The sequence below is a fragment of the Streptomyces sp. GQ60 genome, assembly GCF_059758875.1.
Genome location: NZ_JCAXEG010000020.1, coordinates 54,453 through 102,708, shown reverse-complemented (window position 1 = coordinate 102,708; position 48,256 = coordinate 54,453). Strand labels below are relative to the sequence as shown.

Sequence of the window (48,256 nt, the reverse complement as noted above, 5' to 3'; positions counted from 1 at the left end):
CGCACGGCGGGTTCGGCGAGAGGTCCGGAGAAACGGACCGGGAGCAATCCCGGCACCGCGCTCCGGGCCTACTCGGCGATCTTGTGGTTCTGCCACCGGATGTCAGCGGTTCCCGGCCGCCCGTAGCAGTCGATTCCTGTGCATGATCAGGATCTTCACCCGAGTTCTCGGTTCCGCAGCCATCGCCGGCATCACCGCCTTCACCGCGGCCACCCCTGCGCTGGCCGACGACCCTGGCAGACGGCAACAACATCGCCGACCAGTCCAGTGTCGCCCTCATCGGCACCGCAAAAGGGTGGCCGAAGACACGCTCGTGACCGCCTGAGCCACTCCACCTGGTTTGAGGGATACAGCCCCGTGGCGCCAGGGCGGGCCGTGACGCTCCCGCCCTCATCCGTGGTCTGCTACCGACACCTCCCGTGGCAGAACGGCTGCGTTCGCGCGGCAGACGACACTCCGCGGATCAGAGGGCATGGAGGACCGGGCTGTGGAGGAGGTCGAAGTTCGTTCGGCCGAACATCTGGCGTTTCAGCAGCTTGATTTTGTTGACGGTTCCTTCCACGGCGCCGAATCTGTGGGGCAGGGTGATCCCGGCGGAGACCGCTGCGTGATCGTGGCGGAGGCCGGGGGCGAAGGAGCACGGGTGGGGTAGCTGCTTGATCGTGGCCGCGGCAATCCACTCGTCGAGGCGGTGTCCTTCGCGGTTGGTCATCATGTGCGCGAATGGCCCTGCTGGCCAGGGCCAGAGCACTATCACCGCTGATAGCGGCCTGGCCCTACCGCAGGGCCGGACCTGGGAGACTAGGGATCATGACCAACCGTCGACCGCTCTCGCTGCCCACCTTCTCCGACCCCGCTTCCGAGGCTCCCGTAACCGCCCAGGCGGGTGGGCGCCGGCTGCTGCCGGTCGAGCAGGGCGCCGACTTCCGCCAGCCGCCCGGCGAGCCCGAGCCCGCACCTACCCCGGCCCGACGTCCGCTCGCCCCCGGCGGCCTCACCTTCTCAGACCCGGACCGCATATCTGAGCGCTACCACCACGGGTTGCACCACGTGCAGGACCAGCTCACCACCTAGCCCCACCGCCCGGTGTGCCAGCGCCTCCACCTGGACAGTCGTCGTAGCCGGCCCGGCTCCCGCCTCGGATATTGTGTTCCTCTACGGGGTGCCATAACGGATGTGACGCCCCCCACCGGAGGTAGTCAGCGTATGAGTTCAAAGCGCAGCAAGAATCTAGCCCTGCCCGTACTTGACGACGCATTCCGACTCGCGTCGGTCAAGGACGCCGAAGAGTCCACCCGTGACTTGGCCGCGCGGCTGGCCACCACGGAGCTGCGCCGCGCTTCCCACCCGGGCCGGGTCACCTGGGACCCCACCGACCAGGCCGAGCCCGTACCGGTCCCGCCGACGGTGGTCGACGGTGACGGGGACCTGTGGCTGAGGGACCGGGGCACTGGCAACTGGACCATGCCCGAGTTCAACCCGAAGGAGTTCCCGGCCCGCTGTGGCGAGGTTCTGACGTGGAACGAGCTTGCCCGCGAGTTCGGCCCGCTGACCGCACTGGCCGACGACCGCCGCATCGGCGGCGGCCGGCGCTGACCGCGCAGCCTTCTGGGGGTAGCTGGGAGCTCCAGCTCACCGCCGAGCTCGACGTTGGCGGCGAGCAGGTGAGCGTGGTGGTGGCGTGCGACGGCCTCGAGCAGCGTGGTGCGGGCCTGGCCCCACCCGATGTCCTCGGTGCGGCTGGCGTCTGTGGACCAGCCGGGTAGCGGTCGCCCTTCAGTTGCCGTGGTGAGCGCGCGGCCCAGGTCGCCGATCGACTGCTGCCAGTCGGCCCACTGCCCGAGCAGGCCGCGCACCAGCTAGTCGACGGCGGCCGCCGGGCCGGCGCCGGTGACCGGTCAGACAGGCAATGTGTTCGCAGTCGATCTTGACGACGTGCAGCCGGAGGGTCCAGAGCGTCTTGGGCGTGAGGTCCAGCGGGCCGTCGGAAGTGACCATCACCGGGGGCTTGGACAGGAGCAGCGTGTTCTCCGCCTGGATCAAGAAGACCCCGGCAGCCACCGACCCAGACGCAGGCGCCTTGACCGACATCACCCTTGTCAGCCTTGACGCTGCACTCATCCTGTCCGTCGCTACACGCTCGCCAGCGCCCGGGCTTCGTCGTGGGCCGGAGCCGACCCGGGTGCCAGTGGTGGGGATGCCTACCCCGAGACGGTGACCAACCAGTAGTGCGGGCCGCCACCCTCGCCGGGGGCCGTCCGCACTACTGCGTGCGTCGGGCCGTGCCGGCCCCGCACGGCGGGTGGCCGGGTGACCGCTCCCGATGCCTGCTGTATCTGCTGCGCCGCCGCCCACTGCATCTATTCGAACATGTGCGCGACTACGGGCAGCGGCTGACCTGCCACGGCAGCAACGGCCCGCCTCTGCCCGCTACCCCGGCATGCGGCCACGCAGGGCTCCGGACGCCCCCGGAGAAGCGGAGGTCGCCTGCCGCACGCACCATCAGGTCGACGGGGGGACGGAAGCGGTGTTGTCCTCACCCATCGAGTGAGCCCCCCAGGGCGACGGTGTGGCGGTTGCTGACAGCACGGGTCTTGGCAGGCAGCACCCGTCCGCCATGCCGAGGACGTAGACCTCGCCGACCCCGACTCCGTGGAGTGGCGAGGGGCGACCTCTGACGGCACCCCGCTGCTCCGAGCACCCTCCGTGTGCTGCGTGCGCCCCCGGCGTACGTCCTTCCGTCGACCGTGATCGGTTTCCGTGTCCATGTCACACGGGAAGCTCTCGACACGTCAGGACCATCCCCCACTGGAAAGCCGGGGCACCTCCATGGATAGCGCGTGAGTAGCCCCATGACACCCGCCCACCCCCGTCGGGTCCGCGGCGCTCTTCGCGACTTGCTCACCGGTGTCGGTTGCGGTGTCCGATCCCTTGCGGGTCACCGCCCGCGGGGCCCGCTCACACCCGGGGGAGTAGCGCGATGTCCATCAACTCCGCCACCGGCCTGCCCATAGCGTCTTGGGAGCGCCACTCTTCGCTGCGTTCGGGAGCCGCGCCGCCCCGGCACGTGGCCGTGATCGTGGACGGCAATCGTCGCTGGGCGCGCGAGCATCGCACCGATGCGGCCGCGGCTTACCGGCGTGGTGGGGACCGTGTGCAGCTGAACCTGTTCGGCGACACGTCCCTGCTCGGCCGCACCGAGCGAGACGCGAGTTCCCCTGTTGCTACCACCCTGCTACCTTTCTTGTATGAGCAGCACGAAGAAGCAGACCCAGCTGAGGCTGGAACCCGACGTCCTTGCTGCCGGGAAGGACGCGGCGGCCGCCCGCGGCCTGGACTTCAACCAGTACGTGCAGCGCCTGATCACCGAGGACACCACCGGCGCCCGAGCGGCTGGCATGGCTGCCGCCCAACGGCTCCTCGACACCCACGGCGACTTCCTGCAGGGCCTGGAAGACGACCTCGATGCCCAGTACGCCCCAGCGGTGCGCAACAGCAGGGGCGCGGCTGCGTGAGCATGTCCCTGCACGTCGACCTCACCTGGATTCTGGAAGTCGCCGAACGCGCCGGCCACCGCGACCCGGCCCCCGACGATCTGGGCGTCCCGATCGCCGCCGTAGCCCGCCACCGCGCGGAGCTCCTTGAACAGCCCGTCTACGGAGGCCCCTACGCCCGCGCGGCAGCCCTGGTCCACACGCTCGGCCGCTGCCGCTGGCTGGAACGCTCCAACCTCACGGTCGCCTGCGCGACCGCAGTGATGTACCTGACCGCGAGCGGCATTCCCGTCGACCCCAGCCGGGACCAGCTCACCGCACTCGCCCAGGAGCTCTACGACCCCCGCACCACCACCGCCCGAATCGCCGAACTCCTGCGTACCTGGCGATAGGCGTACGGACTGTGCAGCCTGCGGCCCCCGGGCAGAGCACGGCCGAAGCGCTGGTACGACGAAAGGGCCCGGATCCTTGAGGATCCGGGCCCTTCAACCTTCAGTAGCGGGGACAGGATTTGAACCTGCGACCTCTGGATTATGAGCCCAGCGAGCTACCGAACTGCTCCACCCCGCGTCGGTAAACCTCACCTTACGCCACCGCAGGACCGCCCGTTTACCAGTTTCGCCTGCTCACGGGACCTGGCTGCCCGGCAAGGGTGATGAGGTGGATGTCCATCTGGTCGGATTGTGCGGCGAGGATGCGTCCCACGGTGCGCATGGTGGCGGGGCCTGACGCGATGGTTTTTCCCCGTAGCGGGTCCAGGCGAGGCCTTCGTGTCGGCCACCGGATGTCAGGATGTCGCCGCGCGCCTTCTGGACGACGGCAGCGCCGCCGAACGAGTAGCGGGAGAACTGTTTCTCGATGCGGGTGAAGACCGCGCGGCTGCCCTGTCCGACGTTCGCGCAGAGGAGGCCACTCGATCCGTCGAGGATCCGACGGCCGTCGGCACGGTGCAGCCAAGACCCGTTCGATCCCACGGCTTCGACGTCCGGCAGGGGGCCTGGACGACGTCAGCAGACGGTCGCGCTGCGGCAAGTACTGATCCACGAAGAAGTCCCTTCTTGGGAGTGCTCACTGGGTGGGGGAGTGCGCGGTGTTCGCGTACTCCAACCTCGCCCTACGGCTCCCACGCCTGATCTGCGCCGGGCACCAGTCCACCGGCGACGACTTCCCCGTGCTGGCGCAGGCCTACCTCCTGGCGACGCGGATCCTCATCAAGCTCGACGAGCCGCAACTCGGCTGGATGGCAGCCGACCGCGCCCGGCAGTTCGCCTCGGCCGCCGGGGCACCCGTCGCGGCAGGGGAGGCGGCCCGCCAGCAGGCCGTCCTCGCCCGCAAGGCCGGCCGGCACGACCAGGCCCTCACCCTGCCCCTGAACGCAGCCGGCGACCCAGCCCTGCGCGAACTCGGAAACGACGGGATCGCCCAGCGCGGCCTGCTCGTCCAGTGCGCCGCCTACACCGTCGCCCACCAACGCGACCAGGCCGGAATGCGCGAGCTGACCAGCGAGGCAACCGCCATCGCCAAGACCCTGGGCTCCGTCACCCACCTCCGGGACACCGACGGCGGCTTCAGCTTGGCCACTGTCCAGCTCCACCTGATCTCGGCAGAGAACACCGCCGGAGACCCCTCGGCCGCGACCGCCGCAGCAGACACCCTCGCCCCCCCAAACACTCCCCACCACGGAACGGCGCGCCCTCTACTTCACCGACCGCGCGAAGGCCTTCGCGCAATGGGGCCGACGAGACGAATGCATCCGAGCCCTCCTCCAGGCCGAATGCTGGGCCCCTCAGGAAACCCGCGCCTGCCCAGCCGTGAAATCCCTTGTCTCCGGCCTGCTCCTTTCCGGACGCACCACACCTGAACTCCGAGGCATCGCCGCCCGCACCGAGTCCTGCACAGCTAGTGCTGTGACTGCATCGGTTCACCGGGTCGCGGCCGGCGCTCGACCGGTTGCTGCTCGGTGTCGCTCATCACGGGCGGGGCCCTCCCAGTGCGGTCTGCTGATTCTGCCGGCCGCGCTGCTTCCGGGCTGGCCTCGGGCTCGGTGGTGGCGGGGTTCCGCCCACTGCGGCATGCGCACGGGACACTTCCGCAACCGCCGTACTCGATTGGACCGTCTTCGACAGCGTCATCGACTGGCGCTGGTCGTCGTCGGTTGTTTCCGAGGCAGGGGGTGGGGGCACTGAGCAGGTTCATACGCGCCTTACGGGTTCCGAGCGTGCGCAGAAGACTGCTGATCGCGCTGTGCGCCGTCGTGGTGTTCCGGCTGGGTCAGAACCTGGCCCTGCCGGGTGTCGACATCACCTCGCACCCCCCTCAGGTCAGTGGCCTGGTCGACCTGCTCACCGGTTCGGACCTGCGCCGGCCCGCGGTCTTCTCGCTCGGTGTGCTCCCTCTCTACGCCGCGAGGTTCACCACCTCACTCCTCGTCGGGGTGGTGCCCCGCATGAAGGCGCTCAGGGGGCACGAACCCCTCGGCGTGGACCGGCTCATGCGGTTCACCCGGGCCCTCGCCCTCTGTCTCGGGGCTGTTCTGGGCACGGCCCATCTCTTCTGGGCGGACGCCTTCCACGACCGCGGCCCGCTCGCGATCGTCACCCTGGTGGCCGGTACGACGGCCGGCACCGCCGTCACCATCCGGCTGGTCGAACTGATCACCACCCACGGCACCGGGAACGGGCTCAACCTCCTCCTCTTCACCCAGGTCGCCGCCGTGTTCCCCGGCCAGCTGCTGGGCGCCGGCACCCCCGCGCTCGTCGTCGTCCCGGCGATCGGGGTGGTCATCGTGGTCGCGGTCATCACGGCCCGGCAGGCCGAGCGGCGCATCGGTGCAGCGCGACAAGAGGCTGATGGGACGCTGGCCGCACGGCACCGCCCATGTCTACATCCCGATCAAGGTCGACCAGGCCGGTTACAACCCCATGGTCTGGGCCTCCCTGCTCCTCTACGCACCCGCCTGGCTGTGGCACCTGACCAGCCCCTGGTACCTCGCGGCGTCCTTCGCGCTCGTAGTCCTCGGCATGTACATCCGCGCGCGGGGGGTTCTCGACCCGGAAGAGGTAGCCGATCGCATCAAGCGGCAGGGGGGCTTCATCCCGGGCGTCCCCCGGGGCAAAGTGACCGCCGACTATCTCGGCCACGTCCGCTCCAGGCTGGCCTGGTGCAATGCCCTCTACGCCGGGCTCGTCGTGCTGGCTCCAATGGTGACCCTGGCCCTCCTGGACATCGGCCCCCGGTCCGCCCTCACGGCCCCGGGCATCCTCGTCGCCATCGGCATCAGCATGATCGTCGCCCGGCACGTCGTCAAAGAGGCCGAAACCACCCTCGCCATGCGGGAGTACGCGCCCTACCTCCGCTAGCGCTGTGACCGCATTGGTTCGCCGGGTTGGTCAGGCTGCGGAGGCAGGGCCTTGGTCTGGACGGTGTGGTTCGGGTGATTCGAATTGGCAATGGTGAACTCCCTCAGCGGTCCGAAGTGAGCTTCGATCGGGTTGGCCCAGGAGGCGTAGGTCGCCGCGGGGCCCGGGCGGGCCGGATCTGGGCGGCAGCTCCGCGGTGATCTCCATGGCCCACCTCAGCCAGCCATCGAGGACCTCGTCGTCCAAGGTCTCCTCCAACAGCACCACCCAGCCCGTCTGCTCCTGCCCACTGAACACCAACTGCCTCGTGCCGGGGCGGGCCAGAGCCTCGTCCATCCCGTCCGGGCCGACGCGGACCATCAGGCCCCCCTCGTACAGGTTGGCCAGCATTGCCCCTGCAGGAGGAAGGTGATCCCGCCGAACATCTTCTTTCATCTTCTTCGCGGTCACCCCGTCCGCCGCCAGCCGCTCCCTGGTCCGCTCCGCCAGCACCTCGTCAAAAGCCACACAGTTGGTCCGCCTCACTGGCGTGCCAGGGCGGTCGCCACAGAGGCGTTGAACCGGACTACGGGGCGACACGAGGCGCCCGAGCCAACGGCTGGCTCGGCGAGGTCGACGGACTCCAGGTCAGCTTCGACGCAGCGATGGCCGAGCTCAGCCAGCGGCCCGCCCATAAGCATGGGGCCGTTTCCGCCGCTTGCGTGGTCGCCGTCGGCCTCACCGTCCCCGTTCGCTGTGGTGGGACTGGGCAGCGATGCGAGCGTCCAGTCGGAGCAGACGCCACTGCAGGAAGAAGGCGGTGGGGAAGCTGAGGAACAGCGCCACGAAGGGCAGCCCAATCACGACGAAGTTCACGAGGTTGGAAGGTCCCGTCAGGTCTTCAATGGCACCTTCCACCCAGTGGGCAAAGAACACGAAGGCGAAGGTGGCCACGAAGATGCAGCAGCACCGGTTCCGCCACCGCTCGAGGGCGTGTCTGCGCCGTAGGGTCGCGGTGTCGCCGCCGGTCGCCGTCATCGTGAGCGTAAGGTGCGGTCGCCAGACCGCTTCCAGGCGGCGGTCTAGGAAGAAGTGGCAAGACCCCAGTACGGCGGCGAGCCCTACCGAGACGAGGAAGAAGATCAGGAGCGGCGGACTCACCTCCCAGTCTTCTCCTACGCGGAACTCCTGGTAGCCCTTCACGAAATTGATCAAGGCGATGGCCCCGTAGACCGGTACTTCGAGCTGGCTCAGCCGGTGCTTCGCGTGCCACAGTCCGGACGCACGGGCAGCCAGGGCGGGATCGTCAGGCAGGGGAGCGGCGTCGTCCTCGCCGGGTGGCGGCCCGAGACCGGGTACTACCACCGGACCCCCCGTCCCGCCGGCGCCCCACCCGGTCCGGACTAGGGAGAGCGTGATGCGACGCACCATGCGTTGGGGTACCCGGGTTCGGCGGATCACGAACAGCGTGAGCGCCCAGACGAGCCCGCCTGCCAGCGTCAGCAGGTAGGCGCCGTTCCCCTGTGAATCCCACGCCCAACGGCTGACCAGATACTCCGGCCCGAACCAGGCCAGGAGCAGCCCCCAGAAGCAAACCACGGGGAGCAGGACCGCGCACACGAGAGTGATCGCAGTACGGCGCACAGCAGTACTCGACGGTCGCCCGACGGGCGTTGCCACGGGTCCGCCACCACTAGACGGGGACACCGGAACAGCCATTGGATCGGTCACCTCTGAGCCGCCCCGCTGGTTGAGCCTCCCCTCCAGGATTCCGCAATTCGTCTCACAGCGCCTGCTCGAACGACTCCGGCGGTGCCGATCCCGATGAGTAGGTGGGACTTGCCGATGCGGCTTGACTCTCCTGTCCTGCTCACTGATCTGGTCGGCGAAGGGGAAGGCCGTCCTCAGGGGTGACTGAACACAACAACCAAGATCATCTCGCTAGTCCGGAAAAGGCCAGTGCAGTGGCGGAGGCAGTCGCCCGCCGCGTCTACGACGCCTGGGGCGACGAGCGGGGCGTAGAGGTCGAGCATCACCACATCGACCATCCGGTCCTACCCGCGTTCCGGACGGAGCGCTGAGGCCGCGAGGTGATCCAGCCTCTGTGGGTTGTGGCCCATCTTTCCCGTCTTGGGACGGGGGCGGCGCCGGTCGGCACGGCGCTGGGCAGCATGGGGCCGGAAGTGCCCGCTGCCGGTGACCTCGATCGTGCGGTTGCGTCGGATCTCGCGGCTGATGGTCGAGGGGCTGCGTGCCAGCTCGCCGGCGATGGTCCGGACGCCGGCGTTCTCCCGGAGGCGGTCGGCGACGTGGATGCGCTCGGTCTCGCTCAGATATCGCGATGAGGTCGGCGGTTCAGACGCAGGAAGCGGTGCCGCCGAGATGATCGGTGGCGCCGCCCTGCTGTTGCCATAGGCGCTGCGGCCGTTGCGACACCGCTTGTCTGTGCGCTTGTTGATGCCCACGAGGCGGGCCGCTTCGATATGGCCGATTCCTTGATCCACAAGCCGGAAGTATTGCTCCCGCTTTCGATCAACCTCCTAGGCCCCTGCGGCTTCCTGCTGTCCCGGATCTCGAAGTCCATCGCATCCCCTGAGCTGGGGTGTTGCGACGACCACTAGAACTGAAGATCCCCCGGGGGCCTCCCTCGTGCCCGGACAGCCAACCTTCCGCCCCTGCCCCGGCCGCTCCCGAGCCCACCCCGGCGCCGCCGATCAATCCCAAGCCGGAGCCCGAGCCCGATCCGGACGACGACAGCAGCAGTGCCACCGGCGGGGGCGGTGTCGGTGTCGGCTTCGGCCAGTTCTGCTCACCCGTCGGCGCCCGCGCCACCACCAAGGACGGTCGGGTCGCGAAGTGCTTCGTGGGCAAGGATGGCAAGGCCCGATGGGGCGGCGCCTGACCTAGCGCGGAAAGACCAGCAGGGCCCGTACTCAAAGAGGCGTGGCCCTGCTCCATGAACGGCTCGACCGAAGGATTTCCGTGGACCATCTTGATGTCGCCGTCTCCGCCATGGTCGACCGGCACACCGGACCTGGTGAGGACGAACTCGCCGCATACGTACTCCAGGCGACCGACACCCCGTACGTCATCGCCAAGCCCACCACCAGCTCCAGCCCCGAGGGCTTCCGCCTTTACTCCGCGGCGGCCCCCAACGCCCGCTCCGCCGTGCACGTGATCGTCCCCCGGCGCCTCGCCGACATCCACGTGCCCTGGTCCACCGCCCGCCACTACCTGCCTGACGGACACCGGCTGTCCCAGGACGAGCAGAACAAGAAATTCGTGCGGATCGACCTGACCGAGCCGGGCATCGTCCCCCTCGCCGTCCACCTCACACGGATCGCGCTGGCTCACGCCGAACTCCGGTATGCCAGCCCTCGCTCCTGAGTTTGGAGCCGTGGTGCCGTCGGTGTGAGTCCGGTTCCGGTGAGGCATCCGTCGATGATGTCGCTGCGGTATCGGATCTGGCGGAGGCCGTGTCGGAGTCGGCGCACGGGGTGGCTCGGGTCGGTGAAGGCCGTGTCGGCCAGGCTGGTCCGGCGGAGGAGAGGCCGATGGTGCGCGCGGCGAGCCGCAGCGAGCCCGGCCCGGTACCCGGACAGCCCCACCACACCGCCTCCAGCCGCAGACCATCGCCGACGACCTCACGCCAAGGGCACGAGGAGTTCCTCGGCCATATCCGGGCGCCCGGCCGACAGCGCGCGCGCCGGCTCCGACGACGGCCCCAACACCACCAACGCCGCTGCGTGGTTCGGGCCCGGTTCCGGCGGCGGATGTGGGTGAGGCCTGCGCCCTCCAGGACCGACTCGAAACGGGTTTGCCATGACGCCTCCTGGCGCAGCCGCGTGCGATCCGCCTCGCCAACCGCCTCGCCAACCGCATCGGCTTCCTCCAGCGGCTGCGCGGAGCGGTCCAGCCGCTCCAGCTGTCCTTTCACGGCCTCCGTAGTTGATCAAGCGGTTGTTGATCTTCGGAGCGCTGCCGTCAGGGGGCAGGCCCTTCCTGCATGCCCGGCTCAGCCCGTTCCCAGTGCGATGCACCACCTGGAGCGGTGGGTGATTACCCTGGCCGGACAGCAGCGACGCCGGGCCACTGCGGACGGCAGGGTGCGGAACCTCGTCTACGGAGCAGAGAAGAAGGGGGCGGGAGATGGATTCGGCAGAACGCCACGCCTCCGACGACCCAACGACCGGGACGCAAGGCTGGGACCCGGTGGTGGCGCTGCCGGAGGGTGAGCCCGAGCGGAGTTTCTACGGGCAGTGGGAGTACCGTTCGCGGCTGAACGTGCCCGGGCCGTTCTACACGGCCGGCGCGGACAACGGCTTGGCCGGGCGCGGGTACGCTCCACGGAACCTGCTCTACGGCGACCGGCTGGACGGCTACGGCGAATTCGTGTACCGGCAGCCGAAGTCCGCCGATGAGGTACGTGCTCTCGCGCGGGCCGCGGCGGAGGATCTGCCGTCAGCGTATGCGTGTGACGGAGACCTGCACTGGACACCCGCTGCGGTGCGGGAGTGGTGGCAGGGCAGGGGAGAGGTCGAGAGTTACATTGCGGCGATGCTCGCGGAGTGGAAGGTGAGCGGGGAGGAGGAGTACCGCGAGGCGGTCGATGGCCTGCGGGACCACGAGGCCTACCTTTCCGGCGGGTTGGCGGACGACCTGCGGGCGTACATCTTCCGCTTGGAGCACGGCCGTTACCCGGGGGCCGGGGACGTGCTGCCGCAGCTGTGAGAACGCGGAAACGGGGGTGGCCGGATGCCTGACGGCATCCGGCCACGTTTATTTCTTGTTGCTGTCGGGTCATACTCCGGCCAGGCGTAGGGGACCTTCCTCAGAAGCTTGACCCGCACCGTGGCCGTCTTGTTGTTGGGATGTGCGCTGTTCCCGCCGTACGGCGGGAACAGCGCCCCTACCTGTGTGCTCAGACCGTCTGGTAGTAACCGGTCAGGTCGACGATCAGGTCGATGCCCGACCAGCCCTGGTTCCAGAAGTCGACGATGCCGCCCTTGCCCCCGGGCGTCTGCACCAGGTTCGGGACGGTGCCGCCGGCCGTCCAGTTCAGGGCCGAGGACACGGGCCGCTTCGGCGCGACGGCCGTGCCGTTCTCGTAGTCGGACCAGAAGTTCGGGTCCGGGGCCACCGACAGGAAGCCGTCGCCGGTCGTGTTCGTGACCGTGGTGTTCACGGCCCAGGCATCGACCTCGGGGGTGTGCGTGTCGCCTTCGAACCGCATCACCTCGGGTGTGCGGGCCGGCACCTGCCCGGCCGGGCGCAGGCCCCAGCTGTAGTTCACGCGCGTGTCCAGGGTCCGCAAGGGAACCCAGGCGGACACGAAGGCGGAGCGGCTCGCCGGGGTGTAGTACCCGACGACGTCCAGGACCACGTCGGCCGGGTTCCAGCCGCCGTTGCGGATGTTGATCTTCCCGTCTGCGCCGATCGGCACGATGACCGCGTTGGCGACGGTCTGGCCGGCGGTGAAGTTCAGGTTGGAGGTGGCCGGGGCCGCCTTCCCGGCGGGGTAGGCGGTCAGGTGTCCGGCCGAGCGCGGGTTGGTGACGGTCAGGTTGAGCGCGACCGCGGTGGCGCCCTGGGGCACGCCCGCGCGCCCGGCGATCTGCACGCCGAAGGAGCCGTACCCGGCGACCTGGCCCTTCGCGGCGCCCAGGCCCTCGCGGGTGTCCACGACACGGGTCGGAGTCACCGGGCCGTAGCCGGCCGCCTTCGACGGAGTGAAGTAGCCGGTGACGTCGGCCAGCAGGTCGACCGATGCCCAGCCCGCGTTGAACAGGTGCACGTACCCGTCATCGCCCACCGGTGCGATCACCAGGTTCGGAACGGACTGGCCCGCCACGTAGTTCAGGCTGGAGGTCTCGGCCCCCTCCGCCAGTTCCTTGTCCCGGGCGACCGAGATGTGGCCGGCCGCCGCGGTGTTGGTGACGGTGACGTTCAGGACCACCGAGGTGACCCCTGCGGGCACCTTCGCGGTGCCCGCCACCTTGAGAGCCACCGACGTGCGCGCGCCGACCTTGGCCCGCCCGGCGCCGATGCCCTCACGGGTGTCCAGCAGCCGGGTGGGCTCGTGCGCGGTGAACTCGGTCCCGGAGGTGACGAAGGTGAGCCCGTTGACCCCCTCGGCGCCGGTCGTGGGGTCCATCACCGTGACCTTGACGTCGTACGAACCGATGGCCGCGTACTTGTGCTTGGTGTAGCGCAGATCGGTGCCGAAGGGCATGACGCTGGTGCTGAAGGTGTCCGTGGTTCCGTCGCCCCATGCGATCGTGACGTCGACCAGGGCGTACTCCCGAGCGGACACGATGGTCCGCAGGTCGATCGTGTGCGCGCCCTCACCCGTCGCGTACAGGTCGGCCGAGAGGCGTTGGTCCCCTGCGGTGGGCGACCCCTGCGCCCGCGCGGTCCCCCCGGCCTTGGCACCGGACGGCGCCGTGGACACCGTACGGTCGGCCGGGCTGCTGAACGTCCTGCCCTTGAGCTCCTGCTCCGCGTCCGGGGCGGCCCCGGCCGAGGGCGCTCCCTGCGCCGCAGGAACGGCAGGGCCGGCCGCCTGCGCGATGCCCGGCATGAGTCCGATACCAGCCGCCACAAAGGCAGCGGAAACTACGAGTCGGTGATGACGCACCGGCCCCCCATTTTCTCTCACGGATTCGAATACGTGGGCGCTGAGCACACGGAAGCGCGAAGGCTCCGCCCGGTCTGACGATCGGGCGGGACCTTTGGTTGTACGGATACGGCTGCCGCTACTTGGGCTCGTAGGTACCCGAAGTAGTCGACGATGAGGTCGACATCGCCGAAGCGCTGGTTCCAGAAGTCCACGACGCCGTGCGTGCGATGTGTGCCGGGTTGGTGTCAGCGGGGTGCCGGCAGTGACGGGCTGTTCGGGGTGGCTGCCACTGTCATGGAGCGCCACACGTGGAGCGGCACACGTGCAGGTCGCCCACTGACAGGAACGCGGGAGATCGCAGTCGGGGCTGCTTGTCCACTCGTTCGAGTTGCAGTGCTGCACATCTTGTCCGGCTCCTCCTGTTCGGCGCTTACGACCTTCGGAGCGATTGACGTACGAGCATGCTCGCCTGGCGGTTCGGCTGGTGGGTGATCAGCAGGCGGTCGGGCGGGCGAGCATGAGCTCGGTGCTCGGCTTTCGACAGGTGGCCCGTCGTGCGGAGCGGTCGGAGACCAGGCCGGCGATGGCTAGGTGGGTCTCGGCGTAGATCTCCCGGCGCCCGGTGAACCGCTGCAGCGGTCGCCACTGCTTGAACTCGGCGTTCGTGTGTTCCACACAGATCCGCCTGGAGGACCGGCGGCGCCGCTGCTCGCGCCAGGCGTGGTGTTCGCTCAGCGGCGCGTCGTCCTTGGGCTTCTTCGGAGGGGCGCTGACCTGGGCAGGGAACTCGTTGGCCAGGCCCCGGTACCCTCGTCGACCTCGGTCCGGACCCTCGGGTGTCGGTGGAACTGTTCGGCGATGCCTTCGGTGCGGACGGTCGTCTGGTCGTGCATGCGTCCGGGGCGGATCACACTGCTGAACAGGGTGCGGCCCTGGGCGTCGCTGAAGGTGGTGGTCTTGATGGTGTTCTGCCGCTTCTTGCCCGACACGAACGCTTTGTGGCCGGGGCGGCCCGAGCGTGGGCGGCGGACCTGGACTTCGGTGCCGTCGATCCGCAGCCGGACGCTCTCGGCGTCGGCGAACAGGTCCTCCAGGGTGCGCACTCGCAGGCCGGGGCGGTCGGGTACGGCGAAGCCGCGGGCGGCCAAGAGCGTGCGGGCCTCGCGGATCGCCCCGGACACCGTCGAGCGGTCCACGCTGTAGAGCTCGGCCAGGGCGGCATGCGGTAGTCCCAGTCGAAGGTGGACGAGTGTGACCAGCAGCCGGTCAGTGAACGCGAGCCGCTGCTTGGGGCCGGCTCCGGGCGCCCTCTTGCGGTCCCCGCCGCGCCGCTCGCGTAGGGACGACTCCCGGGCGGCTTGCCACTTGGGTGCGAGTTCTTCGAGCAACTCGCCGAAGTGTGCACGAGAGACCCCTGACAGGGCAGGGTGGGAACAGGCCGCACGGGCCCAGGCAAGCCTCACAACTCGCCCAACCCGTGCGGCCCTTGCTGCGTTACGGTTCAATCCCCGTCAACGTCAGCTAAGGCCAGGAACCGATGAGTGACCCGAAGCCAGTCGGCATGACCTTGCTGGTGCTGTACTCGCCGCAGCTTGAGCAATGCTGGCGCTTTTACCAGGGCCTTGGCCTGGACTTCACTGCGGAGCGGCACGGCCAGGGCCCCGAGCACTACGCCGCGGTCCTTCCAAACGGCATGGTGTTCGAGCTCTACCCAGCCCGCCCTGGACGTCAGACGGACGCACTGCGTCTCGGCCTGTCCGTCGACGGCAGCACGGCTACTCCGCCACTCACGCCAGGACGCCACATCCTCACCGACCCCGACGGCCGCACGGTCGAAGTCCACTCAACCTGAGCTCTGTCAATCGCTCCCCAGGTCGTAAGGGCCGCACGAGTACAGCAGGCCCGAGCACAAGGGCGTCTTCGAGGTACCGTCCGAACGTCTCCACCAGGCGCTCCAACGGACCCGGGCCGGCTGGGAGGCCGCACTCCGAGGCCCTGCGCTCGGGTAGCTACAGCGAAGTGATAAGTAGCTCTCTGTAGCCGATGTGACGGCGTGTTATTCCGGGCTCGGGTGACCGCAGGCCGAGTCTGTGTAGCGACCGCGCTGAACTCTCTGGCGGGATGCCCGTCTCACAGTCGGCGGGGGCCGACACCGTCGCCGGCGAGCGTGTCTCCGGGGTTCAGCAGAGCGCATGCCTTCATTGAGAGACATCCGCAGCCGATGCATCCGGTGAGTTCGGCCTCAAGCCGCTCGATGGTCTGTCGGCGCTCTTCCAACCGACGCTTCCAGCTCCGCGAGGCGCGCTGCCACTCCTGGTGACTTGGTGGCCGGTCGAGCGGTACGTCGGCGAACGCCTCTCGAAGGTCCTGCAGCGGGATGCCGATCCGTTTGGCAACCGAGATCAATGCGACACGACGCAGCATGTGGCGAGGGTAGCGACGCTGGTTGCGATCGTCGCGTTCGGATGCGATCAGGCCCAGCTCTTCGTAGAACCGCAGTGCGGAGACGGCCGCTCCGGTTCGTGCGCTCGCCTCGCCGATGCTCAGCCAGTCGTCCGGGGTGGCCCGGACGTCGCCGGAACGGTTGCTCGTCATGAAAAGCCTCCTGTTGACCTCAAGGCTACTTGAGGCCATACGGTCGGCTGCGTCGGAACGGCGGGCAGGAACCACTTGGAGAGGACGGCAGCTCGATGACGTTTGTGATCGCTTTGCCCTGTGTGGATGTCAAGGACAGGGCATGCATGGACGAGTGCCCTCTCGACTGCATCTACGAGGGTGAGCGCATGCTCTACATCCAGCCGGACGAGTGCATCGACTGCGGAGCCTGCGAGCCGGTGTGCCCGGTCGAGGCGATCTTCTTCGAGGACGACACCCCGCAGGATTGGCAGCACTTCAACACCGTGAACGCCGAGTTCTTCTCCGACCTCGGCGCCCCCGGCAGCAGTGCGAAGCTCGGTCCGATCGGACGGGACCATCCGATCGTGGCAGCGCTCCCGTCAAAGGGCGCCGTCCCTTCGCTCCCGATGCTGTAGCGCCGCCGGCCTGGGACGTGCGCGCCGCGCATGGGCAGCTCGGGCGACCCGCGGGGCGCGCCTTCGGTGGGGCCGTGTACCCGCACCCGCTCCCATCCCGACTCCGTGTGAGCGTTCACGTTTTTCGGCTCTGAAGTCCTATAGATCGTCACCTTGACCACCGCCCGGCCTTCGCGTCAGTGGAGTGACGGCCAGGGGCTGGCGTCGATCCGCTGTGTTGTTGCGCCACCTTCGATCTTTCGGCCTCGTGTCAGTGGGGCGGGTGACAGTGGCGGACCTGCCCGTCAAGGGACTCAGGTGCCCGGTCTCGATTTCCAGGATGTGCCGTTCCCAGGCCAGGGCCTTCTCCCTGACCGGCGGGTCGAGCCCGTCCAGTAGGCCGTGCACGGGGACCTGGCGGCGTGTGGAGCGGGGGCGGTCCAGGACGTCGAAGTCCGGGGCTCTGAGGACTTGGGTGAGCAGGAGCACCCGCCCGCCGGCGTCTTCCTCAGCGAGCAGTCGGCAGCGCGGCCCGTCGAGGCCGGCCAGGACGTGGATCCGGTCCTCGAACCGGATCCGGTCGCCGACCTTGACGACGTCCACCGCCCGCTTCACCGTTCCCCTCCCAGGCATCGTCCGGCAGGGGCTGGCGGTCACGAGGGTTTCCTTGTTCAGGGGACGGTTCCAGTCCATGGTCAGCAGGCCGTGCCTCAGCTGGTGGTAGACCGCCGGGAGCGTCGCGATCGGGTTCCCGAGCCGGAGCGCGCCCTTGCCCAGCGCGGTGGGCTCGGGGAATGCCTGCCGCAGCCGGGCGGCGGAGATCCCGACCGAGCACCGGAGATGCCGGTAGCCCGACAGCCACCGTGCGTTGGCCGTGACCAGGTCTGCGGCCTATCGATTTCAAGGAGGGGGTCGACGCTGAGGAACTGACCGGTGCTGGTGTCGATGTCTCCGCCGACGAATCCCTTCTGCTTGGGCCAGAAGGCCGGGGTTGCGCCGCGCTGGGCGCCGTAGGGGAGGGATTTGCGCCGGTTGAAGGCGAGGGTGTGGCTGTTGATGGCGGACGGCCGGAACTCCTCCGGACCCGGCGTCTGGAGCGGTGACTTCCGCCGGTCGTTCCGGGAGTTGCGGGCCGATCAGTCCTTCGGCCTGCTCGTCGCCGCCGACGAGGGCCCACCGCGATCCACGGCATCGACAAGGAGACCCCCTCCACGACCTCACCGCCTCCCGGCCAACTGCCCTGCGACGGATCCGGGAACCGGCTGCTGTCGGCCTGAGGACGCAGGACTTGGAGGGCTCTGCCATGGCCGCCGCGTGAAGCAGCGTGCGCGAGATCGCAGAAATGCCCTTGGCGGGACACCATCCTGCCGACGGCCCGGTCCTCGGTGGCGAACTCCGGGCCTAGTACGGGAACGGTCCGATGTCCGCGGGGTCGTCCGCGCCGATCCGAGCGGCGCTCAGCAGGGGCGCTGCGACCGAGGCCGGCGGTCCGGGGGATGGATCCGGACCGCCGGCACCTCGTCGGGGCGCTCTCGCCGGTGTCGCTCGTCGAGGGCGTCGCGAAGACCCCTGTTGGTGACCCGACCGTCAGGAGCCGGATCAGCCCTGGTCGGCCACGAAGGAGGCCATCCAGGTCAGAGCCGAGTTCCAGTTGATGGTCAGTTCGTTGGTCGACCAGGACTGTATGTCGTCGATGTAGCAGAACTGACCGACGCAATCCTGGAGTTTGCTCTGTGCCAGCGGGTCCTGGATGCTGGAGTTCGGTCCGCCGGACAGCGAGCCGGCCGGTGGACGGGGCAGTTTCGCGTCGAGCTGGTGGGCGTACCAGCGGCTGTGCTGGTTCTCCGCACTGACCTCGCCGTAGCCGGTGACGTAGGAGATGTTCAAGGCGTTGCGGCCCAGGACGGAGTCCATGCCCTGAACGGCTCCGTCGCGGTATTTCGCGCTGCCGGTGAGGTCGTAGGCGGTGGCCATTACGACGGCGTTGTTGAGGATCTGGTGCGTGGAGCCCCAGTCGTACCTGTGGCCCTCCGGGGCGTACGGAATCCCGTAGGGGTGGGCGTTGAGCGTGGCCAGGTAGCGGTCGGCGCCCTGGAGTACGGTCTTGCGGACCTTGTCGCGGCCGGGCAGCCGGTTCGGGACGGTGGCCAGGTCGAGCCGGGCGGGGACGGCCGTGCGCGCCCAGTCGAAGCTGATCGGCCCGAAGACGTCGGCGGTGTGGACGGGGGAGCGCAGGATGTGGTTCTGGAACTCCTCCCCGCCGGTGGTCAGGAACAGCTCCGTGGCCGCCCAGTAGAACTCGTCGCTGACGTCACGGTCGGCGTAGGAGCCGCCGCCGATGCCGTCGCTCTCGGAGGCGAGGACGTCGGGGTGGGCGAGGGCCGCGGCCCAGGCCGTGCGGGCCGCCGCGAGCGCGGTGGCGGCGAACCGGGGGTCGTACGGCTTGTACAGGCGCGCCGCCTGGGCGGCGGTCGCCGCGAGGTTCAGCGTAGCCGCGGTGCTCGGCGGGTGCAGTTCGCGCTTCTGCGGATCGTCGGAGGGCATCAGCGGCAGGCCGGTCCACTTCTCGTCGTGGATCTTGTGGTGGACCATGCCGGCGAGCGGCTTGCCGTCCGGCACCTGCATCTTGAGCAGGAACTCCAGCTCCCAGCGGGCCTCGTCGAGGATGTCGGGAACCTTGTTGCCGCTCTCCGGAATGTTCAGGGTGCCGTCGCCGAGCTTCTCGGCCTGCCCGGTGCGGGCGAGCCGGGCGCGCTCGTAGGTGCTGAGCAGCTGCCAGACGGAGATGCCGCCGTTGACGACGTACTTGCCGTGGTCGCCGGCGTCGTACCAGCCGCCGGTGACGTCGAGCGTGTAGTCGCACACGCCCGGCTGGCAGGGCACGTTCCCGTCGCCCTGATTAGGGGCGACGTCGACGTGACCGGCCGAGCGGCCGTAGCCGGGCCGCAGGTCGTCGCGGATCCCGACCCCGCTGCGTTGGGTGTAGTAGAACTTCGCGGCGTCCAGGCGGAGCTTCTCGTAGGCGGTGGTGCCGATGTCGAAGGGCCGGCTGGTCTCGCCGTCGGCGACCAGGGTGAGGCCCGTCCCGGCTCGGCGGTGGTCATCGAAGCGGATCGAGTGGACGTTCTGCCCGGAGGAGGGGTCCACGCCGCGCGGCACGGTCCAGCCGTGCGCCACGGTAGTGCCGGAGGCGTTCTTCAGCTTCCAGGGCAGCCGTTCGGTCGCCTCGGTGACGAGGGTGGCGTTCTTCGGCCCGCGGGGCAGGTACGCGACCTGGTTGACCCGGACCCGGGGGCCGGTGTCGGGCTTGTACTCCTCCGGCGGCACCCCGCCCAGCAGGGACACGTCGTCGAGGCAGAACCGCCAGGGATCGGCGGCGCCGCCGAGTTGGAAGCCGACCTGCCCCTGCGTGGTGTCGACGGGTGAGGCGAAGGTGTACGTGTAGGTGTTGCCGGACACGCTCAGCTGCGGGTTGACCTCGTAGTACGTGTCGTACGGCGACACCTGCAGGCCCACGATCGCGCGGACGGAGTTGCCCTCGGGCGCGCCCGTCGCGTGGAAGCTGAACCGGTAAGACTCTCCCTTGACGAGCGTGATGTCGTTCTGGCCGACGGCGGCGTCCCAGCGGTTCGACGTGCCCCCCGGCACATCGGCGCAGAGTCTGCCGTCGGTCAGCCCGGCGGTCACGTTGTCGGTCCACCACCCGTCGGTGGTGGTGTCGAAGGTGCCGTTCTTCACCTGCTCGACCCCCTCGGCCCCCGCCTCCGCCCCCGCCGGGCCCGCGGGCACGGCGGTGAGAGCGGTCGCCAGCAGGGCCGTCAGGGACAGCAGTGCGGTTCTGCGTCGGTTCACGTCTGGGCTCCTCGTCGGCAGTGCGGTACGACTCCTCTTTGGGAGCGCTCCCATGCATGCAGGCGTGGACATACTTGTGGCTGGAGCGCTGAGACGTCAATGGCCTGAACGCCGATCGATTCGTTGGGTTCCGAGGGTTGTCAGGAGACCGCCATGTCCCTACAGTCCCCGGCAACCGCATGTGGGAGCGCTCCCAACAATGCAGGGAGCGCTCCCCACCGTGATCAGCACACCCGGTCACCCTTTCCGGAGAGGCTCCCCCCATGCGAGCGTTACCGCACCGCACCCTTACCGCGCGAGGCATGCTCGGCGCCCTGCTCATCGCTTTCGCCACGGTCCTCGCTCTGGCCACCGCGCCGGTGGCCCAGGCGGACACCCTGATCTGTGAACAGTACGGTTCGACCACCATCCAGGGCCGCTACGTGGTCCAGAACAACCGCTGGGGAACCAGTGCCCCCCAGTGCGTCACCGCCACCGACACCGGGTTCCGGGTGACCCGGGCCGACGGCTCGGTTCCCACCAACGGCGCCCCCAAGTCGTACCCCTCGGTCTTCAACGGCTGTCACTACACGAACTGTTCGCCGGGAACCAACCTCCCCGTGCAGCTCAGCGGCATCGCCAGTGCCCCCACCGGCATCTCGTACGGCTATGTCGGCGACGCCGTGTACAACGCCTCCTACGACATCTGGCTGGACCCCACACCCAAAACCGACGGGGTGAACCGGACCGAAATCATGATCTGGTTCAACAAGGCCGGTCCGATCCAGCCGATCGGCTCCCACGTCGGCACCGCCGGCGTGGGCGGCCGCGCCTGGCAGGTATGGACCGGCAGCAACGGTTCCAACGACGTCATCTCCTTCGTCGCCCCGTCGGCCATCACCAGCTGGAACTTCGACGTCATGGACTTCGTCCGGGAGACCGTCGCCCGCGGCATGGCTCAGAACAACTGGTATCTGACCAGCGTCCAGGCCGGCTTCGAGCCGTGGCAGAACGGCGCCGGGCTCACGGTGAACTCCTTCTCCTCGGCCGTGAACCTCGGTACGCCCGGTCCCGGCGAACCCGTCCCGGCGGCGTCCTGCAAGGTGACGTACGCGACGAACGTATGGACCGGCGGCTTCACCGCCGACGTCACCGTCACCAACACCGGTTCGACCCCCGTCGACTCCTGGAAGCTGTCCTTCACCCTGCCCTCCGGGCAGCGGGTCACCCAAGCGTGGAACGCCGCCGTCACGCCGGCCTCCGGGGCCGTCACGGCGACCGGCCTCGCGCACAACGCGCGGATCGCGGCCGGGGCCGCCCAGACGTTCGGCTTCCAGGGAACCCACAGCGGCCCGTTCGTCCAGCCGTCGGGGTTCCTGCTCAACGGCACCGCCTGTGTCGCGTGATCCGACCGACCGGACGACACCCCTACGAGAACAGAGGAGACATGATGGCTGGACGCAAGAAGCGACTCGCCTCCCTGGCGGCGGTGCTCGCGACCCTGCTCGGTGGGATCGGCCTGATCCTGTTCGGCCAGGGCAGTGCCCAGGCCCACGGCGTCGCGATGACGCCCGGATCGCGCACCTACCTCTGCTGGCTGGACGCCAAGACCAGCACCGGCGCCCTCGACCCGACCAACCCGGCGTGCAGGGCGGCGCTCGACGAAAGCGGCGCGACCGCGCTGTACAACTGGTTCGCCGTGCTCGACTCCAACGCCGGTGGACGCGGCCCCGGTTACGTCCCGGACGGAAGGCTGTGCAGCGCCGGTGACCGCTCGCCGTACAACTTCACCGGATACAACGCCGCACGCACCGACTGGCCCCGGACCCACCTGACGTCCGGGAAGACGATAGAGATCAAGCACAGCAACTGGGCCGCGCACCCCGGCTCCTTCCGGGTGTACGTGTCCAAGGCCGGTTACTCGCCCGCCACCGAACTGGGCTGGGACGACCTGGAGCTGATCCAGACGGTCACCGACCCGCCGCAGACCGGCTCGCCGGGCACGGACGGCGGCCACTACCACTGGAACCTGAACCTGCCCGCGGGCCGCTCGGGTGACGCCGTGATGTTCATCCAGTGGGTGCGCTCGGACAGCCAGGAGAACTTCTTCTCCTGCTCCGACATCGTCTTCGACGGCGGCAACGGCGAGGTGACCGGCATCCGAGGCTCGGGTAGCACCCCGACGCCCACGCCCACGCCCACCCCGACCCCGACGCCGACCCCGACTCCGACCCCCACACCCACTCCGACCGACCCCCACACCGGATGCATGGCCGTCTACAGCGTGACCAACTCCTGGAACGGCGGCTTCCAGGGTTCCGTCGAGGTCATGAACCACGGCACGACCGCGCGTGACGGCTGGGCCGTGAGGTGGACGCCCGGCGCGGGCGCCAAGGTCAACAGTTTGTGGAACGGTGCGCTGACCACCGGATCCGACGGCACGCTCACGGTCAGGAACCTCGACTACAACCGGACCGTCCCGCCGGACGGCAGCGTCACCTTCGGGTTCACGGCCACATCGACCGGCAACAACCTGCCGGCCGGCTCGATCGGCTGCGTCAGCCCGTAGCCGCGGAGGGAGGCGCCGGTTCCGTACATCACACGCGAACCGGCGCCGCTCCGTCGTCCGTCGCCGACGGTGATGACCAGAACCATCTGGCTGTCGCGCCGGCGAACCCGGCCATGACCCAATCAAAAGTGATCCGTCGGTGCTCAATGTCCGCCACGGTCGATGAGGGGGCCGCCGACGCGCTGTTGCGCCGCGTGCCAGCCCACCGTTCTCCTGGGCGAGTCGATCTCGACGGACACGTACGGTCCTTACGTGAACCGCCGCGAAGCGCGTCCCCACAACGCCGGTACCCGAACGTCCAAGCATGTGCCGTTGACGCATACAAACCTGCGCCCGGGTGACTCCATCCGTGCTTGTCTCGTGCAGCCCACGTCCGATGAACCGTAGGCCGGTCAGCGAGGGCAGGAGCTTGGGCTGCATTTCGAGGCGGTTCAAAGCGCCGCTACGCGTCCGCTCGCACCGTCGATACGACGCCAAACCTGGGCTCGTCCATGATCGCTCCTCTTTGCTAGACCCGGGCCACTCCGGATCCTCGGCAGTAACACCGTGCGAGGCCACCTATCCCAGTAGCGGCAACGCAAGGTATCACCTCCAGCACGCTTGGTGATCAGGGCAGATCTGCCGTCGGGTGCTACCTACTGATCTGTCGTGAGGACACCCGAACGGCCTGCCCGGCAAGGCCACGTCCCGGAGCCCACCGAACGCGCCGCCCTCGACCCAAAAGGGACCGCACAAGGCCAGTGCCATGATGGCCTGCGCGCTACCGCCGAGGGCTTCTGAATCAGTCTTGCGCTGATCGGCCGGCCGGTCAGCGACGGCGGTGTCTCGAGTGACGAGGTGGGTGAAGTGAAGTGGCGCATTGAAAATCTCAAGCGAGTCTTACATGTCTTCAGATACTGCAAGTCGCTGACCAGGTCCAGTACTTGACAGGTGCAGATAAACCCGTACGCGGACCAGCCCTTGTTTTCGGGGTACTAGGAACGGCAGCAGCACACCGAACGGTATCCCCATCACGATGTTGCCGCCGAGCTGCTTGACCGTGTCAATGCCACACGGCCATGTACTGGCACCAGACCGGCGCCCCGCAACTGGTCCTCAAGCTGACCGCCGGCGGCTCGCTCGGCGTTTCGCTGTTCTTCATGCTCAGCGGCTTCGTGCTGACCCACTCGGCCAGGCAGGGCGACAGAGCAGCCGCGTTCTGGCGCCGCCGTGCAGCGAAAATCCTCCCCAACCATGTGGTCGGCTGGGCCCTGATGATGGCGATCCTGCTGGTCGGAGTACCCCGCCTACACCCTGTCCCGGGCGTCACCGCAGTCGATGACCTGGCTGGCGCCCTGCTGTTCCCCTACCTCCTGCCCACACCAAAGAACTTGGCGGCCGGTAACCCCGTCGCCTGGTCCCTCGCCTGCGAAGCCCTGTTCTACCTGCTCTTCCCTCTGCTCCTTCCCCTGGTGAACAGGATTCCGTCCGGCAGACTCCGGCTGGCCGGCCTCCTCGTCGCAGCCCTGGCCTGGATTCCCGCGGTCCTCTCATGGAAGTACGGTGCCCCTCCGACCCTCGACACCGTCCAAGCGACCGACGTTCTGCAGCCGGGACTCGCCTACGTGTACTTCTTCCCCCTCAGCCGGCTACCGGAGTTCGTCCTGGGCATGCTCCTCGCCCGTCACCACCGCCACCCTTCACCCACTCAAGTGGGCACCCCGACGGCGGCCCTGCTCGTGCTGGCCGCCACCGGGGCCAGCGCCCTGCTCTTGCCGCTGCCGTTCCTGTTCGCGGCAGCTCCCCTTGCGCCGCTCGCCCTTCTCATCCAGGCAGCCGCCGCCGACAGCCAGCAGCGACCTTCGCTTCTGCGGGCTGCTGTCATGACCACTCTGGGCACGTGGTCGTACGCCTTCTGCCTGCTTCATTGCACCGTTCTCGCAGCCGCCTTCCACTACGCGGGCACCGTCTCCACGGCACTGCCCCTCGCCTGCCTGTCGCTGGCTTTGGCTCTTTGCGGAGCCGCGGTGCTCTACCGCTGGGCCGAACTTCCCTGCACCCAGCGCCTGGCCTCGCCCCCCATGCAGTCCGCGCAGACCCCTGCCGACTTACCCACGGACACGGGGGAACGTGGTCGACCAGTGAGTTGAGCGAGCAGACCGTCACACAACCGGTGCGGCGTCCGTTGCCATCAGGGATTGGGGCGCTGTCCACCTCGGCGGATTCGACAGTGGCCAGCGTCGAGCACTTTGAAGCCCTATTCCGGGCTGAGCTCGAAGCAGCTCGATGCCGGGCGGCTCCGGTCCTGCGGGTCAGGCCAGGGTGATGCGTTCGGCGAGGCGGGACCCGGCGGCGGGGTCATGCGCCGGCAGCAGGACGGTCGCCTCGGATTCGGCGAACGTGGTGATCCGGTCCATGGTGTCGAGCGAGGTCTTGAGGTTGCTTGCGGGGCCGTCCACGATGCGTCGGCGCAGCAGATCCTGGTCGTAGGTTGCATCCCCGGCAAGGAAGTACGTGACGCCGGGATTGCGGACGACCACGCTGAGGTGTCCGGGCATGTGGCAGGGCGTCGGCACGGCAAGGATGGTGCCGTCGCTTGTCAGCGGCATGGAGGTGTAGAACCCGACAACGGAGGGTCCGTCGAACTTCCGTCGTACTGGTTCGAACCATGTGGGCCACTGTGACGGGACCGCACCCATGATGGCTCCGTGAAGGCCTTGGGACGCCTGGTAGTTCTCCTCCGAGACGACGATCTCGGTTCCGTCGAAGTGCTCCAGACCGTCGGCGTGGTCGTGGTGCAGGTGGGACAGGACCAGAGTTCTCAGGTCCTTGCCCGGGGCGATGCCGCGGGCGCGCAGCTGGGATCCGATCTCGTCGCCGGGCTCGACGTTGAGGTCGACGGCGAAGCGGAAGAACGGGTGCCACCAGGGGAAGAATCCGGCTCGGGAGGTTCCCCGCAGTCGAGCAGGATGAGGCCGTCGTCGTGCTCGACGAGGTACGTGTAGATGGGGAGGGCTCGGTCCAGTCCTTGTCGGTGAGCATGGCCAGCCGACGGCGCCAGACCGGGTGGTTCATGTTTCCGGCTCGGTGGGAGGGTCGGATGCGGATGGTGCCGGTCTTGATGGGAATGATGTTGGCCATGGCGCGTTCCTGACTGGGAATGGGATGGTCTGCGACTGCGACCTCAGGGGGCGCCGAGGAGGTCGGCGAGGCTTTGCTCCAGCGGTCGTGGCCGTCAGCCCAGTTCGGTGCGGGCCGGAGTGGAGTCGGGCACGACGTGAGAGAGCATGAAGTGCAGCTGGCCGCCGGGCAGCAGCGGTGGACGCCCGGTAGCCCGGGCGCGGGCCTGGCCGGTGATGGCCAGTGGGCGGGCGAGTCGCCTGGGCAGGGCGGGCGAGCGCTGTAGCCGGGGACGAGCGTCTGGATGAGCGTGACGAGGTCCGCGAAGGGTACGTAGCGGTCGCTGAGGATGAAGCGGCTGCCGATCGTGGTGCCCTCGGTAGCGAGGTGGCCTGACGCGACATCTTTCGTGTGCACCAGCGGGACGCCGCCGGGCGGCAGAAGCGGAAGGCGATTGCCGGCCGCGAACCCCGAACTCCTGACCGGCAGCGATGCCTCAACGTCACACCATCGAGCGATGACAAGACCGATGGAATGCCATATCCCGCACTCTCAAAGGAGTTGCCGGCCCGAGCCGGTATCGAGGTGGCGTCGCTGCTGCTGATCTCCAAGCCGTACATGGAGCGCCGCTCCGACGCTACCTGCCGCAAGCTGTGGCCCGAGGCGGAGGTCGTGTGCGCCTCCGAGCCACTGGAGTTGGACGACTACATCAGTCCATCGGCGACGAGAAGCTCGTCGTCGACATGCTCGTCGGCGATTTGGGCGGGCGAGGGAATGTCGGTCGCCGTCATGTCAGTTGTGCTTCTCCAGCTCCGCCAGGACGGTGGGGTAGACGTCGCGCGCGGACCGGGCGCCGAGCCAGAGGTCCAGGTGCGCGTAACCGGGGACGGCGTCGTAGCGGTAGAGGTCCGCGCCGTGCAGTCGGCACAGCCGGTCATAGGTGCGGCGCAGGCCGACAGGCAGGAACATGCGGTTCTCGGCGCCGGTCACGAAGTGCATGGGCAGCCGGTAGGCGTCCTTGTTGTGCCAGTAGGTGTCCCGGCCGCGCGCGTCGCGCACCTCTTGATGGCGGCACATGCGCGCGATGTGCGCCATGGCCGTCATGTCGGAGCCGCCGAAAGCCCCGGGGAGCGCCCCGAGGGCCGCCTCGTCAAGGTTGGCCCATGCGAACGGGTCCCCGTACACGAAGGAGATGCGGCGGGCCCAGGGGCTGGGGTACTTGTGCCGGAACGGCAGGATCCGCATCACGGCGTCGATGGCCCGGTCGACGCGGGAGGCGGGGTCGTAGCCGACGGGCAGGTGGGCGATGCCGAGCGCGCGCAGCAGGTTCGGGACGCGTACGGCGCAGCGGAGGCGGTTGCCGGTATTGGGCACCGGGTGCCCGGCGAGTGCCGAGAAGGTCGCGGAACGTACGCCTTCCAACCCGGCGCCGAGCGACATGAACAGGGACAGCCCGCCGACGCAGTGCCCCTGCACCTGCACGGTGTCGGCCCCGGTGACCGCGCGGACGTGTGCGACGGCGGCGGGCCAGTCGCGCCGGGCGACATCGTCGATGGTGAACGGCCGCGGGCGCGCCGGGAGGTCGGGGCTGGCCCGGTAGTCGAGCAGCCAGACGTCGTAGCCGTGTTCGACGAGGTGGGCGACCCAGTTGTGGGGGGTGTCGAGGGCGTAGACGTGGGCGGTGTTGCCGTAGCCGGGGGCGGCGATCAACGGGCCTTTGCTGCCGCCCCGGTAACGGGTGAGTTTGAGGGCGGTGCCGTCGGAGGCGGTGATCTCGTGGCTCTCGGGAGTGAGGGTGTCACTCGGGGGCCGGGGTGATTCGGGGCCGCGGGGCAAGGCCATGGCCGGAGTCCTCTCAGGGAAGCGGCAGCGGGGAGGGCGGGGACGCGGGGGCGGGCACGGTAGCACCGGATCCGTACTGCTGATGGAACTGCTTGGTGAACAGACCGTCCGGGTCCCACTTGCTCTTGAGGTCGAAGAAATCCGTCAACCCCGGGTATGCGAGTTGGAGTTGCTCAGTGGAGGCGAAGCGTTGGTAGCCGAGGTAGTGGGCGCCGCCGACGTCGAGCGCGCAATCGAGGAGGCGGCGCAGGACGTACTCGGTGCGGCGGATCTGCCGTGGTTCCAATGCCTGTTCGAAGCACAGCACCGCGGAGAAGCTGTCCTGGCGGGCGTAGGAGAGGAGCGCGTCCTCGTTGCGCGGGACGAACCGGAGTGTGGTGTTGAGCAGCCGGAACCGTTCCTCCCGCAAGACCTGGCGGGCTGCGCCGAGGAAGTCGAGCAGGGCGGGCGCGGGGACGAAGGACTCCTCCAGCCAGTCGGCGCGGTGGCGGGCGGAAGACTGGATGGCCCGGAAGGACTCCTTGGCCACGTTGTTGCGGCGCACCCGCTCGGAGTGCGAGCGGTACTGCAACTCCCAGCCGAACCGCTGCCGCCGCACCCAGGAACTACGCCGCACGCCCCACAGCAGCATCCGCTGTTTGGCCATGGCGGCGCGGTCGAGGGGCTCGGCACGGACGGCGTCGGCAATCTCCCCGCCGGGACGCAGCCGGTAGTCGACGCAGAACAACCGTTGCCACAGCTCGTCGTCCGCCACGGACAGCCGGGCGTAGTGGAAGTGGACGTCGGGATCGCTGCGCACCTGCTCGGCGACGTACCGGGGATACTCGGTCGGCGGCATGACGACGACTCGGCTCTTCTCGTACTCGTCGTTGCGGGCCAGCCGCAGGGTGACGTCGACGAGTACACCGATCAGCCCCAGACCGCCGACGACCAGACCGAAGAGTTCGCGGTTCTCCTCACGGCCGGCCTGCACGATCTCGCCGGTGGCGAGGATGACCCGCACTGCCACAATCGTTTCGGCGAGCACTCCGGTGTCGACGTTCCGGCCGTGCGCGTTGACGCTCACGGAGCCGCCGACGGTGAAGACGCCGTAACTCTGGTTGCAGCGGGTCGACAGTCCCAGCGGGTCCAGGACGCCGCGGAGCCGGTCCCAGGTGACGCCGGACTGAACGCGCACGGTCATCGCACGCGAGTCGATGTCCTCGATCCGGGTGAGCCGGGAGGTGTCGATTTGGATCGCGTGGTCCGCGAGGGTCAGCCCGCCCTGGCTGTGTCCGGAGCCGCGGATGACGACACGGCGACCGTCTCGACGGGCCCCGAGGGCGAGGGTGCGCAGTTCCTCGATGTCGGAGGGGAGGTGGACGGAGGCGAGGCGGGCGCGGTAATTGCGCCCACCAATCTTTCATAAAGATAGACATAATAATTCCGATGAATGTAAACACGCCACCACCAGTAGAGCCGAAAATAGAAATAGCCCATCCGGCCCGGGACTGCGCCAGAGTATAGACATCACAATCAACTACATAAGCGGCGGCAATTTGATGGAAATAGGATTCATGATTCACCGCGCTGTCGGATATTGTTGACTCGAAACGGCAGATGCTGTGGGGGCGTTGATTCCTGTCGTACGACGCCCGAGGACAGTCACCAGAACGGAATCGCGACCCGGCCGGAATCCATCACGGCGGGGGCATCCTCGGCTGCTCAAGCGGGAAGACCGTCGACAACGCATGGCGCGCCGCGGCCCTGATGCACGCGGTCATCCGCCTGCGTCCCCTTCCGGCCCGCAACGCCCTGTTCGGCGCGGTACTGGCAGCGGCCTACATGCGTGCCACGGGCGAGACCGTCGACACCCCGAACGGGGAGCCGGTGGAGCTTGCCCGCGACATTGACTCCGGTCACGCGGACGTCTACGAAACAGCCGACCGCATCCGGTCCTGGCGCACCTGAACCAACGGACCTCCTGGCCGCGCACGATGGCGGGAGACACTGCCAGCCTTGTCGCAGCAACCCTCCGCGATCACCCGAGCGCCGCCAGGCACTTTTCCGGCTTGGAGCAGAACACCTCGGTCGACGTCCGCATCCGGCAGGCAGTCCAAGCAGTGAACTCCGCGCGACGCTTCTGAGCCGGAACACTTCCCCGGGGCCGCGAATCGGCTGATCGTCGCGTACGCGACGTGAGGGCAGGCAGCGGCAGCGCTCCTGTACGAGTCACTGCCTACGCAGCCCAGTCGATGCCCAGCTTTGCGAAGGCTGCGAGCTGTTCGGCATCCAACCGGCCCCTCTCGATTTCGGGTTGGAAATCGGGGGGAGGGGGGCCGCTGGGGGAGGGGGGGCCGGTCTCGCAGTCTCCTCGCGTCCGGGGTTCCGCGTCAGCCGGTGCGGACCGCCGTGACCGTGAAGCGCTCGACATCGGAGATGTGCCCGCCGGTGGACGCGACGATCGTCAGGACCGGGTCAGTGGCGCCGGTGAACGACACGGTCGTGTTCCAGGGCTGCGCGTTTCCGCCGGCCGGAATGCAGCACGAGGCGCCGATCGGGGCCGTGGTCGAGGGTTGGCGCACGTCCACGCGGATGCTCTCGTCCACACCGCTGATCCGGCCGCCGGTCCCTATCGGGGAGCGGACGGCTGATCCGTATGCGGGAGCGGTCAGTGAGAACGTCGTGTCGTCGGTGCCGACCACTTCCCAGGGGGCGTCCGGGCCGGCGCCGTACCGCACGAGGTGGAGGACCGCGACGGTGCTTTTGTAGCCCTCGGCGCCAGGAGGCAGGTTCAAGCCGACGCCGATACGGGCATCGCGGCCAGTGACGGTGCGCTGGGTCACTCGGCCGACGTCCTTGAAGCCGAGGTATCCCTGGGTGAAGGCGAGCGCGGTCTGTTCCGGGTCGAGATGCCAGGGCTGGTGGCCCCCGGATCGGTACTCCTGCTGCCATGCTTCGGCCCGGGCGAGCGTGGTGAACGGCCACAGGGGCTGGAGGTGCGCGGAGCCGAGGGGTGGCGTGCCTGCGTCGGACCCGGGCGCAGTGGGTGCGGGCGTACCGGGGGTGGTATCGGGCGCGCTGGGTGCGGTCGGAGCTGCGGAGGGCGCCGAGGACGTGCCAGGCACGACGGAAGGGGATGGCCGCGGGGGCGCTTGCCCTCCGGAGCTGCTGCAAGCGGTCAGCGCACCCAACGTGGCTGCCGCCACGAAGAGCTGAGTGAGTCGGCAGAGTGGGAGCCGGATGTTCATGTTGACCCCAGAACCTCGGTACCGAACGTCGGCACCGCCTGAGCTCATGGTGCCATCAGTGGAGGTCGGCGGCGAGAGGCCCGGGGAGTGAAATTTGCCTGGCGGGGTAAGGGGCCGCGATCCACGCGCGGCACGGCGGACAGGGCTGGTTCGTTCAGTGGCCGGCGCCGTCACGGTGCACAGCATCGGGCATGGGAAAGTGCTCCGCCTTCTTCCCGGCCCGAGGGCGGGCGGCCGTGGCGAATCGGCTGCGGGCCCAAAGTCCATTGGCAGCTCGGCGCGGGTTCATCGAGGGTCCTGACTTCTCGCACCGCTTGGTGGGCAGCGCGCTGGTAGGGCATTCCTTCGCGGGTGTGCGCCTCTTACCGTGTCGGCGAGGCCGTCGTGTATCTCCTCGATCATCCGGGCCCTGATCCGGGCCGGCCCGTCCAAGGCGGCTGTCGGGGCCGCGATGTAGTCCTCTCGACGGGGTCGGCTTGCCGACTGGTGGCGCTCATGTGGCAAGCCCAGGCGGTGCGGCGAGGTTCAGGACCGAGCCGATCGCTGTGGTGCATTCGCCACACGCCGTGCGCTCGCTGGCCAGGGTGTGCCGTCCGGCGTCGGTGAGTTCGTAACATCGCCGTCGCCGTTCACCGGAAGACTGCTCGCTGCTGCTCAGCAGTCCGAGCCTCCCCAGCCGGTTCAAAGCCGGGTAGATCGTGCCCGTGCGCAGCTCAAGTGCGCCCCTCACTCGGCCACTGCCGGGCCAGCGTGAGCCTGCGCCCCGCAGATCGCGGTGTTGGCGGAGGCGAGCGGGCAGCGCCGGAACGACATCGAGGGTCGGCGTCGTCGATGCACGGCAGGCCCGTCCGCTCTGACACCGCCTACGCTGGTGGAGCCCTCACGCGTGAACAAAGGACGGATATGGCTCGCCCCTACAACCCCGGACCGAAACAGTTCGTCTTCGCTGTCGGTGATGGCAACGACCAACAGGTCTCCGTGGGCGACCCGCAGGAAGCCTACGTAGCGTTCTCCGCGTTCTTCCGTGATCGGGATTCTGACACCTACACCATCAACGATGAACCGTCGGGGCAGAGTTTGGTACTCATGCCCAGGCAAGGTGTGATCTCCCGAACCAAGGATGCGGACCGCCTGCGGTCGGAATACCTCCAGGTCGACAGGGGAAATCGCTACCTTCCGAGCGCGATGCTGTTCTTCGAGAACGGATATGCCGGCCTCGACCGTTTCGGACAGTGGTTCTCCGACCTCGCCGACCTCGACGCGTCACCGGAGACTCGCGGCGCCGCCCGCGCCGCCACGATCACGACGGAAGCGGCGGCGATCGAAGAGATCGCTCGGATCTGGGCTGCCTCGGGCTACGTGGACCCGAGCGACCAGTACTACGTCTTCTTCGACTCGCATGATGTCGATGAAGACCGAGCCGAACGAGCCGAACTGCTCAAGTTGATCGAGTTCATCGGCCTCGAACGGGTCGACGCCCCGGCCGAGGCCGCCGGCGGCGAAGTCCGGGTTCGGACTGACCCACGCCTCGACGCCGAATTCGCACGGTGGTCGTGAACGGATGGCGCCGGGTGGGACCCGCAACATCACCGCGATGCCGGCCGACAGAGCAAGTCCCGACGCCTGGGCATCTGACCACGCGTCCAAGATCCCCGAGTCAAGGTCGGACACCACAGAATTCGGCGTCGACGAGCCGCTGTTCATGGATGTTCCAGTCGCCGTTGAAGTTCAGTGACAGCACGTGATCTCCGTCTGGCGTCGCCATGGTCTGCGAGATGGAGCCCTGAATGCCGCCGTTGTGCCCCAATACCTCGGTACCGCACGACAACGTCATCCGCATCAGTCCCAGGCCGTAGGAGAAGGTTGGCATGTTCTTGATCGAGACGGTTGTCATCATCTCCTTCAGCTGAGGCTCCTTCAGGAGCCGACCGGAGAACAGGGCCCGGTAGAACCGGTTGAGGTCTTGGTTGTTGGAGATCATCTCTCCGGCGGCGCCCGCGAAGGAGGGGTTGAGTTCGGTGACGTCGTAGATCGCACTGTTCGGCTCTCCCGGCCCGGCGAGCTCCCCGGTCAGTTTCGAGTAGGCGCGTCCGCTGGGTCCGGGGACGCGGGTGCGGCTGCCGGGCAAACTGGTGGACTCCAGGTGCAGGGGGCGCAGGATGCGCTGCTCGATCTCGTGGGCGTAGGAGTGGCCGGTGGCCTTCTGGATCACCATGGAGGCGATGACGTAGTTGGTGTCGGAGTAGCTCCAGTCGTCGCCGGGGGCAAAGGCCGGCCGGTGTGTCATGGCGAGCCGGACAATCTGGCGGGGCGTCCAGGTGTCGTAGCGGTGCTTGAGGAAGTCGGTGCCGAACTCCTTGCGCTTGAAGTCCTCGTCGTCGGTGTAGCTGTAGATGCCGCTGGTGTGGTTGAGGATCTGGCGTAGCCGGATCGTGCTGCCGTCGTTCCCGTTTCCCTGCACCAGACCTGGCAGCCAGTGGTCCACCGTGTCGTCCAGGCTCAGCTTCTTCTCCTCCTCCAACTGGAGCATCACCGTGGCCACGAACGTCTTGGTGATCGAGCCGACCCTGAAGCGGTTATCGGCCTGCGGCTTGCGGCCGGTTGCCAGATCCGCAGTGCCCGCATGTCCCGCCCAGGTGTCGTGTCCCTGCTCGGCGAGCACGATGCCCCCTGGCGCCCCGTCCTGGACGACCGAGTCCAGGGCCGCCTGGGTGGCCGCGTGCCCGCCGCGTGCCGCCGAAGCGTCCGGGGTGCCGGCAGCCGACGCCGGCAGGGCGAGACCGGCGCTCATCATGACCGTGGCGACCGCCCCGACGACAGCGACCCGCAGCCTGCGTTCCCTGCGGCTGTGGCCACCCCTCGTGGACGTGCGTGACCCTGTGGCTGCGTGTCCGTGCTCGTACACGAGTACTCCTGTCGCTGGTAGGTGAAGACCTGATCTGGACCCAGTATTTTCGATCAAGGTCCGGACCGGGATACCGCCAACAACCCGTTTGAAGGTGGGGTTACCCCCCCCCGTCAGCTGGGTGGACGACCGGGGTTATGACAGGACCTGAACCATCCCACCCCTTACGGAACGCCGACTTTGGTCGACCTGGTGCTCGTGGAGTCGGATCATCCGTGGGTCTCCGTGCTTCCCAGTGCTTGTGAGACTGGACCGCAGCCGGGCGCGTCGGTGTCCGGCTCGGCGATGGCCGCCTTGCGGCGCCGGCGGTGTTCGCGTTGGGCTTGGGCGCGGGCGCATTCGCGGATGGTGGCGTTCTCGGCGAGGTGGTTGTACAGCTGGAGGAACGCCACGGCCAAGAGGGTGGGGGAGCGGTCTTCGAGGCCGCCGGGGGCTGATCTCCTCGCGTTCGGCGGCCGGTGTCTGCTTTGTGGTGCGAGAAGAACGCCGTAGAGGCACGCTCCCGGCCCTCGGCAGGGCAGGCGGGCAGGGGCGCGGGACCTACTGCTCGGCCCGAGAGCGGCAGATGCGCAGGAGCGTGGCCCGGGCCGTGCCCGGGTTCAGCCTCGTGGTGCTTGTGCGTGGAGGCGACGGTGTCCGGCGCATGGTGGATGTGGGCCGGCGACCTTGCCGCGGTCCAGAGGAAGACGGCAAGCAGCGCGACAACCAGAGGGGGCGAACCCTCTGTAGTCACGTCTCCACACAAGGTGGACGCTACCGGAAGTGGGTAGTCCGGAGGTCCGGAGGGTCGGTCGGGTGTGTCACGTTGAAGGCCGCCCGAGCGGGCGGCGAGGCGAGCCCGAGCGCTGCCCACAGGCTCTGCGGGACATCAGTCCTCGAGGTCGTGACGGACGCGCCGGGACGGGTTGAAGGTGTAGAGGTCGAGAACCCTGGGCGCCTCGGCGAGACGGGCCCGCCTGCTTTGATCCATGCGGCGATGTCGACCGCAGCTCCGGGGTCGTTGACGTGCCCGAGCCATAGAGGACGCCCTCCGGCTCGGCGTCCTTCGGTGGAGGGCTGGATGACGAGGACGTTGGCGCGTTCACAGGCGTCCAGGCAGTCGACCCGCCGGACCAGTGCGATGCCGGCCAGCGATGAGCGCAGGTTGTCCAGTTGGGCGGCGTGGTCCAGGTGAGGGACCTTGGGGGTGCCGCAGCAGCACCCTCGGCAGACGGTGCCCGTGGGACGTGCCGGGCCGGTCGGCAGGGGCTCGGGCTTTCGGCTGGATCGGCTCATCGGGGGCCGCCGTAGGAGGTGGAGGCGCGCTTCCAGGCGGACTCGCTGAGGAGGCGCAGGCCGTTGAGGCCGACGATGACGGTGGAACCTTCGTGGCCGAGGACGCCCAGCGGCAGCGGCAGGTGCCCGACCAGGTCCCAGATGACGAGGACGGAGATGAAGGCGCCGGCGATGACGAGGTTCTGGACCACCAGACGGCGGGCCGCCCGGGAAAGGGCGATCACAGCGGGGACGGTGGACAGTTCGTCGCGGACGACGACGGCGTCGGCGGTCTCCAGGGCGAGATCGGAACCGGCCCGGCCCATCGCGATGCCGGTGTGGGCGGCGGCCAGTGCGGGCGCGTCGTTGACGCCGTCGCCGACGACCAGGACCTTGCGGCCGGCCGCCTCTTGCTCTCGAATCGCGGTGACCTTGTCCTGGGGCAGCAGTCCCGCGCGGACGTCGGTGATGCCGACCTCGCCCGCGAGGCGGGCGGCGGCGCGCGGATTGTCGCCGGTCACCAGTACGGGAGCCCGGCCGGTCAGGCGCTCGAGCGAGGCCACGGTGGCAGCGGCCTCGGGCCGCAGCCGGTCGGCGACGCCCACAACGCCGACCGGAACGCCGTCGCGCAGGACAAGGACGGCGGTGGAGCCCTCGTCCTCCAGCTCGCCGACGACAACCGCAGCGTGGCCCGCTGCTGGATGGCCGCTGTCGAGCAGGCGGGCAGGCGCGCCGACCGACACCTCGGATCCCTCGACCATGGCGGTGACGCCGATGCCGGGTACGGAGGTGAAGTTCTGCGCGGCGGGGATGTCGAGGCCGCGGCTGTGGGCGGCATCCACGACGGCCCGTGCGAGGGGGTGTTCGCTGGGGTGCTCGGCGGCCGCCGCGAGGGTCAGCAGGCCGTTCTCGGCCAGGCCGCTGCCGGGCAGGGGGCGCAGCGCGATGACGCGGGGCGTGCCTTCGGTGAGGGTGCCCGTCTTGTCCAGGAAGGCCGCATCCACCTGGCCGAGGCGCTCCATCACGACGGCTGACTTCACGAGCACGCCGTGGCGTCCCGCGTTGGCGATCGCCGACAGCAGCGGCGGCATCGTCGCGAGGACCACCGCACAGGGTGAGGCGACGATCATGAAGGTCATGGCCCGGAGCAGTGAACCGGCGAGGTCGGCGCCGAACGCCAGCGGAACGAGGAAGACCGCCAGGGTCGCCACGACCATGCCCACCGAGTACCGCTGCTCGACCTTCTCGATGAACAGCTGGGTGGGCGCCTTGGTCTCCGAGGCTTCCTCGACCATGGCCACGATCCGTGCGATCACCGAGTCCGAGGCGTTCCGTTCCACCTCCACGCGCAGCGCACCCGTGCCGTTCAGGGTTCCGGCGAACACCTCGTCACCGGCCTGCTTGGCCACCGGCAGCGGCTCCCCGGTGATCGTGGCCTGATCGACCTCGCTCAAACCATCCAGCACCCGACCGTCGGCGCCCACCCGCTCGCCCGGGCGGACCAGGACGACCTCCCCGACACGAAGCTCCTCGGTGGGGACCGTTTCCTCGCGGCCATGGGAGGTGAGCCTGGTCGCCGTGGCCGGGGCGAAGTCCAACAAGCCGCGTACGGAGTCGGCGGTACGGGCGGTAGCCAGCGCCTCCAGCGCGCCCGAGGTGGCGAAGATGACGACCAGCAGCGCGCCGTCCATCACCTGCCCGATCGAAGCCGCCCCGATCGCGGCCACGATCATCAGCAGGTCCACGTCCAGGGTCTTCTCGCGCAGCGCCTGGATCCCGGCCCAGGCCGGCTCCCATCCACCGGTGACGTATGCGATCGCGTACAGCGGACCGAAGGCCCAGGCGGGGGAGCCGGTCAGCTGCAAGGACAGCGCGAGCACGAAGGCGACCGTGGCAGCGGCCGCCCAACGGGCCTCGGCCAGCGCGAAAACCCGCGTACGGCGTACCGGCACCGCGGAGCGGCGAGGCGACGCCTGCTCGGCACGCTCGATCAGGTCAGAGGGCATGACGAAGAAACCCTTCACGGGCATGGGGAACGGCTACACCTCCACCGTACAGGAATGAATGAACAGGTCTTCATGTGTCATCGGTAGGATGGTCGCCATGGGCCATGGACTCGCTGACAAAAACACCGCCACCACCCGCGAGCGCCTGGACGCCGTGGGCACCGCGGACGTAGCCGCCACCCTCCAGGCCCTGGCCACACCTTCCAGGCTACGGATCCTCGCCCGCCTGCAGGAAGGCCCCTGCGCGGTCGGAGACCTCGCCGAGGCCGTGGGCATGGAGCAGTCCGCCTGCTCCCACCAGCTCCGCCTGCTGCGCAACCTAGGTTTGGTCACCGGCGAACGACGGGGCCGCTCCATCGTCTACGCCCTGTATGACCACCACGTCGCCGAACTCCTCGACCAGGCGCTCTTCCACGTCGAGCACCTGCGCATGGGCCTGCGCGACACTCCCTCCGCATTGGCGCACTCAGCCGACGCGTAGCCGCTCGTATCCGCCCTGTCCGCGACCCGGGCTCAGATGCCGGGGAGCCCGGTGAAGGCTGCGACAAGGCCGAGGGCGGCGCAGATGCCGAGGGTGCGCAGGACGCTCCAGCGGAGCTTGAAGATCAGCAGCGCCGCGATCACGGTGATGGCCAGGGCTGTTGGGCGCAGCGTGGTGAGGTCAGGCAGGGGGATGTGCAGCGGGCCGAAATTCTTCTCGTCCACGTCGGTGAAGAGGGCGTGTTCGGCGAAGTAGAGGGCGAGATTGGCGATGACGCCGACGACCGCGGCGGTGATACCGGCCAGGGCAGCGGAGATCCTGCGGTGGCCGCGCAGGCGCTCGATGTACGGAGCGCCAAGGAATATGAACAAGAAGCACGGCACGAAGGTCACCCAGGTCGTCAGCAGGGCGCCGAGCAGGGCCGACGCCCACGGGTCGAGGCCGCCGGGATCGCGGTAGGCGCCGAGGAACGCGACGAACTGGACCACCATGATCAGCGGTCCCGGCGTCGTCTCGGCCAAGGCCAGGCCGCTGACCATCTCCTTGGCGCCGAGCCAGCCGTACGTCTGCACCGCCTGCTGCGCAACGAAGGCGAGAACCGCGTAGGCGCCCCCGAAGGTGACCAGCGCGGTGCCGGAGAAGAACAGTCCCTGGGTGGTGAACACGCTTCCGGTGCCCGTCAGTAGGGCGACGGCGGCCACCGGGACGGCCCACAGCAGCAGACCGGCTCCCAGGATGCGCCAGGTGCGCCGCCGGCAGGGCTGCTCGTGGTGCAGGGCGTCGTCCGGGATCAGCGGCGGCGGCCCGTCACCGGCTCCATGACCGGCCGGGGGGTTGAGCGCGGCAGGCTTGAAGCGGCCGATGAGCCAGCCGGCAAAGGCGGCGGCCGCGATGACCGCCGGGAACGGCACGGCGAACAGCGCCAGGGCAGCGAAGGAAACGGCGGCAAGGGCAATCAGCATCGGGTGGGTCAGGGAGCGTTTGGCGACCCGGGAGACGGCCTGGACAACGATTGCGACGACCGCCGGCGCGAGGCCGGCGAAGACGCCGACGAGAGCCGTGGTCGAGCCGAAGGCGACGTAGAGCGCGGACAGGGCGAGCAGGGCCAGGACGCCGGGCAGTACGAACAGGGTGCCGGCGATCAGACCGCCGCGCGTGCCGTTGAGGAGCCACCCGGTGTCGATGGCGAGCTGCTGCGCCTCTGGCCCGGGCAGGAGCATGCAGTAGCTCAGGGCGTGGTTGAACCGCTGCTGGCCGATCCAGCGTTTGTCCTCCACCAGGGCACGCTGCATCACCGCGATCTGCCCGGCCGGGCCGCGGAAGGTCTGCCAGGAGATCGCGAACCATGCCCGGCCCGCCCGCCTCAGCGCAATGACATCGCCGCCGACAGGGTCTTGATCCGCAGGGCCCGGCCCGCTGGGGGCCTGGTCGATGGCGGTCGCCGGTACTCCCTTTCGTCCTGATCAGGCCGTACGAGGCGGCCGGGGTTCGGACGGCTGGGAGGGGCGCGACCGCGCTCCCGGAACCCCTCCGTTGCTGTGCAACCACGGTGACGTCGCGTGTTGGGTCGCTGGAAGGGCAGGTCTCACGATGGACGTGAACAGTTCGTTGCAGCCTCGAACCGCGGCCGCGGCCGCGGCCGCCGCAGACCGGCCGGGCAGCCGTGCGGCGTCCTGCGGGGCCTTTCCATGACCGGCGACGACACCCACACCATGACCATCGCCAACCCCGTCCTCGACGGCCTCTACGCGTACTACCAGCGTGCGGTTGCGCTGGGCCGTGAGCCGGCCCGAAACCCGTGCGTGCCACCGCTCCGGCCGGTGGCTGCTCTCCCTGTATGCGAGACCAGCCAGTCCCGGATGTTGACGCGTTCGAGACGTCGGCCGGCCGCTGATCGCCCATGATGGAGCCGCCATCCCGCGGAGGGCTGGGGCCCGCGACAATGACCCAGGCCCTGCGCTACGCGCTCGCTACCGCACCCTGGGGGAACCGCATGTCCCGCGCCCACGCCCGCACCGCCGTTCTCGCCACCGCGCTGATAGCGGCCGTAGCGACAAGCGCCGTCCCGGCATTCGCGCACGTGGAAGTCGAAGCGGACGACGCCCGCGCCCTGGCCCAGAACGTCACCCTGACCTTCGTCGCGGAGTCCGAGTCCACGGCGGCCAGAATCACGAAACTGGAGGTGATCCTCCCCGACGGCCTGACCCCGCAGGACATCGCCTACAAGGAAGGCCCCAGCAATTGGAAGTTCGTGGCCGGTGACCGCGGCTACACGGTCTCGGGGCCGGCTGTCGCAGCGGGCAAAGACGCCTCCTACGCCGTGACCGTCCGCCAGCTCCCCGATGCCAAGACGCTGCCCTTCAAGACACTGCAGACCTACGACGACGGCCGCGTCGACCGGTGGATCGAACTGGAGAAGGCCACCGGCGGCGGCCACGGCGCCTCGGCTCCAATCCTAGCCCTGCAGCCGGCCGCGCCCGGAGCCGCTCCGGTCACCCCCAGCTCCAGCCCCGCCCCCGAGCCCACCATTGCGGCCCCCAGCCAGCCCACACCGGCACCGTCGACGGCGACCTCCGTCGGCGAGGACGACAACGGAACCTCCCTCGCGCTGCCCGTCACACTCGGTGCCGCCGTGCTCATCGTGGGCGGTGGCCTGCTGTGGTGGTTCAGGCGCCGCTCCGCTGGCGCCTGAGCCCCACAGCGCGAAGCTCGGACGAGCGGCGCCAAGGAACCGGCGCCTTGTGCCCGGTATGCACCGGGCCCGCCGCCTCAGTTGACGGCGGAACGCCAGGTCCGCCCCGTATCACGACATGGCTGGGGCGCCCTCGGTCGCTCATAGGGGTGGGGGTCTGCCCTATCGGGTCCTTGGGGCCTCGCGTGCGGTTCACAGTGGCTGCCAGGAGGGCGGGGTGATGCTTGCGGGGATTCCGCGAAGGCGGTTCCCGCCCCGGAGCATCCCGGTATTGGAGAGACGCCATGTCCGATAGACGTCGACGACGCCGCTGGCTGGCCGGTACCGGCATGGCCACGGTCGTGGCGGGCCTGCTCGTCACGTGGGCGGTCTTGGCCTCATCGCCGGAGAACGAGACCGAGACAGATGCCGGGGCCGGCGTTGCTGTGGGGGCCTATCTGCACTACGGGCCGCCAGGCGTGGAGCGGATGGAGGAGCTCTCTCGCTGGCTGGGTGGCACCGAACTGCGCGTCGGGCACACCTACCTTCCCGGCGACGTGTGGTCGAACATCGAGTCTTCACCTGATTTCCTGGGCAGCTGGGCGCGGTGGCGCCAAGCCAAGGCGGACCGGCTGTTCGTCCTGAACGTGCCCATGCAGGAGCGCAACGAGGCCGGTATTGCGGACGATGAGGTCGCCGAGCTGATCGCGGCGGGCGCCCAGGGAGAGTTCGACCACCATTTCAGGCGGCTGGCCGAGCAGTTGGTCAAGGCCGGGGTCCCCGACACGGTGGTCGTGCTCGGCTGGGAGATGAACGGCACCACCTACACCCACCGCTGCGGCCCCGACCCGGAGAACTGGAAGGTGTACTGGCGGAGGATCGTGTCCACCATGCGTTCGGCGGACGGTCAGCGTTTCGCCTTCGACTTCGCGCCGAACCGGGGTACCGACGCGGTCGCCTGGACGGAGTGCTACCCGGGTGACGACGTGGTCGACATCATCGGGATGGACTCCTATGACCAAGCACCGGGACGCACCTTCGACGATCACGTCAGCCAGCCGTACGGGCTCCAGGCGCACGTCGATTTTGCGAAGGGGCACGGCAAGCCGATCTCGTACCCGGAGTGGGGACTGTTCCGGCACGGCGACAATCCCGACTACATGCGCCGCATGCTCGCGTGGATCGCCGAGCACAAGCCGCTCTACCACAGCATCACCGATTACTGCCCGCACGGCGTGTGGCAGTGCGGTCAGAACCCGCAGTCGGCACAAGTCTTTCGCCATGCGCTCTCGGAGCGTTGAGCAACACGCGCTGCTGCGGGAGGGGGCCCAGGCTCGGAGCCGAGTTCATCGCCGCAACGGGCGGCGACGCGGACGCCTTCGGGAGTGCCGACCGCCTGGCCGGCTTCGCAGGCCTGGCCCTCACCCCCGAGATCCGGACGCGTCAGCGGCAACCTGCGCAGACCCTGCCGCTACCATCGCGGCCTGCTTAGAGGTCCTAACAAAGGCGTTGGACGTGGCGGTGGGTGATGAGGCAGGTGGCGAGTCCGAGGAAGGCCTCGTGGATGTCGTCGCGTCGTTCCCACCGGATCCGTAGCCGTCGGAAGCCGTGGAGCCAGGCGATGGTCCGTTCCACGACCCACCGGTAGACACCGAGGCCGGAGCCGTGAGGGACACCTAGGCGGGCGATCACCGGTTTGACGCCCAGCGCCCAGACCAGACGGCGGTATTTGTCGTGGTCGTAGCCGCGGTCACCGAGCAGGGTGTCGGGTCGGTTGCGTGGCCGTCCGACAATGCCGGCGACCGATGGGATCTTCTTCAGCAGGGGGATCAGCTGGGTGACGTCGTTGCGGTTCCCGCCGGTCAGCGAGACGGCGAGCGGGATCCCTTGGCCGTCGACGATGAGGTGGTGCTTGCTGCCCGGACGTGCGCGGTCGACCGGGCTGGGCCCGCTTTTGGGCCCCGTCGAGCGGCCCGGACGTGGGAGGAGTCGATCACCGCCCTCGACCAGTCCAGCTTCTTCGCGACCCGCAGCTTCTTCAGCAGCACCAGGTGCAGCTGGTCCCAGACGCCGGCGTCGTTCCATGCCGCCAGGCGCCGCCAGCAGGTCATGCCGGATCCGAAGCCCAGCTCCTGTGGCAGGTACTCCCACTGGATCCCGGTATGCAGTACGAACAAGATCCCGCAGAGGGCCTGCCGGTCCGGCACCCGAGGGCGTCCCTCCACCTGCTTCGGCCCGGGCGCAGGCAGCAACGGCTCGATGAGCGACCACAGTTCATCCGACATGATCCACGGCCGCGACTGGCGTTTCCCCACGGCCAGACCAACGACCAACCGAACCGAAAGTCACATGATCAACAACTTCTGTTAGGACCTCTTAGGACCATGTACGTGTCGGCGATGGCCATCCTCAAGTCCTGCCCGGCATCGAAGGCGTATTACCGGTGGAAAAGGAACGAAGGCCGAGCGGCAGCCGATGCGTCGTTCGCTCGGCGGCGTCGGTAGTACGCGACGGTGAGGATCGCCAGGAGCGGGCCCCAGGCGAGGAGCGGGGCGTACGTCGTCCACAGCGCCCAGGCGGCCGGACCGCTGGTAGGGAAACCGTCGCCGTTCTCGTTCAGTGGCTCCACGAAACCGAAGATCTGGTTCAGCACGGCGTACGCGCAGAGCATCATGATCAGCGCTGCCCCGAGTGCGGCCGGAATGACCACCGCCGGGATCGGGATTCGTCGACCTCGCAGCCCAGGCACCCAACGCGGGACGACTTCGCCCCACGGCCGCACCAGCCCGAGGGCGAGCAGCGCGAGTCCTTCGGAGACCACGGACAGCCCGAGCACGTACGGGCGTTCCCACACCGACCAGTGGTAGTCCGCGTCGTAGCCGGCCAGGCCCAGCACCAGCGCGACACGCCACAACCCAGACGGCAGGACACACAGTGGGATGGCATGGGCCACCCGGACCGCCCAGCGGGGAACGGGCTCGACGGCCCTGCGGCCGGCCGGCGCGCTGACTGGCATCTCGGCTGCCGTTGCTGCTGCTGTGTCCCTGGTATGCGTGGTCATGTGCGCCCCCCCGACGAGATCCGACGTTGTCGATCTTCGCGTGCGGGGTGGGTGCTCAGCGTCCGCCGCCGGGTTGACCAGCGCTCGTCCGTGCGACGGACGCCGGGCGCGACCACAGGATGACACCGCAGCGCCAGCGCGAGCGCGGCGGCGGCCTCCCGCCGGACTGGTCGCGCCGTGTGGGGCGACTCTGGAGGCGAGAGACTGCGAGGAGGCCCCGGGATGGTGCTCAGGTCGCCGGTAGAGCCGATGCTGGCGCAGGCTGCGGAGTCGGTGCCCGGCCCGGCAGCGCTGCGCGCGGGGGTGGCCTACGAACAAAAGCTGGACGGCCACCGGGCTCTCGTCTTCACCGCAGCAGGCCCGTCCGGGGAGGTGCTGGTGCAGACCCGCCGAGGGTCGCTGGTCCAGGACCGTTTCCCCGATCTGGTGGCCGCCGCTGAGCAGCTACCCGGCAGCCTGGTCCTCGATGGTGAGCTGGTCGTCTGGGACCCGGACGCTGGGCGCTTGTCGTTCGAGGCGTTGCAGCGCCGGGCCGCCGCCCGTGGCCGCAGCGCCCCGCCCCTGGCCGCCCGGTGGCCGGCCTACTTCGTCGCCTTCGACATCCTGCGACTGAACGGCCAAGAGCTGCTGCAGCGCCCCTACAAGGAACGACGCGCCCTCCTGGAGGCACTGTTCACTGACCATGCCCTGACGGCCCCATGGACCCTGTGTCCGATGACGACAGACCTAGTCAAGGCACGTGAATGGCTGGAGTCCTGGACGGACGTGAGTGGCGTCGAAGGCTTGGTGATCAAGCCACTGACCAGCCGCTATCTCACCGGATACAGAGGGTGGACCAAGGTCCGCCGCAGGGCGCCACCGAAGCGATCATCGGCGCGATCACCGGCACCCTGACCCGCCCCGGGCTCCTCGTCCTGGGACGCACAACGACGCGGCCGGCCGGCTGCGCGCGGTCGGCCGCACGGTCCCGCTGCGCCCGGCCATGTCCCGGCGGGTTGGCGAGCACCTCGTGGCGGCCGGCCCCGGGCATCCCTTCGACGGGGTGCGGTTCACGGCGGCGTGGGGAAGCCGCGACGTCCTGGACGTGGTGCTGGTCCGCCCGGATCTGGTGGCCGAGGTCAGCGCCGATCGAGCCGTCGACCGGGCGGCGTTTTCCGCTACCCGCTGCGCTTCCAGCGGCTGCGCATGGATGTGAGGGCGGACGATGTCCCGTCCTTCGGCGAAGGGCCGACTGCGGCGGCCGGCTGACCGCCGATCCAACGTTCGCTGCGCGCGGGCGGGGGGCCTGGTCCCGGTGTCCTGGTGCGAGGAGAACGGGGACGCAGCCGGCCCGGTGCTGGAGTGGCACCCCGGCGGCGGAATCCGGTGCGTCACGGCCGTCATCGCAGCGCTGCGTACAGCCGCGGGGCGGAGGCGCGCCACGGAGCTCCCGGCGGCCTAGGACAGGCCCTCGAGCGGCCGGAGAAAGCGGCGCTCGTACCGCTTGATGCAGCGGGTGTCACGAGCCAGTTCGAACGCTTCCTGACACTCCGCGTCGGACATGCTGTCGGTGCGGTACTGCTCGTACGCGGCCAGGCTGGGAAAAGAGAAGAGGGCGTAGGCGATGTCGCTGTCGCCCTCACTCGGCAGGAAGTAGCCGTGGTGAGTCCCGCCGAAACGGTTGACGAGCCGGACCCAGCGGCGACCGTATTCCTCGAAATCCTCAAGCTTGTCAGCGTCGACCTCGTACTTCAGATGAATAGTGATCATGCCTGAATGATGCCTGAATGATGCCTGGTGATGGTTCGGACTTCGTGATCAGAACCAGGGGAGGTACCTGCTGCTCTGGTAGTGCCCGGCGGGGAACCACGTGCCCGGACACAGAAGCCCCGGCAACGTCGGGGCTTTCACGCGTCACGGATCAGCCACAGACCGCCCACACCGGTCCCGGCGCCGACACCATGACGCTATGCGCACACACCACACCATCACCCTCCTCGCCGCCATCACCCTCCTCGCCCTCACCGGCTGCTCCGAGGCCGTCACCAGCGAGCCCAAGCCCGACGACAAGGTTGCCGCCTCGCCGTCCGCATCGCAGTCGAGCATCGCCCCCGAGGCGCTCAGCTCCGCAGCCGCAGCAGCCGGCATCCCGCCCAGCCCCGCCCCCGAGCAGCGCGCCATCTACCTCGCCGCGCTCAACAAGATCGACCCCGAGATCGTCAACGGCAAGGACGACAAAGCCATCAGCCGCGGACTGAGTCAGTGCCAGTCCATGAAGGACGAGAAGGAGGGGCCTCCCCCTGAGTGGTGGACACGCTGATACTGGATCTGCTTGATCCGGAGGAAGCGAGAAGACCGCCGATGGCGATGAAGGACTATGCGGACGAGTTCAAGGCCGATGCTGTGGCCCTGTACGAGTCCACACCCGGGGCGACGTACAAGAGCATCGCCGCTGACCTGGGCGTCAACCGGGCGACGCTGCGTGAGTGGGTGCTGCGGGATCGCGAACGCCGCGGCGTCACCGCCGAGACTGCGCGGCCGGCCGCCCGGCCGGCGGCGGTGGCGTCCGCCGATCCGGACGAGCGGGTCCGGCAGCTGGAGGCCCGGGTGGCGGAACTCGAGGCCAGCGAGCGCAAGCTCGCCACCGAGCGGGACATCCTCCGCAAGGCGGCCAAGTATTTCGCCGGAGAGACGAACTGGTGATCAGCCGCTTCCAGTTCGTTGACGACCACCGGTCCACCTACGAGGTGAAGCGGCTCTGCCAGATCCTGGACGTCAACCGCTCCAGCTACTACAAATGGCGCGCCGGCGCCAAGACCCGGGCCACCCGGCAGCACCAGGACCTGGTTTTGGCCGCGGAGATCCGCAAGGTCCACGGCGAGTCCGGCGGCGCCTACGGCTCCCCGCGCGTGACAGCCGAGCTCCGCGAGAAGGGACGGGTGGTCAACGAGAAGCGGGTCGCCCGAATCATGCGGACATACTCCATCGCCGGGATCCGCCTGCGCAGACGCGTGCGCACCACCGTCCCCGACCCGGCAGCCGGGCGGGTCGAGGACCTGTTCGGCCGGGACTTCACCGCCACCGAGCCGGGTCGCAAACTCATGGGTGACATCACCTATCTCCCCCTGCAGGGAGGCAAGTTCCTCTACCTCGCGACGGTACTGGACTGCTTCAGCCGCAAGGTGGTGGGCTGGTCCATCGCCGACCACATGCGGACCGACCTCGTCGCCGACGCCCTGCGGATGGCAGCCGCGACCCGCGGCTCCCTGGACGGGGCAGTGTTCCACTCCGATCACGGGGCCCAGTACGGATCCCGGGCCTTCGCCGCCCTCTGCGACGAGCTCGCGGTGACTCGGTCGATGGGCGCGGTCGGTACCAGCGCCGACAACGCCGCCTGCGAAAGCTTCCACGCCTCCCTGAAACGCGAGACCCTCCGAGGCGCCCACGACTACGGCGATGCCGACACCTGCCGCCGCACCGTCTTCGCCTGGCTGACCCGCTACAACACCCGCCGCCGGCACACCGCCAACGGCCACCTCAGCCCCGACGCATACGAACGACGACACACCGCTAAACTCACGCTCGCCGCGTGATCAATAGCCGCGTGCCCACCTTCATGGGGGAAGGCCCGGACCCGACCAAGCGTGTCGAGTCCACGAACCGGCGCTTCATCAGCCCCAACCATCCGGACGGATTCGGCCCCACCAAGGCCGCCTTCATCCTCGCCGCCGTACAGACCAATCTCTGCCCCACGTACTGACGGGGCCACAGACCACCAGACCGGCTGTACCGGATCGGCCTGTTGAGCCGTGGTGCTTCAGACAGGTGCGGATCGTCTTGCGGTCACGTCCCAGATGTCGCGCGATCGCCGAGATCGTCCAACCCTGACGACGCAGTGCGTGAACATCCACGTTCACCTCCCGCGTGAGCATCCAGGCCCCCGACCAGGCCGGACTTGCGCACGCAGGCTCTCCACGACACACCGACGCCCGACTCGTATATTGCGACCCGTGATCCGTGTGCATGATCACACCACCGAGACTGCCGCGGGTTCGCTCAGCGGTCACCAGGGCGTCGATGACGAGCTCGCTTCGCATGTGATTGGCGATCGCCCACCCGGCCAGCCGGCGAAAGCATAGGTCGATGACGGCATGCTCGGGCAGCTGCCCACGTCGAAGTTGACCGGGCCCGGGTCGATGCCGTCGGCCAGCAGCCCCCACCGATCCCTCGTACGCGGCTGCAACGCCACAAGATCCTCAACAAGGCCTGAATTTGCTCCAGGTGCCCGTCTGGTTGGAGCTGTCGACTCGTCTCGTCAGGGGTCGACGCGAGCGCCCGCTGTGTTCCCCGTGGACGGCACCGCACCGGAGTGGAGGTGCCACCGGGAACGGTTAGGGTGCGTCGGAAACGTGATCGCGCACTCGTGGGGGATGGAATGACAGTTCACCGGCCCGGACTGCCGCAGGACCTGCCCGCGCCGGAGGTCCTGTGGGCCCGGTGGAGCGTGGTTGCCGTGCTGGAGGCGACGACCGTAGCGGAGCAGAAGCCGCCGGTCCACCGCACGGGCTGCTGGATCGACGACCGTGGGCTGCACTTCGATGACTGCGGCTGCACCTGGTGGACGCTGACGCCGCTGGGCGGGGACCGGTTCGTGCTCTTCGGCGAGGACGAGTCCAGCGGGGTCAAGTGGCACGAGCCGCCGGTCGACATACTGGCCGGGGCTCCGGACTGGCTCCCCCACGACGAGCTCCGTGAGCTGATTGCTGGGAACGAGCTGGGGTGCGTGTACTGGTCCGAGAACGGGTCCTGGGCGCGGGCTCCGTACCCGGCGGACCTCGATGACGACGGTCTCGACTGCGGGTTGAG

General features: G+C 68.8%; 44 protein-coding genes, 1 tRNA gene and 9 pseudogenes (1 of these 54 running past the window's edge). 28 read left to right on the top strand and 26 right to left on the bottom strand.

The genetic code is table 11. The features are described from left to right. Window positions 1–463: 463 nt before the first annotated feature. On the bottom strand, window positions 464–715 hold the full coding sequence (locus AC6CKD_RS32995) for a hypothetical protein (protein WP_498332468.1): 252 nt from the start codon (window positions 713–715) through the stop codon (window positions 464–466). A 95-nt stretch (window positions 716–810) separates the two neighbouring features. Between AC6CKD_RS32995 and AC6CKD_RS32990 the strand changes: the two genes are divergently transcribed. The 4 genes from AC6CKD_RS32990 to AC6CKD_RS32975 all read left to right on the top strand — a co-directional run bounded on the left by AC6CKD_RS32990 (window position 811) and on the right by AC6CKD_RS32975 (window position 3,886). Continuing rightward, complete coding sequence (locus AC6CKD_RS32990) at window positions 811–1,074, top strand: hypothetical protein (RefSeq protein WP_498332467.1); 264 nt, start codon at window positions 811–813, stop codon at window positions 1,072–1,074. Window positions 1,075–1,206: 132 nt separating this feature from the next. Next, window positions 1,207–1,596 carry a hypothetical protein gene (locus AC6CKD_RS32985; RefSeq protein WP_498332466.1) on the top strand — a complete coding sequence of 130 codons (390 nt, stop codon included), beginning with the start codon at window positions 1,207–1,209 and terminating at the stop codon, window positions 1,594–1,596. Window positions 1,597–3,248: 1,652 nt separating this feature from the next. Then, window positions 3,249–3,515, top strand: a complete 267-nt coding sequence (locus tag AC6CKD_RS32980; RefSeq protein ID WP_498332465.1) for a hypothetical protein — start codon at window positions 3,249–3,251, stop codon at window positions 3,513–3,515. Window positions 3,516–3,517: 2 nt separating this feature from the next. Beyond that, complete coding sequence (locus AC6CKD_RS32975) at window positions 3,518–3,886, top strand: fic family toxin-antitoxin system, toxin component (protein WP_498332481.1); 369 nt, start codon at window positions 3,518–3,520, stop codon at window positions 3,884–3,886. A gap of 104 nt (window positions 3,887–3,990) precedes the next feature. Here the strand turns inward: AC6CKD_RS32975 and AC6CKD_RS32970 are convergent. After that, window positions 3,991–4,064: transfer RNA gene (locus AC6CKD_RS32970), tRNA-Met, on the bottom strand. A 520-nt stretch (window positions 4,065–4,584) separates the two neighbouring features. Between AC6CKD_RS32970 and AC6CKD_RS32965 the strand changes: the two genes are divergently transcribed. Both AC6CKD_RS32965 and AC6CKD_RS32960 read left to right on the top strand, forming a co-directional pair. Beyond that, a complete protein-coding gene (locus AC6CKD_RS32965; RefSeq protein ID WP_498332464.1) occupies window positions 4,585–5,355 on the top strand; it encodes a hypothetical protein in 771 nt (256 codons plus the stop codon). 99 nt (window positions 5,356–5,454) lie between these two features. Continuing rightward, window positions 5,455–6,853, top strand: a pseudogene (locus AC6CKD_RS32960) (preprotein translocase subunit SecY). Window positions 6,854–6,883: 30 nt separating this feature from the next. Here the strand turns inward: AC6CKD_RS32960 and AC6CKD_RS32955 are convergent. The 3 genes and pseudogenes from AC6CKD_RS32955 to AC6CKD_RS32945 form a co-directional block, all read right to left on the bottom strand. Beyond that, complete coding sequence (locus AC6CKD_RS32955; protein WP_498332463.1) at window positions 6,884–7,360, bottom strand: hypothetical protein; 477 nt, start codon at window positions 7,358–7,360, stop codon at window positions 6,884–6,886. A 210-nt stretch (window positions 7,361–7,570) separates the two neighbouring features. After that, window positions 7,571–8,452 carry a hypothetical protein gene (locus AC6CKD_RS32950; RefSeq protein WP_498332462.1) on the bottom strand — a complete coding sequence of 294 codons (882 nt, stop codon included), beginning with the start codon at window positions 8,450–8,452 and terminating at the stop codon, window positions 7,571–7,573. Window positions 8,453–8,919: 467 nt separating this feature from the next. Further along, a pseudogene (locus AC6CKD_RS32945) lies at window positions 8,920–9,416 on the bottom strand (helix-turn-helix domain-containing protein); the annotation flags it as partial. Window positions 9,417–9,437: 21 nt separating this feature from the next. Between AC6CKD_RS32945 and AC6CKD_RS32940 the strand changes: the two are divergent. After that, window positions 9,438–9,734, top strand: coding sequence for a hypothetical protein (locus tag AC6CKD_RS32940; protein ID WP_498332461.1), 297 nt, complete (start codon window positions 9,438–9,440; stop codon window positions 9,732–9,734). Window positions 9,735–9,814: 80 nt separating this feature from the next. Then, complete coding sequence (locus AC6CKD_RS32935; protein WP_498332460.1) at window positions 9,815–10,219, top strand: hypothetical protein; 405 nt, start codon at window positions 9,815–9,817, stop codon at window positions 10,217–10,219. Between the two features lie 160 nt (window positions 10,220–10,379). Here AC6CKD_RS32935 and AC6CKD_RS32930 read toward each other — a convergent pair. Continuing rightward, window positions 10,380–10,656, bottom strand: a pseudogene (locus AC6CKD_RS32930) (hypothetical protein); the annotation flags it as partial. A gap of 325 nt (window positions 10,657–10,981) precedes the next feature. Here AC6CKD_RS32930 and AC6CKD_RS32925 point away from each other — a divergent pair. After that, a complete protein-coding gene (locus AC6CKD_RS32925; protein ID WP_498332459.1) occupies window positions 10,982–11,563 on the top strand; it encodes a hypothetical protein in 582 nt (193 codons plus the stop codon). Window positions 11,564–11,753: 190 nt separating this feature from the next. On the opposite strand, the gene AC6CKD_RS32920 is transcribed toward AC6CKD_RS32925, so the two are convergent. The 3 genes from AC6CKD_RS32920 to AC6CKD_RS32910 all read right to left on the bottom strand — a co-directional run bounded on the left by AC6CKD_RS32920 (window position 11,754) and on the right by AC6CKD_RS32910 (window position 14,839). Then, on the bottom strand, window positions 11,754–13,412 hold the full coding sequence (locus AC6CKD_RS32920) for a hypothetical protein (RefSeq protein ID WP_498332458.1): 1,659 nt from the start codon (window positions 13,410–13,412) through the stop codon (window positions 11,754–11,756). Window positions 13,413–13,943: 531 nt separating this feature from the next. Further along, on the bottom strand, window positions 13,944–14,126 hold the full coding sequence (locus tag AC6CKD_RS32915) for a hypothetical protein (protein WP_498332457.1): 183 nt from the start codon (window positions 14,124–14,126) through the stop codon (window positions 13,944–13,946). A 56-nt stretch (window positions 14,127–14,182) separates the two neighbouring features. Further along, complete coding sequence (locus AC6CKD_RS32910) at window positions 14,183–14,839, bottom strand: transposase (RefSeq protein WP_498332456.1); 657 nt, start codon at window positions 14,837–14,839, stop codon at window positions 14,183–14,185. A gap of 149 nt (window positions 14,840–14,988) precedes the next feature. Between AC6CKD_RS32910 and AC6CKD_RS32905 the strand changes: the two genes are divergently transcribed. Continuing rightward, window positions 14,989–15,303, top strand: a complete 315-nt coding sequence (locus AC6CKD_RS32905; RefSeq protein ID WP_498332455.1) for a VOC family protein — start codon at window positions 14,989–14,991, stop codon at window positions 15,301–15,303. Between the two features lie 278 nt (window positions 15,304–15,581). Here AC6CKD_RS32905 and soxR read toward each other — a convergent pair whose 3' ends face one another. Further along, the gene (gene soxR / locus AC6CKD_RS32900) at window positions 15,582–16,046 is read right to left on the bottom strand and encodes a redox-sensitive transcriptional activator SoxR (protein ID WP_329390230.1); all 465 of its coding nucleotides are present in this window, start codon (window positions 16,044–16,046) and stop codon (window positions 15,582–15,584) included. A gap of 95 nt (window positions 16,047–16,141) precedes the next feature. On the opposite strand from soxR, the gene fdxA reads away from it, so the two are divergent. Next, window positions 16,142–16,483, top strand: coding sequence for a ferredoxin (gene fdxA, locus AC6CKD_RS32895; RefSeq protein WP_329390232.1), 342 nt, complete (start codon window positions 16,142–16,144; stop codon window positions 16,481–16,483). Window positions 16,484–16,621: 138 nt separating this feature from the next. Here the strand turns inward: fdxA and AC6CKD_RS32890 are convergent, their stop codons facing one another. Both AC6CKD_RS32890 and AC6CKD_RS32885 read right to left on the bottom strand, forming a co-directional pair. Further along, entirely contained in the window at window positions 16,622–17,119 is a 498-nt protein-coding gene (locus AC6CKD_RS32890; protein WP_498332454.1) for a hypothetical protein, read from the bottom strand. 942 nt (window positions 17,120–18,061) lie between these two features. Beyond that, on the bottom strand, window positions 18,062–20,314 hold the full coding sequence (locus tag AC6CKD_RS32885) for a glycoside hydrolase family 9 protein (RefSeq protein WP_498332453.1): 2,253 nt from the start codon (window positions 20,312–20,314) through the stop codon (window positions 18,062–18,064). Between the two features lie 263 nt (window positions 20,315–20,577). On the opposite strand from AC6CKD_RS32885, the gene AC6CKD_RS32880 reads away from it, so the two are divergent. The 3 genes from AC6CKD_RS32880 to AC6CKD_RS32870 all read left to right on the top strand — a co-directional run bounded on the left by AC6CKD_RS32880 (window position 20,578) and on the right by AC6CKD_RS32870 (window position 24,991). Then, on the top strand, window positions 20,578–21,699 hold the full coding sequence (locus tag AC6CKD_RS32880; protein ID WP_498332452.1) for a glycoside hydrolase family 12 protein: 1,122 nt from the start codon (window positions 20,578–20,580) through the stop codon (window positions 21,697–21,699). A gap of 44 nt (window positions 21,700–21,743) precedes the next feature. After that, entirely contained in the window at window positions 21,744–22,862 is a 1,119-nt protein-coding gene (locus tag AC6CKD_RS32875; RefSeq protein WP_498332480.1) for a lytic polysaccharide monooxygenase auxiliary activity family 9 protein, read from the top strand. Window positions 22,863–23,920: 1,058 nt separating this feature from the next. Then, window positions 23,921–24,991, top strand: a complete 1,071-nt coding sequence (locus tag AC6CKD_RS32870; RefSeq protein WP_498332451.1) for an acyltransferase family protein — start codon at window positions 23,921–23,923, stop codon at window positions 24,989–24,991. Between the two features lie 162 nt (window positions 24,992–25,153). Here the strand turns inward: AC6CKD_RS32870 and AC6CKD_RS32865 are convergent, their stop codons facing one another. Beyond that, entirely contained in the window at window positions 25,154–25,618 is a 465-nt protein-coding gene (locus AC6CKD_RS32865; protein WP_498332479.1) for an MBL fold metallo-hydrolase, read from the bottom strand. Here AC6CKD_RS32865 and AC6CKD_RS32860 point away from each other — a divergent pair. Beyond that, window positions 25,550–25,846, top strand: coding sequence for a hypothetical protein (locus tag AC6CKD_RS32860; RefSeq protein ID WP_498332450.1), 297 nt, complete (start codon window positions 25,550–25,552; stop codon window positions 25,844–25,846). The two genes, AC6CKD_RS32865 and AC6CKD_RS32860, sit on opposite strands and share 69 nt — an antisense overlap. 667 nt (window positions 25,847–26,513) lie before the next feature. Continuing rightward, window positions 26,514–26,722: pseudogene (locus AC6CKD_RS32855) on the top strand (YdcF family protein); the annotation flags it as partial. 31 nt (window positions 26,723–26,753) lie between these two features. Here AC6CKD_RS32855 and AC6CKD_RS32850 read toward each other — a convergent pair. Together AC6CKD_RS32850 and AC6CKD_RS32845 are read right to left on the bottom strand one after the other, a co-directional pair. Further along, window positions 26,754–27,803: a hypothetical protein gene (locus AC6CKD_RS32850; RefSeq protein ID WP_498332449.1), complete on the bottom strand. Its 1,050-nt coding sequence runs from the start codon at window positions 27,801–27,803 to the stop codon at window positions 26,754–26,756. Window positions 27,804–27,816: 13 nt separating this feature from the next. Continuing rightward, a complete protein-coding gene (locus AC6CKD_RS32845) occupies window positions 27,817–29,202 on the bottom strand; it encodes an FAD-binding oxidoreductase (RefSeq protein WP_498332478.1) in 1,386 nt (461 codons plus the stop codon). 350 nt (window positions 29,203–29,552) lie between these two features. On the opposite strand from AC6CKD_RS32845, the gene AC6CKD_RS32840 reads away from it, so the two are divergent. Further along, on the top strand, window positions 29,553–29,753 hold the full coding sequence (locus tag AC6CKD_RS32840; protein WP_498332448.1) for a hypothetical protein: 201 nt from the start codon (window positions 29,553–29,555) through the stop codon (window positions 29,751–29,753). Between the two features lie 422 nt (window positions 29,754–30,175). Here AC6CKD_RS32840 and AC6CKD_RS32835 read toward each other — a convergent pair whose 3' ends face one another. Continuing rightward, window positions 30,176–30,910, bottom strand: coding sequence for a hypothetical protein (locus tag AC6CKD_RS32835; protein ID WP_498332447.1), 735 nt, complete (start codon window positions 30,908–30,910; stop codon window positions 30,176–30,178). Between the two features lie 616 nt (window positions 30,911–31,526). Further along, window positions 31,527–31,766, bottom strand: a pseudogene (locus AC6CKD_RS32830) (helix-turn-helix transcriptional regulator); the annotation flags it as partial. A 170-nt stretch (window positions 31,767–31,936) separates the two neighbouring features. Between AC6CKD_RS32830 and AC6CKD_RS32825 the strand changes: the two are divergent. Then, on the top strand, window positions 31,937–32,590 hold the full coding sequence (locus tag AC6CKD_RS32825; protein WP_498332446.1) for a DUF6357 family protein: 654 nt from the start codon (window positions 31,937–31,939) through the stop codon (window positions 32,588–32,590). A 100-nt stretch (window positions 32,591–32,690) separates the two neighbouring features. Here the strand turns inward: AC6CKD_RS32825 and AC6CKD_RS32820 are convergent, their stop codons facing one another. The 4 genes and pseudogenes from AC6CKD_RS32820 to AC6CKD_RS32805 form a co-directional block, all read right to left on the bottom strand. Beyond that, window positions 32,691–33,827, bottom strand: a complete 1,137-nt coding sequence (locus AC6CKD_RS32820) for a serine hydrolase domain-containing protein (protein WP_498332477.1) — start codon at window positions 33,825–33,827, stop codon at window positions 32,691–32,693. Between the two features lie 320 nt (window positions 33,828–34,147). Next, window positions 34,148–34,330, bottom strand: a complete 183-nt coding sequence (locus tag AC6CKD_RS32815) for a hypothetical protein (RefSeq protein WP_498332445.1) — start codon at window positions 34,328–34,330, stop codon at window positions 34,148–34,150. A 476-nt stretch (window positions 34,331–34,806) separates the two neighbouring features. Next, a pseudogene (locus AC6CKD_RS32810) lies at window positions 34,807–35,213 on the bottom strand ((2Fe-2S) ferredoxin domain-containing protein). Further along, window positions 35,210–37,198, bottom strand: coding sequence for a heavy metal translocating P-type ATPase (locus AC6CKD_RS32805; RefSeq protein ID WP_498332444.1), 1,989 nt, complete (start codon window positions 37,196–37,198; stop codon window positions 35,210–35,212). Before AC6CKD_RS32805 ends, AC6CKD_RS32810 begins: the two are co-directional and overlap by 4 nt. A gap of 97 nt (window positions 37,199–37,295) precedes the next feature. On the opposite strand from AC6CKD_RS32805, the gene AC6CKD_RS32800 reads away from it, so the two are divergent. Next, window positions 37,296–37,679 (top strand): ArsR/SmtB family transcription factor, encoded by a 384-nt coding sequence (locus tag AC6CKD_RS32800; protein WP_498332443.1) that lies wholly within the window; start codon window positions 37,296–37,298, stop codon window positions 37,677–37,679. Between the two features lie 32 nt (window positions 37,680–37,711). On the opposite strand, the gene chrA is transcribed toward AC6CKD_RS32800, so the two are convergent. Further along, window positions 37,712–39,112 (bottom strand): chromate efflux transporter, encoded by a 1,401-nt coding sequence (chrA, locus tag AC6CKD_RS32795; protein WP_498332476.1) that lies wholly within the window; start codon window positions 39,110–39,112, stop codon window positions 37,712–37,714. 509 nt (window positions 39,113–39,621) lie between these two features. On the opposite strand from chrA, the gene AC6CKD_RS32790 reads away from it, so the two are divergent. The 3 genes and pseudogenes from AC6CKD_RS32790 to AC6CKD_RS32780 form a co-directional block, all read left to right on the top strand. After that, a complete protein-coding gene (locus AC6CKD_RS32790; protein ID WP_498332442.1) occupies window positions 39,622–40,371 on the top strand; it encodes a DUF1775 domain-containing protein in 750 nt (249 codons plus the stop codon). Between the two features lie 284 nt (window positions 40,372–40,655). Beyond that, window positions 40,656–41,642 (top strand): annotated as a pseudogene (locus AC6CKD_RS32785) (glycoside hydrolase family 26 protein); the annotation flags it as partial. A 26-nt stretch (window positions 41,643–41,668) separates the two neighbouring features. After that, a pseudogene (locus tag AC6CKD_RS32780) lies at window positions 41,669–41,843 on the top strand (transposase); the annotation flags it as partial. A gap of 4 nt (window positions 41,844–41,847) precedes the next feature. On the opposite strand, the gene AC6CKD_RS32775 reads toward AC6CKD_RS32780, so the two are convergent. Both AC6CKD_RS32775 and AC6CKD_RS32770 read right to left on the bottom strand, forming a co-directional pair. Next, window positions 41,848–42,635 (bottom strand): IS5 family transposase gene (locus AC6CKD_RS32775; RefSeq protein ID WP_498332441.1). Its coding sequence is split into 2 segments (ribosomal slippage): window positions 41,848–42,320 and window positions 42,320–42,635, totalling 789 coding nucleotides; the frame shifts between segments, so codons are not numbered across the junction. 152 nt (window positions 42,636–42,787) lie between these two features. Next, the gene (locus AC6CKD_RS32770; RefSeq protein ID WP_498332440.1) at window positions 42,788–43,264 is read right to left on the bottom strand and encodes a hypothetical protein; all 477 of its coding nucleotides are present in this window, start codon (window positions 43,262–43,264) and stop codon (window positions 42,788–42,790) included. A gap of 369 nt (window positions 43,265–43,633) precedes the next feature. Between AC6CKD_RS32770 and AC6CKD_RS32765 the strand changes: the two genes are divergently transcribed. Together AC6CKD_RS32765 and AC6CKD_RS32760 are read left to right on the top strand one after the other, a co-directional pair. After that, on the top strand, window positions 43,634–44,305 hold the full coding sequence (locus tag AC6CKD_RS32765; RefSeq protein WP_498332439.1) for an ATP-dependent DNA ligase: 672 nt from the start codon (window positions 43,634–43,636) through the stop codon (window positions 44,303–44,305). A gap of 88 nt (window positions 44,306–44,393) precedes the next feature. Then, window positions 44,394–44,606 carry a hypothetical protein gene (locus AC6CKD_RS32760; RefSeq protein WP_498332438.1) on the top strand — a complete coding sequence of 71 codons (213 nt, stop codon included), beginning with the start codon at window positions 44,394–44,396 and terminating at the stop codon, window positions 44,604–44,606. Between the two features lie 242 nt (window positions 44,607–44,848). Here the strand turns inward: AC6CKD_RS32760 and AC6CKD_RS32755 are convergent, their stop codons facing one another. Beyond that, window positions 44,849–45,160: an NIPSNAP family protein gene (locus AC6CKD_RS32755; protein ID WP_498332437.1), complete on the bottom strand. Its 312-nt coding sequence runs from the start codon at window positions 45,158–45,160 to the stop codon at window positions 44,849–44,851. A 199-nt stretch (window positions 45,161–45,359) separates the two neighbouring features. On the opposite strand from AC6CKD_RS32755, the gene AC6CKD_RS32750 reads away from it, so the two are divergent. The 3 genes from AC6CKD_RS32750 to AC6CKD_RS32740 all read left to right on the top strand — a co-directional run bounded on the left by AC6CKD_RS32750 (window position 45,360) and on the right by AC6CKD_RS32740 (window position 47,150). Beyond that, a complete protein-coding gene (locus tag AC6CKD_RS32750) occupies window positions 45,360–45,710 on the top strand; it encodes a hypothetical protein (protein WP_498332436.1) in 351 nt (116 codons plus the stop codon). Between the two features lie 41 nt (window positions 45,711–45,751). After that, window positions 45,752–46,983, top strand: a protein-coding gene (locus tag AC6CKD_RS32745; protein ID WP_498332435.1) for an IS3 family transposase whose coding sequence is annotated in 2 segments (ribosomal slippage) — window positions 45,752–46,072 and window positions 46,075–46,983 — 1,230 coding nt in all. Because the reading frame shifts where the segments join, the coding sequence is not laid out codon by codon here. Next, on the top strand, window positions 46,980–47,150 hold the full coding sequence (locus AC6CKD_RS32740) for a hypothetical protein (RefSeq protein ID WP_498332434.1): 171 nt from the start codon (window positions 46,980–46,982) through the stop codon (window positions 47,148–47,150). Before AC6CKD_RS32745 ends, AC6CKD_RS32740 begins: the two co-directional genes overlap by 4 nt. Window positions 47,151–47,376: 226 nt before the next feature. On the opposite strand, the pseudogene AC6CKD_RS32735 reads toward AC6CKD_RS32740, so the two are convergent. Further along, window positions 47,377–47,610, bottom strand: a pseudogene (locus tag AC6CKD_RS32735) (DDE-type integrase/transposase/recombinase); the annotation flags it as partial. A gap of 215 nt (window positions 47,611–47,825) precedes the next feature. Here AC6CKD_RS32735 and AC6CKD_RS32730 point away from each other — a divergent pair. Then, window positions 47,826–48,256, top strand: the 5' portion of a protein-coding gene (locus AC6CKD_RS32730; RefSeq protein ID WP_498332433.1) for a hypothetical protein. Its footprint extends 226 nt past the window's final position; only the first 431 of its 657 coding nucleotides appear in the window; its start codon is at window positions 47,826–47,828; its stop codon lies beyond the right edge, outside the window.

Coding starts and splice junctions, on each gene's coding strand:
- AC6CKD_RS32840 (WP_498332448.1), top strand. CDS start 29,553: ATGCACGCGGTCATCCGCCTGCGTCCCCTTCCGGCCCGCAACGCCCTG.
- AC6CKD_RS32760 (WP_498332438.1), top strand. CDS start 44,394: ATGTCCCGGCGGGTTGGCGAGCACCTCGTGGCGGCCGGCCCCGGGCAT.
- AC6CKD_RS32985 (WP_498332466.1), top strand. CDS start 1,207: ATGAGTTCAAAGCGCAGCAAGAATCTAGCCCTGCCCGTACTTGACGAC.
- AC6CKD_RS32905 (WP_498332455.1), top strand. CDS start 14,989: ATGAGTGACCCGAAGCCAGTCGGCATGACCTTGCTGGTGCTGTACTCG.
- AC6CKD_RS32755 (WP_498332437.1), bottom strand. CDS start 45,160: ATGATCACTATTCATCTGAAGTACGAGGTCGACGCTGACAAGCTTGAG.
- AC6CKD_RS32750 (WP_498332436.1), top strand. CDS start 45,360: ATGCGCACACACCACACCATCACCCTCCTCGCCGCCATCACCCTCCTC.
- AC6CKD_RS32765 (WP_498332439.1), top strand. CDS start 43,634: ATGGTGCTCAGGTCGCCGGTAGAGCCGATGCTGGCGCAGGCTGCGGAG.
- AC6CKD_RS32820 (WP_498332477.1), bottom strand. CDS start 33,827: ATGATGAGCGCCGGTCTCGCCCTGCCGGCGTCGGCTGCCGGCACCCCG.
- AC6CKD_RS32880 (WP_498332452.1), top strand. CDS start 20,578: ATGCGAGCGTTACCGCACCGCACCCTTACCGCGCGAGGCATGCTCGGC.
- AC6CKD_RS32790 (WP_498332442.1), top strand. CDS start 39,622: ATGACCCAGGCCCTGCGCTACGCGCTCGCTACCGCACCCTGGGGGAAC.
- AC6CKD_RS32800 (WP_498332443.1), top strand. CDS start 37,296: ATGGGCCATGGACTCGCTGACAAAAACACCGCCACCACCCGCGAGCGC.
- AC6CKD_RS32850 (WP_498332449.1), bottom strand. CDS start 27,803: ATGGCCTTGCCCCGCGGCCCCGAATCACCCCGGCCCCCGAGTGACACC.
- AC6CKD_RS32980 (WP_498332465.1), top strand. CDS start 3,249: ATGAGCAGCACGAAGAAGCAGACCCAGCTGAGGCTGGAACCCGACGTC.
- AC6CKD_RS32920 (WP_498332458.1), bottom strand. CDS start 13,412: ATGCCGGGCATCGCGCAGGCGGCCGGCCCTGCCGTTCCTGCGGCGCAG.
- AC6CKD_RS32990 (WP_498332467.1), top strand. CDS start 811: ATGACCAACCGTCGACCGCTCTCGCTGCCCACCTTCTCCGACCCCGCT.
- AC6CKD_RS32875 (WP_498332480.1), top strand. CDS start 21,744: ATGGCTGGACGCAAGAAGCGACTCGCCTCCCTGGCGGCGGTGCTCGCG.
- AC6CKD_RS32825 (WP_498332446.1), top strand. CDS start 31,937: ATGGCTCGCCCCTACAACCCCGGACCGAAACAGTTCGTCTTCGCTGTC.
- AC6CKD_RS32925 (WP_498332459.1), top strand. CDS start 10,982: ATGGATTCGGCAGAACGCCACGCCTCCGACGACCCAACGACCGGGACG.
- AC6CKD_RS32805 (WP_498332444.1), bottom strand. CDS start 37,198: ATGCCCTCTGACCTGATCGAGCGTGCCGAGCAGGCGTCGCCTCGCCGC.
- fdxA (WP_329390232.1), top strand. CDS start 16,142: ATGACGTTTGTGATCGCTTTGCCCTGTGTGGATGTCAAGGACAGGGCA.
- soxR (WP_329390230.1), bottom strand. CDS start 16,046: ATGACGAGCAACCGTTCCGGCGACGTCCGGGCCACCCCGGACGACTGG.
- AC6CKD_RS32995 (WP_498332468.1), bottom strand. CDS start 715: ATGATGACCAACCGCGAAGGACACCGCCTCGACGAGTGGATTGCCGCG.
- AC6CKD_RS32975 (WP_498332481.1), top strand. CDS start 3,518: ATGTCCCTGCACGTCGACCTCACCTGGATTCTGGAAGTCGCCGAACGC.
- AC6CKD_RS32870 (WP_498332451.1), top strand. CDS start 23,921: ATGTACTGGCACCAGACCGGCGCCCCGCAACTGGTCCTCAAGCTGACC.